The 57,671-nt window shown below is 47.0% G+C and carries 51 protein-coding genes (2 of these 51 running past the window's edge); 30 read left to right on the top strand and 21 right to left on the bottom strand.

From position 1 onward, the window contains the following. Both GO755_RS15105 and GO755_RS15100 read left to right on the top strand, forming a co-directional pair. Positions 1-242, top strand: partial view of a dihydrofolate reductase family protein gene (locus GO755_RS15105; protein WP_157586013.1) — the 3' portion only. It extends 334 nt beyond the left edge of the window; 242 of the gene's 576 nt are visible here — the last part of the coding sequence; its start codon lies beyond the left edge, outside the window; it ends in the stop codon at positions 240-242. Between the two features lie 19 nt (positions 243-261). Next, positions 262-837 (top strand): Crp/Fnr family transcriptional regulator, encoded by a 576-nt coding sequence (locus GO755_RS15100; RefSeq protein ID WP_157586012.1) that lies wholly within the window; start codon positions 262-264, stop codon positions 835-837. 126 nt (positions 838-963) lie between these two features. On the opposite strand, the gene GO755_RS15095 is transcribed toward GO755_RS15100, so the two are convergent. The 4 genes from GO755_RS15095 to GO755_RS15080 form a co-directional block, all read right to left on the bottom strand. Further along, a complete protein-coding gene (locus GO755_RS15095) occupies positions 964-1,770 on the bottom strand; it encodes an isocitrate lyase/PEP mutase family protein (protein WP_157586011.1) in 807 nt (268 codons plus the stop codon). Between the two features lie 10 nt (positions 1,771-1,780). Beyond that, positions 1,781-2,599 carry an SDR family NAD(P)-dependent oxidoreductase gene (locus tag GO755_RS15090; RefSeq protein ID WP_157586010.1) on the bottom strand — a complete coding sequence of 273 codons (819 nt, stop codon included), beginning with the start codon at positions 2,597-2,599 and terminating at the stop codon, positions 1,781-1,783. 217 nt (positions 2,600-2,816) lie between these two features. After that, entirely contained in the window at positions 2,817-3,263 is a 447-nt protein-coding gene (locus tag GO755_RS15085) for a hypothetical protein (protein ID WP_157586009.1), read from the bottom strand. 12 nt (positions 3,264-3,275) lie between these two features. Next, on the bottom strand, positions 3,276-4,112 hold the full coding sequence (locus GO755_RS15080) for a helix-turn-helix transcriptional regulator (RefSeq protein WP_157586008.1): 837 nt from the start codon (positions 4,110-4,112) through the stop codon (positions 3,276-3,278). A 198-nt stretch (positions 4,113-4,310) separates the two neighbouring features. Between GO755_RS15080 and GO755_RS15075 the strand changes: the two genes are divergently transcribed. From GO755_RS15075 to GO755_RS15040, 8 genes are all read left to right on the top strand, one after another. Then, complete coding sequence (locus GO755_RS15075; protein WP_157586007.1) at positions 4,311-5,369, top strand: SDR family oxidoreductase; 1,059 nt, start codon at positions 4,311-4,313, stop codon at positions 5,367-5,369. Beyond that, entirely contained in the window at positions 5,359-6,021 is a 663-nt protein-coding gene (locus GO755_RS15070; protein WP_157586006.1) for an NAD-dependent epimerase/dehydratase family protein, read from the top strand. The genes GO755_RS15075 and GO755_RS15070 overlap by 11 nt, the downstream gene beginning before the upstream one ends. A 15-nt stretch (positions 6,022-6,036) precedes the next feature. Continuing rightward, a complete protein-coding gene (locus tag GO755_RS15065; protein ID WP_157586005.1) occupies positions 6,037-6,831 on the top strand; it encodes a helix-turn-helix domain-containing protein in 795 nt (264 codons plus the stop codon). 142 nt (positions 6,832-6,973) lie between these two features. Next, positions 6,974-7,177, top strand: a complete 204-nt coding sequence (locus GO755_RS15060) for a hypothetical protein (protein ID WP_157586004.1) — start codon at positions 6,974-6,976, stop codon at positions 7,175-7,177. 128 nt (positions 7,178-7,305) lie between these two features. Then, complete coding sequence (locus GO755_RS15055; RefSeq protein ID WP_157586003.1) at positions 7,306-7,794, top strand: FKBP-type peptidyl-prolyl cis-trans isomerase; 489 nt, start codon at positions 7,306-7,308, stop codon at positions 7,792-7,794. Positions 7,795-7,935: 141 nt separating this feature from the next. After that, positions 7,936-8,511 (top strand): Crp/Fnr family transcriptional regulator, encoded by a 576-nt coding sequence (locus tag GO755_RS15050; RefSeq protein WP_157586002.1) that lies wholly within the window; start codon positions 7,936-7,938, stop codon positions 8,509-8,511. 73 nt (positions 8,512-8,584) lie between these two features. Continuing rightward, the gene (locus GO755_RS15045; protein ID WP_157586001.1) at positions 8,585-10,048 is read left to right on the top strand and encodes a serine hydrolase domain-containing protein; all 1,464 of its coding nucleotides are present in this window, start codon (positions 8,585-8,587) and stop codon (positions 10,046-10,048) included. An 80-nt stretch (positions 10,049-10,128) separates the two neighbouring features. Continuing rightward, positions 10,129-11,232: a sialidase/neuraminidase family protein gene (locus GO755_RS15040; protein WP_198174840.1), complete on the top strand. Its 1,104-nt coding sequence runs from the start codon at positions 10,129-10,131 to the stop codon at positions 11,230-11,232. A 51-nt stretch (positions 11,233-11,283) separates the two neighbouring features. On the opposite strand, the gene GO755_RS15035 is transcribed toward GO755_RS15040, so the two are convergent. Continuing rightward, positions 11,284-14,586: a CotH kinase family protein gene (locus GO755_RS15035; protein ID WP_157585999.1), complete on the bottom strand. Its 3,303-nt coding sequence runs from the start codon at positions 14,584-14,586 to the stop codon at positions 11,284-11,286. A gap of 287 nt (positions 14,587-14,873) precedes the next feature. Then, a complete protein-coding gene (locus tag GO755_RS15030) occupies positions 14,874-15,638 on the bottom strand; it encodes a cupin domain-containing protein (RefSeq protein ID WP_157586372.1) in 765 nt (254 codons plus the stop codon). 173 nt (positions 15,639-15,811) lie between these two features. On the opposite strand from GO755_RS15030, the gene GO755_RS15025 reads away from it, so the two are divergent. Further along, a complete protein-coding gene (locus GO755_RS15025; RefSeq protein ID WP_157585998.1) occupies positions 15,812-16,339 on the top strand; it encodes a DinB family protein in 528 nt (175 codons plus the stop codon). A gap of 180 nt (positions 16,340-16,519) precedes the next feature. After that, a complete protein-coding gene (locus tag GO755_RS15020) occupies positions 16,520-16,864 on the top strand; it encodes a hypothetical protein (protein ID WP_157585997.1) in 345 nt (114 codons plus the stop codon). Between the two features lie 15 nt (positions 16,865-16,879). Here the strand turns inward: GO755_RS15020 and GO755_RS15015 are convergent, their stop codons facing one another. Further along, positions 16,880-17,530 carry an oxidoreductase gene (locus GO755_RS15015; protein WP_157585996.1) on the bottom strand — a complete coding sequence of 217 codons (651 nt, stop codon included), beginning with the start codon at positions 17,528-17,530 and terminating at the stop codon, positions 16,880-16,882. Positions 17,531-17,605: 75 nt separating this feature from the next. Between GO755_RS15015 and GO755_RS15010 the strand changes: the two genes are divergently transcribed. Further along, positions 17,606-20,089 carry a TonB-dependent receptor plug domain-containing protein gene (locus tag GO755_RS15010; protein ID WP_157585995.1) on the top strand — a complete coding sequence of 828 codons (2,484 nt, stop codon included), beginning with the start codon at positions 17,606-17,608 and terminating at the stop codon, positions 20,087-20,089. Positions 20,090-20,195: 106 nt separating this feature from the next. Here the strand turns inward: GO755_RS15010 and GO755_RS15005 are convergent, their stop codons facing one another. Continuing rightward, positions 20,196-21,626 carry a Gfo/Idh/MocA family protein gene (locus tag GO755_RS15005; RefSeq protein ID WP_157585994.1) on the bottom strand — a complete coding sequence of 477 codons (1,431 nt, stop codon included), beginning with the start codon at positions 21,624-21,626 and terminating at the stop codon, positions 20,196-20,198. Between the two features lie 56 nt (positions 21,627-21,682). Next, the gene (locus tag GO755_RS15000; protein WP_157585993.1) at positions 21,683-22,123 is read right to left on the bottom strand and encodes a DUF5990 family protein; all 441 of its coding nucleotides are present in this window, start codon (positions 22,121-22,123) and stop codon (positions 21,683-21,685) included. Positions 22,124-22,329: 206 nt separating this feature from the next. Between GO755_RS15000 and GO755_RS14995 the strand changes: the two genes are divergently transcribed. Beyond that, entirely contained in the window at positions 22,330-23,373 is a 1,044-nt protein-coding gene (locus tag GO755_RS14995) for an SMP-30/gluconolactonase/LRE family protein (protein WP_157585992.1), read from the top strand. A gap of 114 nt (positions 23,374-23,487) precedes the next feature. Here the strand turns inward: GO755_RS14995 and GO755_RS14990 are convergent, their stop codons facing one another. Beyond that, complete coding sequence (locus GO755_RS14990; protein ID WP_157585991.1) at positions 23,488-24,468, bottom strand: ThuA domain-containing protein; 981 nt, start codon at positions 24,466-24,468, stop codon at positions 23,488-23,490. 244 nt (positions 24,469-24,712) lie between these two features. Here GO755_RS14990 and GO755_RS14985 point away from each other — a divergent pair, with 244 nt between their 5' ends. Both GO755_RS14985 and rodA read left to right on the top strand, forming a co-directional pair. Then, positions 24,713-26,665: a penicillin-binding transpeptidase domain-containing protein gene (locus tag GO755_RS14985; RefSeq protein ID WP_157585990.1), complete on the top strand. Its 1,953-nt coding sequence runs from the start codon at positions 24,713-24,715 to the stop codon at positions 26,663-26,665. A 58-nt stretch (positions 26,666-26,723) separates the two neighbouring features. After that, on the top strand, positions 26,724-28,004 hold the full coding sequence (rodA, locus tag GO755_RS14980) for a rod shape-determining protein RodA (protein WP_157585989.1): 1,281 nt from the start codon (positions 26,724-26,726) through the stop codon (positions 28,002-28,004). Positions 28,005-28,009: 5 nt separating this feature from the next. Here the strand turns inward: rodA and GO755_RS14975 are convergent, their stop codons facing one another. Together GO755_RS14975 and GO755_RS14970 are read right to left on the bottom strand one after the other, a co-directional pair. After that, positions 28,010-28,498 (bottom strand): DUF1440 domain-containing protein, encoded by a 489-nt coding sequence (locus GO755_RS14975; RefSeq protein ID WP_157585988.1) that lies wholly within the window; start codon positions 28,496-28,498, stop codon positions 28,010-28,012. Positions 28,499-28,707: 209 nt separating this feature from the next. Beyond that, positions 28,708-29,178, bottom strand: a complete 471-nt coding sequence (locus tag GO755_RS14970) for a lipocalin-like domain-containing protein (protein ID WP_157585987.1) — start codon at positions 29,176-29,178, stop codon at positions 28,708-28,710. A 306-nt stretch (positions 29,179-29,484) separates the two neighbouring features. On the opposite strand from GO755_RS14970, the gene GO755_RS14965 reads away from it, so the two are divergent. Together GO755_RS14965 and GO755_RS14960 are read left to right on the top strand one after the other, a co-directional pair. Further along, a complete protein-coding gene (locus tag GO755_RS14965) occupies positions 29,485-30,306 on the top strand; it encodes a helix-turn-helix domain-containing protein (protein ID WP_157585986.1) in 822 nt (273 codons plus the stop codon). After that, positions 30,303-31,148 (top strand): helix-turn-helix transcriptional regulator, encoded by an 846-nt coding sequence (locus tag GO755_RS14960; RefSeq protein ID WP_157585985.1) that lies wholly within the window; start codon positions 30,303-30,305, stop codon positions 31,146-31,148. The genes GO755_RS14965 and GO755_RS14960 overlap by 4 nt, the downstream gene beginning before the upstream one ends. Before the next feature lie 70 nt (positions 31,149-31,218). Here the strand turns inward: GO755_RS14960 and GO755_RS14955 are convergent, their stop codons facing one another. The 3 genes from GO755_RS14955 to GO755_RS14945 form a co-directional block, all read right to left on the bottom strand. Next, positions 31,219-33,504: an NADP-dependent malic enzyme gene (locus tag GO755_RS14955; protein ID WP_157585984.1), complete on the bottom strand. Its 2,286-nt coding sequence runs from the start codon at positions 33,502-33,504 to the stop codon at positions 31,219-31,221. Positions 33,505-33,651: 147 nt separating this feature from the next. Further along, on the bottom strand, positions 33,652-33,879 hold the full coding sequence (locus GO755_RS14950) for a hypothetical protein (protein WP_157585983.1): 228 nt from the start codon (positions 33,877-33,879) through the stop codon (positions 33,652-33,654). 65 nt (positions 33,880-33,944) lie between these two features. Next, a complete protein-coding gene (locus tag GO755_RS14945; protein ID WP_157585982.1) occupies positions 33,945-34,121 on the bottom strand; it encodes a hypothetical protein in 177 nt (58 codons plus the stop codon). A gap of 312 nt (positions 34,122-34,433) precedes the next feature. Between GO755_RS14945 and GO755_RS14940 the strand changes: the two genes are divergently transcribed. Next, positions 34,434-37,253: a substrate-binding domain-containing protein gene (locus GO755_RS14940; RefSeq protein WP_157585981.1), complete on the top strand. Its 2,820-nt coding sequence runs from the start codon at positions 34,434-34,436 to the stop codon at positions 37,251-37,253. Between the two features lie 24 nt (positions 37,254-37,277). Here the strand turns inward: GO755_RS14940 and GO755_RS14935 are convergent, their stop codons facing one another. The 3 genes from GO755_RS14935 to fabF all read right to left on the bottom strand — a co-directional run bounded on the left by GO755_RS14935 (position 37,278) and on the right by fabF (position 41,784). Next, the gene (locus GO755_RS14935; protein ID WP_157585980.1) at positions 37,278-38,165 is read right to left on the bottom strand and encodes an alpha/beta hydrolase; all 888 of its coding nucleotides are present in this window, start codon (positions 38,163-38,165) and stop codon (positions 37,278-37,280) included. Between the two features lie 184 nt (positions 38,166-38,349). Next, positions 38,350-40,392 carry an alpha/beta hydrolase domain-containing protein gene (locus GO755_RS14930; RefSeq protein WP_157585979.1) on the bottom strand — a complete coding sequence of 681 codons (2,043 nt, stop codon included), beginning with the start codon at positions 40,390-40,392 and terminating at the stop codon, positions 38,350-38,352. Between the two features lie 147 nt (positions 40,393-40,539). Next, on the bottom strand, positions 40,540-41,784 hold the full coding sequence (gene fabF, locus GO755_RS14925; protein ID WP_157585978.1) for a beta-ketoacyl-ACP synthase II: 1,245 nt from the start codon (positions 41,782-41,784) through the stop codon (positions 40,540-40,542). A gap of 123 nt (positions 41,785-41,907) precedes the next feature. Here fabF and GO755_RS14920 point away from each other — a divergent pair, with 123 nt between their 5' ends. The 8 genes from GO755_RS14920 (at position 41,908) to GO755_RS14885 (ending at position 48,587) form a co-directional block, all read left to right on the top strand. After that, entirely contained in the window at positions 41,908-42,510 is a 603-nt protein-coding gene (locus tag GO755_RS14920; RefSeq protein ID WP_157585977.1) for a TetR/AcrR family transcriptional regulator, read from the top strand. 116 nt (positions 42,511-42,626) lie between these two features. Further along, positions 42,627-43,364 (top strand): SDR family oxidoreductase, encoded by a 738-nt coding sequence (locus tag GO755_RS14915; RefSeq protein WP_157585976.1) that lies wholly within the window; start codon positions 42,627-42,629, stop codon positions 43,362-43,364. Positions 43,365-43,446: 82 nt separating this feature from the next. Continuing rightward, positions 43,447-44,316 carry a helix-turn-helix domain-containing protein gene (locus tag GO755_RS14910; RefSeq protein ID WP_157585975.1) on the top strand — a complete coding sequence of 290 codons (870 nt, stop codon included), beginning with the start codon at positions 43,447-43,449 and terminating at the stop codon, positions 44,314-44,316. A 235-nt stretch (positions 44,317-44,551) separates the two neighbouring features. Continuing rightward, positions 44,552-44,836 carry a DUF983 domain-containing protein gene (locus tag GO755_RS14905; protein ID WP_317165879.1) on the top strand — a complete coding sequence of 95 codons (285 nt, stop codon included), beginning with the start codon at positions 44,552-44,554 and terminating at the stop codon, positions 44,834-44,836. Between the two features lie 241 nt (positions 44,837-45,077). Then, the gene (locus GO755_RS14900) at positions 45,078-45,488 is read left to right on the top strand and encodes a hypothetical protein (protein WP_157585973.1); all 411 of its coding nucleotides are present in this window, start codon (positions 45,078-45,080) and stop codon (positions 45,486-45,488) included. Between the two features lie 59 nt (positions 45,489-45,547). Beyond that, the gene (locus GO755_RS14895) at positions 45,548-46,057 is read left to right on the top strand and encodes a hypothetical protein (RefSeq protein ID WP_157585972.1); all 510 of its coding nucleotides are present in this window, start codon (positions 45,548-45,550) and stop codon (positions 46,055-46,057) included. A gap of 96 nt (positions 46,058-46,153) precedes the next feature. Further along, positions 46,154-47,071, top strand: coding sequence for a winged helix-turn-helix domain-containing protein (locus GO755_RS14890; RefSeq protein WP_157585971.1), 918 nt, complete (start codon positions 46,154-46,156; stop codon positions 47,069-47,071). Positions 47,072-47,261: 190 nt separating this feature from the next. Next, a complete protein-coding gene (locus GO755_RS14885; protein WP_157585970.1) occupies positions 47,262-48,587 on the top strand; it encodes a sugar porter family MFS transporter in 1,326 nt (441 codons plus the stop codon). 348 nt (positions 48,588-48,935) lie between these two features. On the opposite strand, the gene GO755_RS14880 is transcribed toward GO755_RS14885, so the two are convergent. Then, a complete protein-coding gene (locus tag GO755_RS14880; RefSeq protein WP_157585969.1) occupies positions 48,936-49,544 on the bottom strand; it encodes a mannitol dehydrogenase family protein in 609 nt (202 codons plus the stop codon). 216 nt (positions 49,545-49,760) lie between these two features. Then, on the bottom strand, positions 49,761-50,090 hold the full coding sequence (locus tag GO755_RS14875) for a hypothetical protein (protein WP_157585968.1): 330 nt from the start codon (positions 50,088-50,090) through the stop codon (positions 49,761-49,763). Between the two features lie 844 nt (positions 50,091-50,934). On the opposite strand from GO755_RS14875, the gene GO755_RS14870 reads away from it, so the two are divergent. Continuing rightward, positions 50,935-51,972, top strand: a complete 1,038-nt coding sequence (locus GO755_RS14870) for an aldo/keto reductase (RefSeq protein ID WP_157585967.1) — start codon at positions 50,935-50,937, stop codon at positions 51,970-51,972. A 9-nt stretch (positions 51,973-51,981) separates the two neighbouring features. Continuing rightward, on the top strand, positions 51,982-52,338 hold the full coding sequence (locus GO755_RS14865) for a VOC family protein (RefSeq protein WP_157585966.1): 357 nt from the start codon (positions 51,982-51,984) through the stop codon (positions 52,336-52,338). 107 nt (positions 52,339-52,445) lie between these two features. On the opposite strand, the gene GO755_RS14860 is transcribed toward GO755_RS14865, so the two are convergent. Next, positions 52,446-56,750: an ELWxxDGT repeat protein gene (locus GO755_RS14860; RefSeq protein WP_157585965.1), complete on the bottom strand. Its 4,305-nt coding sequence runs from the start codon at positions 56,748-56,750 to the stop codon at positions 52,446-52,448. A gap of 515 nt (positions 56,751-57,265) precedes the next feature. Here GO755_RS14860 and GO755_RS14855 point away from each other — a divergent pair. Beyond that, positions 57,266-57,671, top strand: the 5' portion of a protein-coding gene (locus GO755_RS14855) for an outer membrane beta-barrel protein (protein ID WP_157585964.1). It continues 308 nt past the right edge of the window; 406 of the gene's 714 nt are visible here — the first part of the coding sequence; its start codon is at positions 57,266-57,268; its stop codon lies off the right edge, out of view.

The following is a 57,671-nucleotide window of genomic DNA, read 5'->3' as shown; positions in this document are numbered from 1 at the left end:
TCAAGGCGACAGACGGCCCTGATCTGATTGTTTGCGGGAGTTCAACGCTGATATCTGTGTTGCTCGAGCAGGGGTTGGCCGACGAAGTTGTGCTGATCGTTTATCCAATCTTGTTGGGCAAAGGCAAACGCTTCTTTTCGGAAAGTGCCGACGCGCGTGAACTCGCTTATGTCAGCACGATGACCACGCCAACAGGTGTAAGTTTAACTACCTATCGGTACGTTGGGCCACTGCGAGCTTAAGTACCTAACACGTAATTTCATGCAAGCTGACGAACTGTTAAAACAACATTTGCTCAAAACAATAAGCCTTACAGACGAACAGTTTGCTTACGTTTTCTCCCATTTTAAGCCACTTTCATTTAAAAAAGGACAAGCGATCATTTCCCCTGGTGATGCGGTTGATGCCGAATATTTCGTCCTAAGTGGTTGCCTGAAATCATTCTATATGAATGACGACCTGAAAATGTTCATTCTTCAGTTTGCCATGCCGAACTGGTGGGCTTCTGATTATAATGCATTGACGTATCATCTTAAAGCAACCATAACCGTAGACTGCGTAACGGATGCAGAAGTGCTTTGCCTAAGCAGCGATGATCGGGAAAAGCTGTGTGATGAATTGCATCAATTTGAACGTTTCTTTCGATTAAGAACGAATAAAGGATATGTGGCTGCGCACAAACGATTGCTTTCCTTTATGAATAACGATGCACAAGGTCGATACGAGGAATTGCTGAAACAGTATCCTGAACTGTACAACCTCGTACCCAAACAACTAATAGCAGCTTATCTGGGCGTTTCAAGGGAAACATTGAGTCGGCTTAAGCGGAATGGTTAGTGCCATTTTCCGGATTTTTGTCATGCTGACGAAGGAAGCATCTTAAGATTTCTCAACCTTCAAATAAGGATACCTTGAGATGCTTCCTTCGTCAGCATGACAAAAATTAATTATCCATAATTCAGATTATTCCCCATCCCAAAACAACCCCTGAAGTTTACCAATAGGCATAGAGTCCTCAGCAAAAACGGCGGAATCGCCATTGGCCAAAAATGCGTTGGCGACGCGGGCTACAGTCTGCCAGATAATTTGAGATACGCCAGTACCTGCGCTTAATCGTTTTACCCCTAAATCGGCGAGCCTGTCCGCTTTAGGTAAACCGGGCATAGCCATCACATTTAAGGGTAAAGTAGTGTTTTCTGCGATCCGGGCGATCTCTTCTCCATTCGTAATAACCGGCACGAATAAACCGCTGGCCCCAGCAGCCGCATATTGTTTTTCCCGTTTGATTGTTTCCCGAACGCGATCGCCAGCAGGTACGAGCGATGCTAGGTAGACGTCGGTTCTGACATTGATATACAAGTTCGAGCCATAGCGTTCAGCAGTACGTCGTATCGCTTCAATCTTTCTCGCCAGCAGATCCGGACTGTCCAGTCCATCTTCGATATTAATCCCGGCAACACCGGCGTCGAGCAGCAGCTTGACATTTTCTGCTACGACTGACGGATCATCACTATAGCCATTTTCAAAATCGACGGAAAGCGGTATGTTAATGACACGTGCTATGTGTTGAGCTACCTGTGCGTTTAAGATTGCGCTCATCTTATAGCCGTCGGGATACCCCAACGACCAGGCCACTCCGGCGCTTGTTGTCGCGATGGCCAGTGCTCCGGAAGCTTCGATGACTTTTGCGCTGGCCGCGTCCCATGCATTGGGTAATATGAGCGGTTTCGCTTGCCGGTGCAGGCTGATAAATTTGTCAACTGTATTCATGATCGTCTTTTTAGAATCCGTGTGCTTCGTCTGAAACCTGTTTCCATTCATTCCACTCAGCCCAGCGCGCTTCATAGTTTTGCTTCACAGCAGGATAGGCTATTTTGCCCAGGAATAGGCGTAAAGGTGGATTTTCGCTATCGACCAGTTTCAAAACAGCAGCGGTTGTTGTTGTCGGATCACCAAAGAAATCGGGTGTGAAGCTGGCGAACAGGTCCGCTTTTACTTTTTCATAAAGCGGGTTCGATTCTGTATGCACAGCCGATGAACCACCCCAGTCAGTGGAGAACGCGTTTGGTTCAAGCATGGACACCTTGATACCGAACGGAGCTACTTCCTGTACCAGCGATTCGGTCAACCCTTCTACGGCGAATTTCGACGCGTTATATAAACCGAGCGTTGGGAACGTCACCACACCCAAGACACTCGATAACTGAATAATGTGCCCACTTTTCTGCTCACGCATGATAGGAATGATAGCCTGAGTTACCCATAACAGGCCGAAGAAATTCGTTTCCATCTGATCACGAGCTTGTTTTTCGGTGGTTTCTTCAACCGCGCCAAACAGACCAAAACCCGCATTGTTGATCAATACGTCGATCCTGCCGAAGTAATCTTTCCCTTTCTGTACAGCCGCGAAAATTGCATCACGATCGTTTACATCCAATTGAATCGGGAAAACACGTTCGCCGTATTTCTGAACCAAATCGTCCAGATTATCGAGATTCCGTGCGGTAGCTATTACGTTATCGCCACGTTCTAAAAAAGCTTTAGCCCAGATTTTACCAAATCCCTTTGAAGCGCCTGTAATGAAAATTGTCTTTGCCATTGTTTTGTGATTTTCTGTCGTTAGAAGATGGTTCGAACAATGGCGTCCTGATTTATTAATGCGTTGCCATCGTTTCGATTACGACACAAAAGTGGAATGGGAAACCGGGGCGATTGTGTGACGTACATCACATTGAAAGAAGGGCTTCAATTTTGTGATGTACGTCACATTTTGGAAAGATGATGGAGCTGGAAATTCCAATTAACTGTAATGGATCTTAAAGCCCAGACAATGGATAAAGTTTGGCTGCATAGGCACAGGGCAATCCGATGGCAATGATCAGGATGAAGATGTTGATCATTGCCATTAAGGGCGAAAACGGCCTGGGTTCAGCCTTTGAAAGCGGAAGGATCACAAGGTTCATGATCACCCAGACAAACATCCCGTATACGACCGCATTGGTAAGAACAGCCGTGCCACACGGAAACAACCGTGGAAAAACAGCAAAATACAGGGCAGTCCACCATAATGCAATGAGGTAATGGAAGCAGAGACCCAGAAGCACCATTCCAGAGCCTCCACTGAATGCCCTGGGCCCCAAAGCAGCACTGGTAATATATCTCAACAAGAGCGAAGGCTTTTGCTTACTCAGGGAAACAAAGAGCAGCAAAGCTGCGCCAAAATCCAGGCTGCCAGCGATCAGCCCTGTAACAAGAATAACCATATATTTTTTAGGTCAAAAGTACTGACCGCCAGATAGTCCTGTTTTGTAAAAATGCGACAATTCAGAAGGAAGAATACCCGCATATTTTTTAACCTCATGGGTGAGGTGAGCGTGGTCAAAATAGCCCAGATCGTAGGCGATGTGTAAGAGGCTTTCCCTGGATGCCTCCGGTAAGTCATGTTTGCCTGATGCCTTCCGCAAACGGCTCAACACCTCCTGGAAACGAACGATCCGCAGGAATTCCTTAGGTGGAATACCGACGTTTTTTTTGAAAATGCGCTCCAGCGTTCGGTTGCTTACGTGCATGTCCTCTGCCAACGCTTCTACCGACGTCTGACCTCCCGAATCATACATTCGTTTTCGGAGAAACGCGAAATCATATCCACCTGTGTTCCGCAACGCGCCGGGTGCTGACCGATCGCCCAACCATCGATCCAGTCTTGTAGCCAAATTCTCCGGATGTCGCATCAGCGTGCACAGTTCTCCTTCGGGAAATTCAATGAGCGAATCGACCGCCACCTGCATGGTTTGCGAGAACAGGGCATAAAATCCGCCTGGCCAAAAGCGAATGCCTGTCAACAAGCACCCCGCATCGCTCCTGAGTACCCCATAAGCCGTCATCGTTCCGCCAAGGTATAATCGTCCTGGGTATAAAGGAATAACTTTATGCCTGCGGGCCATCGGATAAAAATAGGCGGTATTTTCCCCTGCATTGCAAATTAGGTCGGCGCAACCATCGGCATAGACCCGTCTGCCGGAAGGTCCTGTATCCGGCTCCGTTTTTCGCACCCAATAGGCAGCGATATGTTCACGCCAGTCGGCGCCCGGTAAAAATTCGACGATACTCATTCCAGAAAAGTACGAATTATTCGAATTATCGGCTGAAACCAAAGAAGGAGTTAGTGAGACATTACTCAGCCAGTCAAGTTAAAAATAGCAGAAATTAATACTGTTCTCATTTGAACTTTACAACACAATTCATTGGACTTTTCAACACAATGGTTTACACCGCCAGGGCGGAACTTTGTCGTCTAAATTCAATGAGAAATGAAAAAATCAACTGTAGACAAAACAGTACTCGTAACAGGCGGTTCAGGATTTATTGCCGTACATTGTATGATCCAGTTGCTAAACGCCGGGTATCGAATACGGGCAACGTTGCGCTCCCTGAAGCGTGAAGACGAAGTTCGTGCTATGCTTAAAGAAGGTGGCGTTGATGCAGGCCAAAATTTGTCGTTTGTAACCGCCGACCTTGGCGCCGATGCTGGCTGGGCAGAAGCAGTAGCGGGCTGTGAATATGTCTTACACATCGCTTCTCCAACACCACTTAATGACTACAAACACGAGGACGAACTCATTATTCCTGCCCGTGAGGGTGTATTACGTGTACTTCGAGCCGCGAGGGATGCCAACGTGAAACGGGTTGTATTAACCTCTGCATTCGGGGCCATCGGGATTGGCCATAAACACCGGACTACCCCTTTTACCGAAACGGATTGGTCTATTTTGGATGACAGTACACCCGCTTACCAGAAATCAAAAACGTTAGCCGAACGAGCTGCCTGGGATTTTATCGCTAAAGAAGGCAACGGATTAGAGCTTGCCGCAGTCAATCCCGTAGGCGTTTTAGGGCCTGTTTTAGGCCCCGATTTTTCGCATTCCATTCAACTAACGAAACGAATGCTGAACGGCGAAATAGCAGCCTGTCCTAAAATCAGCTCCTGTTATATCGATGTTCGGGATGTAGCTAGTTTGCATCTCTTGGCCATGACGCATCCTGCCGCCAATGGCGAACGATTTCTGGCTGTTTCGGGTGCCAGCCTGACATTATTAGACATTGCGAACGTATTGAGACGGCGACTGGGTGCTTGGGCCCAAAGAGTGCCAGCAAGAGAAATTCCAAACTGGTTACTACGTATTGTAGCCTTAAGAAATCCCACGTTAAAAATGCTCATTCCCATGCTTGGTCAATATATGGATGCGAGTGGCGAAAAAGCGAAGCGCTTATTGGGTTGGTCCCCTCGTTCTAATGAAGAGGCCATTGTCGATACAGCGGAAAGTTTACTGCGTTTTGGATTGGTAAAAACACACGCTAATGGAAATTAAGGTAATTGTTACGGGGGCAACCGGTTTAGTTGGCGAGGGTGTGATCTTGACGTGCCTGGAACACGCTGATGTAAAACAGGTGCTCATGGTTAACCGGCGACATAGCCCATTGAAACACCCCAAATTACAAGAGTTGCTTGTTCCCGATTTTTCGGACTTAACTGCCTTTTCAGAGCAGTTGACAGGCTATGATGCGTGTTTTTATTGCGCAGGCGTTAGTTCGGTTGGTGTTTCGGAAGAAGAATTTACCAAAAAGACGTATGATGTTGTCGTACCGTTTGCGGAAAAACTGGCAGCAATAAACCCCAATATGATCTTTAACTTCGTATCCGGCAATCGGACGGACAGTTCAGAGACAGGAAGCGTGATGTGGGCTCGCGTAAAAGGCAGGACTGAAAATGCATTGATGCGGCTACCATTTAAAAACGTGTACAATTTCAGACCTGGGTTTATGAAACCAATGGCTGGGCAGAAGAATGTAACCACGATTTACAAAGTCTTCGCACGGCTCTATCCGGTATGGCTTGTCTTGTTTCCTAAGTGGGCTTGCACAATGCGCGAAGTTGGGCAGGCTATGATTAATAGTGTTCTGAAGGGCTATTCCAAACAAATTCTTGAAGTCAAAGACATTCAGGTATTAGCAAGACAGTAACCAACCTAAAATCACATGAACGAAACGACTATATCGGCTTGCTATGTAAGTCCCTCCTTTTCGAAAGAACAATTTATACCCAACCATTCCTTCTTATACGTAGTATCTGGATCGATGGAAGGTTATGATGGACAAAAAAAATACAAACTACAGGCGGGAGAATGTGTACTAACCAGAAGAAACCGTCTGGCCAAATACAGCAAGCTGCCTGATAATGGCGTGTTTAAAAAAATTGTTATCCTCTTTGGGCAGGATTTCCTGAAGTTTTTTTTCGACACGCATACCTACTCAATAAAAAAGGAGAAACGGACCGATGCATTTATCCCTTTGGCCAGGAATCCGTTAATTGAAAACTTTATCACTTCGCTAGCGCCTTACTTTACCGATCAGGGCACTATCGATGAACAGTTTCTGGATGTTAAGCGGAATGAACTACTTCTCATCCTACTGAAAGCGAATCCCGAACTGGCTAATATATTATTCGATTTCAGCAATCCTGAAAAAATAGATCTGGAAGAATTCATGCACCGCAATTTCAGGTTCAATGTTAGTATAGAGCGATTTGCCTACTTGACAGGACGTAGCCTATCGGCGTTTAAACGGGATTTTGAGAAGATTTTTAAGGCAACACCAAGCCATTGGCTAGTGCAAAAGCGGCTTGAAGAAGCTTATTTTCTTATTGAAAAAGAACAAAAGAAACCTTCAGACATCTATCTTGACTTAGGTTTTGAAGACTTCTCCCATTTTTCCTATTCATTCAAAAAGTTATTTGGGCATCCCCCAACTCAGCTGAAAAAATCAAACAGCTAGTCCATGAGCATACGTTTTTTGTCTGTTTATTTTTTTTTTGTTACCATTTTATAGTTTTTAAGTCTAAATAGTATTGGTTAATTGAGTAGAGGAAACATTAGCAATTTTAATACTGATCAATATCTAAACTAGTTTACTATTAATGATTAGGCCCAATTTTGACGAACTACTTGATTTTTATGGTGCTGGTATGGTATCGCAGTCAATCCAACCCTATTCTCATTGGAGCAACTCCAAGAATCTGCGAAACTGTATAAATCTGGCTATGAACGGGGCTAAAAATGGCAATGAGTCCAGCCTTAAAACCTTGCACCTGATCAAGGATTTATTCATGGCTCAGGCATGAAATTAATAAAACTATAAAGAGTAATAGGTAGCCGAAGTGTTTGATTCATAAGTGTTTAATCGATTCGATTCTGTACCCTGTCCTTTTTCTGTGGTCGTTTTCTTTGAGAAAAGCCCTACCTTGCGGCTATGTCTAGAATCCTATCGAAGGCTATTATAATCGGGCTGGCCAGCCTATGGCTCTTAACGAGTTGTCAGTCTGCGAACCAGGCTCCTTGCGAGTCAACAGCCGTTACCACGAAGGCACCCGACGAGGAGATCGCCCGGCTCAAAGCGTTCATTGAGTCGAACCGAATTAAGGCTACTGCCGATAAGCGGGGTTTCTATTACACCATTCAAACGCCTGGGAGCGGGGCTAAACCGACTGTCTGCTCCAACGTCAGCGTTAATTATGATGGGCATTTAACCAATGGCACCCGCTTTGACAGTGGGCAGGACATCAGCTTTGGGCTCAATCAACTGATTGTGGGTTGGCAGGAGGGCATTCCCCTAATTGCACCCGGTGGACGCATTACGCTGTATTTGCCCCCTTCGCTAGCGTATGGTTCTCAGGAACAGGGGGATATTCCTGCCAATTCGATTCTTGTCTTCCAGATCGATCTGCTTTCCATTCAATAAGTCAGACCTACTGACTATAGGATTTACAGTAAGCCATCTAGTAATACTGGCCGGTAATGCTCCTAAGCCTGATGCCCTATTAATTCCCCGGTCGATGAGTATCCAACCTTATAGAAAACGCAATTCTTGCCTGGCACAACTTTGATCACGTTAAAGCAATTTCTTTACACGCTCTCGCCCATCAGCGATTTAACGTGGCAACGAATAGAACCTCTGTTTACCGAAACTCGGTTGGAAAAAGGCGATTATTTTATAGAAGAGGGTCAACTGGCCACTCAGTTTGCATTTGTACAATCGGGAGTGATTCGCGGTTTTTATCGCGATCCGCAGGGTACCGAATACAATAAACATTTCTTTGTATCGCCTTCCATTGTAGGTGGCTATACGTCGTTGATTACCGGCAAACCGAATCAGATTAGTCAACAGGCATTAACCGACTGCGAACTTCTTCAGGCTAACTATCAGATGTTCACCGCTCTATATGATACGTATCCTGAGTTAGAACGCGTTGGCCGACGCTTTGCCGAACAGTATTTTGTTGAGAAAGAGCAGAAAGAAATCGAAATCGTACTATTGGATGCAGAAAGCCGGTATCGGCTTTTTCAGGAAAAGTACCCAGAACTGGAACAGCAAATTCCGCAGTACCACATTGCATCGTATTTGGGTATTACGCCTACCCAACTAAGCCGTATCCGCAAAAAATGGTCACAATCCTGATTTCTTTACCTATGTAAATGGATGACATTCCAATCCGCCGGAATTTTGCTACGTTGACCATCCAAACCATACGATGCTCCGTTTCACGCAGAAGATACTGTTAATACGAGTTGCCTTAGCGCTTCTTTTTGGCTTTTCGCTTTCCATTCAGGCTACTGATGCGCAATCTGTAGCAGATAAAATAGATCACTACATTCAGACGCGGATGGCTAAAAGCAGTATTCCTGGCTTAGCCATTGCCATTGTCCATAACGATAGGGTGTTACTGTCGAAAGGCTACGGTGTTACTAGCGCTAAAACGCCCGTTACCGCTCATACACCGTTTGCCATTGCTTCACTTAGTAAAGCGTTTACGGCGATGGCGATTATGCAGTTAGTTGATGCAGGTCGGATTTCGCTCGATGCGCCTGTTGTTCAGTACATCCCTTCATTTGCAACGGAAGACAAACGAGGTAAGTCGATAACCATCCGACAACTTTTACACCAGACCAGCGGACTGGCCGACACAGGTTTTCCCGAATTAGCCTTCCACGAGCAGCCTGCTACGTTGGATGAAGCTACTGCGCAATTTAACCAGGCCCGACTGGTTAGTGAGCCCGGCAGGCAGTTTCATTATCACAACCCCAATTATCGACTGTTGGCCAAAATCGTGGAAGCTGTTAGCCAGGAGCCCTTCGCCAATTATTTGCAGAAGCATATTTTTGAGCCATTGCAGATGACCCATACAAACGATGTGTCTGCTACGAAGGCGTTTTATACTGGCGCTGACCGAATAGACAACGGGCATATTTTCGTACTGGGGAAACCCATTGCTATTCAGGAACCAGACTGGTTTATTGATGGAGCCGCCGGGATGCGTTCTACGGTCAACGATATGGCGCACTGGCTTAGCCTGCAACTAGCGCGTGGGCGTGTTGGCAATACGCAATTACTAAGTCAACAATCCTTGACGTTGACACATAACCCTCCGCCCAAAACGTCGATGCATTACGGTATGGGCTGGATTCTTCGGCCTGATTCGAGTCTCTACCACAGCGGCATTTTGTGGACCTATAGCGCCGAACAGCTTTTACTCACCAAGGACGGTTATGGCGTTGTGATGCTCTTCAAGAGTGGCCTCAATCCGTATGTCGATTACAATTCGTTTCTCCGGGGTGTCGCCGAGATTCTGGCCGGTCAGGAACCGGAGTTGCCAACATTACCCGATTGGGTTTTGCCAATTTGTGTCGGACTTATTTTGCTGTTATTCATTGGGCTAACCATTCGGCAACTTTTTCGACTTAAGCACTGGGTCCAAACGTATCAGCAGCGGCCTGTCTGGCGGTCGTGGCTCTATTTACTTGTTCGATTGCTGCCTTTTATTACGTTCCTGCTTATTCCTTCGCTGCTTATAGCAATTAGCGGTCGTGTGTTAAATTGGGAACGTATTTTCCTGATGATACCAGATGGTGTGCTGGGTTTGGGCCTGATCGCCCTACTGAATCTGGCCATCGTTGTTACCCGTGTCGTCTGGCTTTTCGACCGAAAACGTATATAACTTGCTACCTTAGAGTGATGCGTATTCTGTTATTCACTTCCGTTTTACTAATACTGCGTTGTGGTCTGACTGCCAACGTTATGCCCATACGTAATGATCCGGCCACCATTTTGTCAAAACCAGGTCAGATTATATGGGATCAAAAAACGCTACGCAAGGTTTCTGCCGGCTCACTCGTTCGATACAGTGGCTATGCCCGACTGATTCAATTGCACGACCAGTCACTATTGGCGGTCTATGAGGCAGCTGGAAGCGTTGTCGCCGTAAAAAGTACCGATTTAGGGGACAGCTGGTCGGCACCTATAGTCATAGCTCCTCGACAGGACGGTATCAACATGGCCGTTCCCGATGTGTTGGAACTGAGAGATCATTCTATTCTGGTTTGCTACAATCCCCGACCTTACAAAATTGACCCGTCCCGGCGGTTTGGCATACGAACCAAAAAGAGTTACGATGGCGGGCAAAGCTGGCAGGATGAACGACTGCTTTACGAAGCCGGTTTTGACTTTAAGAACGGCTGCTGGGAACCGGCCGCCATTCAGTTACCTAACGGTGAGATTCAGTTGTTTTTCGCGAATGAGGGAATCTACCAGACCTCTAATGAGCAAAATATTTCGCTGCTTCGCTCAACTGACAATGGATTAAGCTGGACAGAAACTCCATCTATCGTGAGCTTTCGGGCGGGCAGTCGCGATGGTATGCCAGCGCCATTGCTGCTCAAGAACGGTCGCGATATTGTATTTGCTATTGAAGACAATGGCTTCCGTAATTTCAAACCCTATCTGATCCATTCGACTATCGGGCAAAACTGGCATCAACCCGTAAGCGGCACTAGTCCTGACCGCTGGTATGCGCTGGCCGAACCGATTAGTGATACGCTTTACGCTGGAGCGCCTTACCTAAAGCAGTTACCAACGGGTGAAACCCTACTCTCGTATCAGGGCACAGAAAACCGAATCAATCGACTGGAGAATGCCGAAATGAAAGTCGTTATCGGTGATAGCCAGGCGCGTAATTTCAGCCAGAAAAGCGTCCCCTTTGTTATTCCTGCCGGAAAGTCAGGATTATGGAACAGCCTGAGCATTCTGGCCGATTCGACCATCATCGCCTTAACCAGCACCAATGGCTATTCAAGTAAAGGCGAAGTTGAAGTCTGGATGATAAAGGGCCGACTAACGCATTAGAATTGACGACGTAGAATTCAAAGGGAGTATAGAACCTAAATTGGACGAGTACTAGTTATCTGGCTGTATCGATAACGCTGCCGTTGTAGTAGCATACAGAAGCTTAGCGTTGCTATCGAACTCCACGCGTTTGGCAATGGCATTAGGAATCGAAATCGTTACCACATGGCCGGGGTTGATTTTCACCGCATCGCAACTGGTTGGCACTCGACCACAACTCCAGGTGCCTGTTACATTCCAGGGGCCCGAAGCCAGACTTTCACAAGAACCTCGGGTAATGATGATGTCATCCAACCGAAGTTCATCCCGTGCGTTGGTACCTATACCCGTCCAGTAATATTGCCAGAATAGTTGAACGTAAGGTTGATTGAGCAAACTGGCGGGCAAGGCCACCGGTCCAATCACCTGACTATGCCCGGCTGTGGCATTACGAACATACTCGACGGGATTATTAGATGCATCCAGTAGATCGGTAAATGGTCCCGAATCGCCAATCCGGTAGCGCAGTCGAATGTTGTATTGTTTCGGATTGGCGGTGATGGTGCCGCCTGTCCACTGCACATAGGCCTGGTTGAGTCCTGTTGTACGCAATGCCAGCAGAGCCCCACCTAACGTACTGGCCACATAGCCTGGATTGGTATTGTTATTCCCCGTATTGATGAACGAGATTCCATTGGTTCCTAAACCGTTGATTCGCGTTCGACTGGTATAAGCATAGGCGCCTGTAACGGTATTGGAAATTGTTGCTGTCAGAAGTGGATCTTCCTGGTTCATGGAGACAAAAAGCATATTGGCCGGATGAGTGCCGGCTGGGGAAGTCGATGGCCAGTTAGTAAATCGGTAATCGCAACTGAGTAGGGTATACGAGGCTGGCGTCGAATCAAACGAGTTGTCCAGCTCGAAGATGGCCACCAGGTTTCGATTGGCTGTCGGATTGAAGCTATAGGCTGTATCGGTCGATACAATGGTGTTCCCTTCTTTCCAGTATTGGAAGATAAAACCAGCTTTAGCTTTAGCGACAAGAGTGATCGGGTTTCCCTGGAAATAAACCCCGGTCCAGGGGTAGGGGGAAGCAGGAACGCCTACTGTTGTGGGCAGGATATCAATCGTGTTGACTTTAACATAGCCCTGTGCCGTATTGGATACATTGATGGTCAGGCTTCGAGTGGCGGTTAGTCCGAATTTTAGCCGGAGATGTTTACGGGCAGAATCCGGACGGAGCTGAAGGAAATTATTGATATTCCCCATATTCGACAGCCAGCTTGTGAAGTTCGTACCCGTAATCCACCGGTTGAAATGTTCGGGCATATAAGGCTGGTATTGCTGCTGGATGGAGTCGAGCAGAGCGACCGTCCGGGTAGGGTGGAAGGTCGTATTGAGTAGATCGGCGTACCGGTTGATGAAATAGGTTTTAAACGCGGGAATGTCCAGTAACCGACGAAAAAATAGCGTAAACTCGGCGTACTGACTGGTCGTCATGGTGGCATTATCGAGGGTGTTCTGCTGAGCATAATTCTGGCCGGTCAAACCAAAGTCAAGATCCCGTAGCATCCAGCGCCAGCGACCGTCATGGCCATAGGGCGCTGTGGGCTTATATTGACTGGTTCGTTTTCGCCAAAGCGATACGTTATTGGCAGGCCAGTCAGTATTGGCTACGAAAATCTCTGCGATCTGATAATCAGCAAAATTCTCGACATCCATCTGAGTTCTGACATAGGTATAGTTTACCGGGCTTGTCTGAGTGAAATAGGTTTTTAGCGCATTGTAACTCACTAAATCACCCTCATTAGCCTCATACCCTAGCGAGATTTCAACCATATCGACGCTATCGGTAGCAACCGCGTAATTCCGATTGACGTAATATTTATCATAGCGTTCATAGAGGTTATGAACGCCCCAGTATTCGCCATTGAGAAACAGTGCACTAGGGCGATTTGATTGCGTATCAAAAGGGAGATGCCGGACCATTCGCTGCCCAAAGGCATCAACGAGTGTGGTATAATCCCAGTCGTTACCGCCATTGCGTAAGATCAGCCGATTGTAAAAAAGTGAAGCGGGTCGATTATCGAAGAACGGGTATTCAAAATCGCCACTTCCATACAGTCGTAAGCTTTTCCGGGGAACGAATCGAGAGCATCCGCCGTGAATTCGTAACCCGATTCGTTGATTGATGACCGATGCATTGTTTAGGAAAAATTCCACATTACCGGGCCGTTCTGAGGCATCTCCTTCATTGGAAAAATTTCCGGTTGTGCAATAACTGGCAGTTGTTGTGGGATTTGCCGTCCGCCAGTTATCAAACGTGACGCCTGCTGTATAAATGCCTGTGTTGTAATCAAATAAATGCTTCTCATTCAAGGTAATCGAAACAACAGGAATTGAGTAACGTGGAAGAGAAGGCGTAACAAAATAGGTTTGGGTGACAATATCGCTGGGAATGGCATTGGCTTTGTAAGCCATTGCCCGAACTACGGTTCCCTTGAAAATGGATGTAGTAGGGAAATAACTGGGGGTGAAATTCCAGGACGAGGCTTTGGTCGATACGGTATTTGGGCTACTGGTTCGATCCGTAATGGCTATTGTTGTCGAGTACGGATAGGTGCGATAACTCCCTGTTAAAAAAGGCCCATTTGGTTGACTCGGTTGCTCACGATAACTGTTTTTGTACGCGAACGTAACCGAATTCGGATTCGATGGATCAGGGTCCGAGCCGTCCAGGGTATAATAGATAGTCGCAGAAGGATCAGTTGTGCTAATTCCCAGATTGAACCCGGTCGAGTAAAAGCCGCCTGTTTGCGAAAAGACCGGCGTCGTTAGGGCGTCAGCATAGCCTGTCTTTCCGTTGTTTGAAGCACCCGGACTAGTATTACTGGTACTGGCCTGAAAATACCGCCAGGCAGAACTGCCATTGGGTTGGCGTCCCAGAGAAATATCGGTTCGCTGGCGACCAAAACTCAAACTATCCACCACCTCCAATACGCTGCTAGCTAAGCGATAAAGTCCAATTTGCTCTCCATCAGCCGACAAACTAAAACTGATATGATTGGCTCCCCGGCTGGTGGCCCCGCTGGCCCATATCAGCAGGAATCCATTGGCGGGTACAACCGTTAGTGGAGATCCCGTGGGAAATTGGTATTTGGTGGGATTACTCAGATTGTCAGTAATATAGTAGCCGCCAATATTTACAGAAAAAGAATTGGGGTTGTAAATCTCGAACCAGTCTTCATGGGCTCCTGTCGCATCGGCGATGGTTTGTTGATTCGAGGCCATGAACTCATTGATATAGAGTTGCTGGCTTTTTGCTACGAAGGTGATTCCAAGCCCGAGAGCCAGGAGGGTAAGGAGTTTTTTCATGATCGTTGAGCTATCTGACCCTTCGGTAGGTTACCACTTAGGAGTGAGATAGTTGATTTTATATGGTGGAAGATAGACAACTAGCCAACTGGTTACAGGTCAACTTGACAAGCCGATCTATAACCAGTTGGTTAGACATTAAAATAAAATTAAGCAAAAAATATGCCTATATAAACTTATAGTATTGATATGTCAAGAATAAGTATTTATATTATTCCTTTATTTATAATAATGGTATCTTTAATAGATAGATTATACATGGAAGAGTTTACTAAGAATAGGCGTGCTTATTCAAATTGAAAAGCGAAGTACATGCAACTACCCTGGCTCGTGTTTTGTAGGGCGTGTGGAACATTGGATTCCAGGTAAATCAGGTCACCGGCCGTTGCGGAATAGAGTTTGCCATTGATACTTTCATTAGCCGTTTTGTCGACCATGAGCAGAATTTCGGCAGCTCGGTGCGTATGGGGCGGGTGACTCCATAAGCCTTGATTAAGGGTGGTAACGTGCATCTCGAATCGCTTCGTCATAGCCGTAGGGCGGTCGAACATCCGCCGGATACCCCCTTTATCATGTGGCTGAAAAGGTACGTCGTTCCAGTCTATCCAAAAAGAACCGCCTGCTTTTCGACCACGTTCCAGATCTTTAGGTTCTTTTGATGCATACCGCATCACATAGTAAGTAGCTGGCGTGTCTTCCTTATTTTCGAACCCATGCTCATCGCCCGGCATCATTAAGGCGATGCTTCCAACGCCTAATGTTTTTGTTTTGCCTTCAATAGTTACAGTAAGTTTTCCCTCTTTGATGATGATTAGTTCTTCTTCGTCGTGCTTATGAGCTGGGTGAGGAGCCTGATGGGGGAGTAGCGTAGTGGCATGAACCTTAAGATGACTAAAATCCGTCGTGCTGCCTTCCAGAAGGGTTCTCTGCTCAGAGTTAGCTTGTTTGGTTACGGGTGCTTCCGCCCATACATAGGTTTTAGACTCAATAGACTGAGCTATCAATAGTCGTGTAATCAGGCTAAAAAGTGTGAAGAAGGCAAGGCGTAGCATCATGATACAAAAAGATTTGCTGTCATAAGTCAGACTGATCGAAGGGTTACTCCTAAGCCCGTGAAAAACCAGAAAGTGCTCTAAACCCGAGAAAATAGACAAGTTGAAAATCACTACTGACATAGGGCTGTCACAGGTCTGGAGTTACTTTGTTATATAAAACCAAACAAGCTATGACCCCAACAATCGAAGCAAAAACCGCTGTAACCGTATCGTCTTTACTCCATGATTCTGCTGCCTATAATGCCTGGGCAAACAAGCGATTAGTAGATTGGTTGCAAACAAAGCCAACGGACTTGATGGATCAACAAGTGCCTTCCAGCTTCCCAACTCTGAAAGCAACGTTGGTTCATATCTGGGATACGCAACGTTTTTGGCTGGCGATTGTGCAGCAGGCACCTGTTCCGGTTTCATTTCGGCAGGTAGGATTTTATGGAACATTAGACGAAGTATTTACGGAAATTGTGGCGCAATCGGAGCAATTCTCGGCTTATGTTCAGTCGCTGACTGAAGCCGAATTGGAAGAAGAGGTCTATTTTACAACGCCCTGGGTTGATGGGGTTCAGACCCGGATCTCGTTTATTCACCACTGTATGAACCACAGCACCTATCATCGTGGTCAGGTTGTAACAATTGGACGAATCGTTGGCCTGACGGATGCCCCCATGACCGACTATAGTTTCTATCGGCTCATTGGCTGATGTTAAAAGGAATACTCGGTTCGCTGGCTTTTTGAATAACTTTGGTCATAGAGAAAGGCAGTCATTTTATACTATAAATCAGTCAAAATGACTGCCTTTCCTAACTTAATTGGCATGATCAAACGTTGTTAAGCAATACTAATTGGCGGATATGCCAGTCGATCAGCCAAAACAACTCTTATGAAAACTGAATCGAAAGCGGAAATTGCGCTGGCCTGCAAACTGACTGATCGGGATCAGGTTGCCCGCATGAATGAACTTCATCAAACCATTTTCAAGAAAGTAGACCGGGCTATTGAACACGATAATAGCTATGAGTTAGTCTTTCAAAAGGCTGATAGCCAGCTGAATGACGAACTGATCGAGTTCATTAAATTTGAACGATTGTGTTGCCCCTGGTTACTGTTTCAATTGACATACCAGCCTGAAGAAGGCCCGATTTCCTTGACAATGGGCAATTCGCCCGAAACTCGGGACATGGTGAAGCTGGTTATGGAACTGGATAAGCTAACCAAGTTAAGTTGACGGAGCCTATTGCTCCTAAAACTCCTGCAACAAATCGGACTCAAAAACATGCTGGCCAGTCAGACCTTGTTGTGCCGTAGACAGCATGGCATTGGCCACCTTACCGGCATCAATTCCTTTATATTTTGCCGGAATGAGCGGGCCAAAGATTCGCATAGCACCAGCCGCAATTCGTTCGCCTAAGCGGGCTTCGGAACGATTGCCAAGCAGAAGCGAAGGCCGAAAAATGAGTAAAGTAGGGTAGTTCAAGGCAGTCAGATCGCGTTCTACGTCTCCTTTTACCCGATTATAGAAAATAGAGGAATCCGGATCGGCACCCATGGCTGTAATGATAGCAAATTGTTTGGCCCCATTGGCCAGACTTAAGCGAGCAATATCCATTGGATACTGATAATCTACTTTTCGGAAAGCCTCTCTTGAGCCCGCTTTTTTTATGGTTGTACCCAAACAACAGAAAACATCATCGGCCTGTGTGAGCAGCCCATTGGGGTGGTCGAAATCAACCAGAACTTCCTGCAAGCGGGGGTGCTGCCAGGTTAACGATTTGCGTACTAACACTTTCACGTTTTGGTAGAAAGGCGAATCGACAAGTCGATGCGTAAGAAGTTCACCAACAAGACCCGTAGCACCGAGTACTAATGCTGTTTTTGGAGTAGGGTTAGTCATGGTAAAAAGAGGGTATTTCTGCTAATTTAGTTGCTTCATTGACAAACGAAGGCACTCAATTCAGAAATCTATTCTATGCGCCGTTCTTTTTTCCATAGAGTCAGGCTTATTCTTCTGTGTATTGTTTCCCTATCGGCAGTTCACTTTATTGACGATCCTGAGTTTAGCAAGCAGGTGATCGAGCGATTTCGGGCTTATAATCAACAGCGTCCTACCGAGAAAGTGTATATTCATACAGATCGTGATGCTTATCTCATCGGCGAAACAATCTGGTTGAAAGGGTATCTGATGAATGGCACAACACATGAGGCCGATAGTGTCAGTCGGGTGCTCTATGTCGATCTTGTAGACCCTGTTGCCCGACGGATTCGATTACGAACGCAACTACGGACCACGGCTGGTTATGCGCCCGGTCAACTTTTTCTGCCCGATTCAATAGCCGCTGGTACCTATCAATTGCGGGGATACACCAACTTCATGCGTAATTATCCAGATGCGTATTTCTTTTCTAAAACGATTACTATTCTTGGATCGGACGGTACTTTGACTGGGACGGCTAATGCAACTACAACCCGGCCTGACGTGCAATTTTTACCCGAAGGTGGTCAGCTAGTGGAAGGAATTGAAAGCCGCGTCGCCTTCAAAGCCGTGAATGCGTCAGGACAAAGTATGCCTGTAGAAGGCTTTGTCCTCAATGCAAAAAAAGATACTGTTATAGGGTTTGCCAGTACCCATTTGGGTATGGGTTATTTCACGATCAATCCCGAGCTGGGGCAGACCTACACCGCTAGTGTACGACTCCGCGACGGTACTACGTTGTCCTACCCACTGCCTGCTGTCCAAACACAGGGTGTCGTAATGCAGATAGATAATCTGAGTCATAAAGACAACATGAAGGTCTATGTGCGGCACAATAAAACGAGTGCCGACGCAACGGCTAAACTCACCCTTTTTGCCCAGACGCGTGGGCAGATTATTCATGTGGTGACGATACCGATGGCTAAAAAATCATCGGTGATTCAACTGCCGAGAAATACCTTTCCCGAAGGTATTTCGCAGTTGACCCTGTTCGATGAGACGCATAAACCCGTGAGCGAACGATTGGTTTTTATCAATAAAAACGAGCAGATTTCTATTGGGCTGACATCCGACAAAAAGACCTATAAAAATCGGGAGAAAGTAGACCTGACTATTACCACAACCAACGCGCAGGGTAAGCCCATTGCCGCTAATCTATCGCTGGCTGCGGTAGACGCCCGGCTGGCACCTGAAGTTGATTCGACTGGTGCTACTATCCTATCGCATTTATTGCTTTCGTCTGATTTGACGGGTACCGTTGAACAACCCAATTACTATTTTGACCCGGCTCATACCGACCGATGGCTTCAAATAGACCTTTTATTAATGACGCAAGGCTGGCGACGTTTTGTCTGGACCGATGTTTTAGCGGGGACTATTCCACCAATCAATCAGCCTGTCGAGCGTGGACTATCACTGACGGGCCGGGTTGTTCGACCAAACCAGAAAGATATTGGGGGCAAAGTAAAGTTGACGTTTTTGCTGGTGAAGCGAGATAGTACGCGGGATTTTTTGATCGGTGATACCGATGAATTAGGGAATTATGGCGCATATGACCTCGATTTTACGGACACCACTACGGTGATGATTCAGGGTACAAAAGGCAAGGCAAATCGTACGCTGGCCATCTCACTCGATCAACTACTACTGCCAACAGTAACCAGCACACAAGTACCCTACAATCCGCTGGAGTTCCGACGCGACGAGCTGGCTGAGTTCATCCGCCGAACAAAAGAATACCAAGAGATTGAACGGCAGATTCGCCGAAATGGGGAGGTATTGTTGCAGGCAGTTACTGTAAAAGCGAAAAAGTATGAGGAGCGGGATTCTCGGGTGATTTATGGCACGCCCGACGCAAGTGTCAAGTTTAATCAGCAGAATACATCCGGACGGCTAACAATTCTGGATGTGATTCAAGGACAGATTGCGGGCGTTCAGGTAATTGGTAATGGATTTAATGCGCGGGTGCAGATTCGGGGAGCGGCTAATTTCAACGGTCCTGTCTCCCCTCTGTTTGTGCTGGATGGTATGCCGATGGATTTACAATCGATACTGGGTATTTCGGTGCAGGATGTTGATCGGGTCGATGTGCTTAAAGGGGCATCGGCGGCTATTTATGGTTCACGGGCATCGGGGGGCGTAATTTCAATTCTGACAAAACGAGGTGGTCCCAATAATGACCTGGCCCTGGCGGCTGCTCCTGGTACGTTGATTGCCAAACTGCCAGGGTACGCCCCTGTTCGGGAGTTTTACGCTCCTCGCTACGATGTCAGGAAACCTGAGCAGACTGGACCGTCAGACCGTCGTCCGGACTATCGTACCACTTTGTTCTGGGCGCCGATGATTCAAACTGATGTGGAGGGAAAAGCGACGGTTTCATTCTTTACTTCGGATGCCAAAACCGATATTCGGCTGCGAGCCGAGGGCATAACGATCGGAGGAATGCCGGGCGTAGGCAGAGCTGTTGTAAAAGTGGAGTAAATGAAAGTGGGTGGAGTGAGTGCAGTAGAATCGGAGCTAAAAGGCCCCACTTACGTTCACTCACTCCACTTACTTTCACCTACTTCACTCACTTTCACCTACTTCACTAAACGGCGGGCAGAATCTTCATGTTGATAGGGTCCCAACTCACCGCTCTTTTCTGGAAATAACTCATGTTGCCACACTGAGTTGGTCCGCAAGCGCGTAGGCCAAATGTAGCATCTTCAATGTTGGGCGTTCCCGTACGGACCGAGTTGAAGAAATTGACAAAGTGCTCGTAACGGTCGCCTTTATACTCTTTCGGGAAACTGTATTTGAACTCTTTGGGTCCAACCAGTTCAGGGACTTGAGGATACAGTTTGTTGTATTCAGCTATGTACAGTTCCTTCTGATCTTTCGGGAAATTGTCGATCGACATACCCGGTGCCTTTGGGAACTTGTTCCGATGAACGGTTAGTGAATCGAAACCGAGGGATAAATCACCTTCGGTACCAACGATACGAACCAGATAATTACCACCACCACCATCCACGAAGTTAGAACGGGTTGTCAAATTGAACTCGGGATGTTCAGCTGTTTTGCCGTAATCATAGATACTGAGCTGAATATCGGGTACATCACGTCCATCTTTCCAGTAACGCGTGCCCCCGGTTGAGTATACCCGATTTGGGCCTTTCGAACCCGTAATGCAGTGTAAGGAAGTGAGTAAGTGAACGTATAAGTCACCCGCGATACCGGTGCCGTAGTCCTGATAATTCCGCCACCGGAAAAACCGGAGCGGGTCCCAGGGCCGTTTGGGCGCACTGCCCAGATACGTATCCCAGTCAACCGTTTGGGGCGAGGCATCGGGTGGAATCGAATACTGCCAGGCACCCATAGCACTGTGACGGTCATAGATCGCTTCGGCAAAAACAAGCTCACCAATGTCACCGGCTTTCATTAGCTCGCGGGCTTTGGCAATGAGCAACGAGCTGGCAAACTGGCTGCCCACCTGAAAAACCTTACCCGTTTCTTTCGATACTTTTATGAGTGCGTGTCCGTCCTCAACTTTTTGAACCATCGGCTTTTCGCAGTACACGTGCTTGCCTTTGCGCATCGCATCCGATGAGATTTTTTCGTGCCAATGGTCAGTTGTTGCATTAATGACAGCGTCGAGATCTTTGCGCTCCAGAATCTCCCGATAATCTTTGGTCACGGGGAGTTGATCGCCCCAAAGCTCTTTGGCCCGACGTAGTCGTCCGTCATATAAATCGCAGGCGGCTACCATTTCGATCCCGTCGACCATGAGGGCGGTTTGCATATCGCCAATGCCCATACCACCTGTACCAATCAGGGCAATCCGAACTTTGTCGTTTGCCGCAGTGCTGGAGTGACTACGCACCAGATTCAGGTATTGCGGAATGGCAACAGGCGTTTCCGCAAGAGCAGCCGGAGCAGCGGCAGCGGCTGTACCAGCAAGGCCAAGGGTTTTCAGGAACGACCGTCGGGAGGAGTTTTTGTTATTCTCCGACGAAGCCGCTCGTTTGTTATTTTTCATGTACGATCAAGAATTGGGGAATGAAGAAAAATCTCCTAAAAATAAGCGAATAATCGTTATCTCGTCTGCCAACCGGCAAACGGTTTTACCGTTCCGCAGATAGGTCCTCCATCTTTGCCCGTACCAGGAATACGCGTCTCAAGAACCAGTTTATCATTTGCCAATAGTTGGTCGATTAGTGACCAGGTAATTCCATACAAAGGAATTTTCAATCGCCGACTCCATATGGAATCCGTTTGGCCAGCACACGCACCAATGTCGATATAAACAAAGCGGGCAGCTGAAGGACCCTGTACAAAGGCGCCCTGAAAAGCGGGTAGAGAGTTTTGTTCTGGATTGCCTTTGACTCTAATAGTGAAATTGAACTGTAACTCGTTGGAAGTAGACCGTTGGGTTTGAACGGTCTCATAAATTCGGCCACTTCCTTTTTGCAGGCCAAAATCGACATGCTCCGGTGGATTTTCCAGAATGATTCGTAAGGTTAGTTCCTGATCCATTTTTTAGGCCATACTGGCTAATTTTCTTTCTAGTTAAGCCACTTGGCTTTGCTGCCTACTCTCGGCGTGAAAAGTAAGTTAGGTAAGACAAGCTTACAGCGACCCCTGATTACAGCTTAGGTTAAAAATGGTTACCAGCTTGCTTTCTCTTATTTGTTACGTCCCTCAATTCGTCGTACCATTGAGGTAAATTCCTGACATTAACCATGAAATCGAAACCGTTACTCCTGGCCGGCTGGCTAGCCTTTGTACTTAGTTCGGCAAGTGCTCAAACAACCCCATTTCCGTCGATTGGTCAGATCGTGAAGGCTGATCCCCGATTAGATAAACTCGTTTCGGCTGATGCCAAAATTGAAGTGCTGGCCAGTGGATTTGATTGGACCGAGGGGCCGATCTGGGTAAAAAACGAAGCTTTTCTGCTATTCTCCGACGTCCCTAAGAATACTATTTTCAAATGGACGGATAAAGACGGCGTTACGCCATTTTTAAAACCCTCAGGGTATACGGGTCTCGGTCCCTACAGCGACGAACCCGGTTCCAATGGACTTACCATTGACAAGCAGGGACGACTCATCGCCTGTGAACATGGCGACCGGCGTGTTACAGCCATGTCGCTTACTGGTGGTGGCGGGAAACGCACCTTAGCCGACAACTATAATGGCAAGCGGTTCAACAGCCCTAATGATGTGGTAGCGCACTCTAACGGTAGTTATTATTTCACAGATCCACCGTATGGAATGCCAAAAAAAGAAAAAGATCCAGGTCGGGAAACCGATGGCTGGGGTGTATATCGCATTGCGCCCGAACGGGCTGGTGTGCCGGGTGCGGTCTCTATCGTAGTCGGCGATTTGACCCGTCCGAACGGTATTGCGCTCTCCCCCGACGAGAAAATACTCTTCGTCGCGCAGTCTGATCCATTACGCCCAGTCGTGATGGCCTATCCAATACAACCCGATGGTTCGGTTGGTAAAGGACGTATTGTGTTTGGACCGGAGCAGATGAAAAAGCAGAATCTTGACGGTGGATTCGATGGTATGAAAGTAGACCGTGATGGAAACCTGTGGGTAACGGGTGGCGGTGGTGTTCTGGTGTTAGCGCCAACGCAGGGAATAGGACCATATGATTTTCTGGGTCACCTTAAAATTGGCGGAGCTACGGCTAACTGTGCCTGGGGTGATGATGGTTCCACGCTGTATATCACCGCCGATATGTACCTCTGCCGAATCAGAACATTTGCTAAGGGCTGGTAATAATCAAAACCCCTACTATAGCTTCTCTTGATTCTATTTATTTGATTATCATTGCACTAGAGTCAAGAGAAGCTATCAGAGTCCAAAATCTTTTTAGTCGATCATTAGTCGTTCTTACTCAACAAAGTTCCGTTTGCTGGTGGCGGTTGGCGTTGGGAAGTCGGCTGGGATAGGAATGTCGACTTTACCGGTGGCGGCCCATTGTGCACCCCGTTGCAGGCAGGTGATGAACCCAACGCATTCAACTGAATAATCGACGTGGCCCATGGGGGTGTGAAAAATCCGGCCTTTCCCATAGTTGATGGTTATTAGCATGGGTTCGTTGCGACCGGTGCCTTTGTTCTCTTTTGGCGAGAAAGCCGTTGCCAATACGGTCATGTTCTCGGCAGGCCCGCGCAGGCGGTCATACATCTCGTCTTTGGTGTGCATCCAGGTTAGTGGCATGCCTTTCGTAATGGGATGGTTGGCATCACGCACCGTGATCAGAAATTCTTGCTGCGCACCATGCGATCCGGCAGGTCCGGGTTGAGGGTCTCTTATTAACTTCCCTTCATTGTCGTAATACACAAAAGGACCGTCTTTTTCGGTGCGGTCGCCCCAGCCACCCAGGCCAATCATTTTGTTGTAGGCGGGCCATAGAGGAAACGAATTGTCGGCCGCATGGACTACGACCAAACCGCCCCCTTTTTTCATGAAGTTTTCAAAATCGGCCTGCGTGGCGTCGGACCAGGGAGCGGCATTCCAGCCAAAGTTGCAGATGACGAGATCGTACTTCGAAAAGTCAGGATGGAAGCTGGAATCTGCCCTGGCTTTGGGTAAGGCTTTGGTTTGCTGAACACCTGGAATTTTATATTTTTCAATCAGAGCATCCCCGTTCCAAGTATAATAAGACCGTTTTACATCGACCGAGAACTTACCCGTTTCTTCGAGGTATCGCTTCATCATAAACGTGATTTTCGGCCATTGGTCGTGGTTATTCTGTCCATCGACGATTAGCGTTCGAATGACTTTAGCCTTCCCTTGTTGGGGTGATTGAGCATGAATAGTACTGCCGGCAACAACTATCAGAACTAGAAGAGCGTATAGCGATTTCATAAAAATTTGTTTGACGAGCTACAGTCTTCAAAACAAGTAATGGATTGAATCTACTTTAGCTTTATAACATACCCCCACGCCCCATTGCACAGAAGACTATGCCTTTAAGATTCTGTTTAACGAGTGGTGTGGCTTCGTCAGATTATTTTTCATTTCTTATTCTGTATTTTTCATTCTGTATTCTTCATGAAGAATGGCTAACTTTGTCAAGAGTACATCGCTTGATTGAACGGAATTTATTCTCATGTTAGAGAATCGTAAGTGGGTCATTATCGGCCTCTTTTGCATAGTCGGATTAACGTATCTGGCTCGATTGTTTTATTTACAGGTTTTAGACGATACCTACTCGCTGGGCGCATCGAAAAACTCCATTAAGCGGGTTGTTGAAATACCGTACCGGGGGCAGATTTACGACCGCAATAATCAGTTAATCGTTTACAATACACCCGTTTACGATCTTTACGTCACTCCAAAGCAGGTTCGTATTCCCGATACGGCTGCTTTCTGTCGAATGATGGCCATCACCCCCTCCGATTTCGACAGTATCATGGGACTGGCCAAAAACTATTCGCCTGTGAAGCCGTCGTTGTTTTTACGGCAACTTTCCAAAGAAGATTTCGCCCGAATTCAGGACGCGCTTGTTGACTATCGGGGTTTTGAGCCGGTGATCAGTTCGATGCGTACGTATCCGGCTCATACGATGGCGAATGCGCTGGGCTACGTGAGTGAAATCAGCAAAAAGCAGCTGGAAAATCAGGATATCACTTATTATCGACAGGGCGATTATATTGGTCATAACGGCCTGGAGCAGCAATACGAAGAGCAGCTACGGGGCAAGCGGGGCGTTAAGTTTATGATGCAGAACGTCCGGGGCGTAAATAAAGGCTCCTGGAAAAACGGCGAGTTCGATACACTGGCAGTGGCTGGGCAAAATCTCATTACGGGGATTGATGTCGAAGTGCAAAAATATGCAGATAGCCTGATGCAGAATAAAGTAGGGGCTGTACTGGCCGTGGAGCCCTCATCGGGCGAAATCCTGGTTTCAGTGTCAGCACCTACCTACGATCCTAACCTATTGTCGAGTCGGTTTTTCTCTAAAAACTACCGGGCTCTAATTAAGAACCCTTATAAGCCACTCATCAATAGGCCAGTTATGGCCAGTTACCGGCCCGGTTCAACCTTTAAGCTAATTCAGGCATTGATTGCCCAACAGCAGGGCTCTCTTTTCACGAATACCGTGTATGGACATGGAGGCTCGCCAATGCGTTGTCACTGTCATGGTGGGAACAACCTGCGGGGAGCTGTACAGAATTCCTGTAATCCTTATTTCTATTATGTATTTCGTAAGTTTCTCTATTTCAACGGCGAACATAACACGTTTAAAGCGTCGGCAATAGGCTTAAGGCAGTGGCATGATATGGCCGAGAAGTTTGGCATCGGTGGTCGGCTTGGTGTTGACTTGCCCAGCGAATTGAAAGGCAATTTGCCTACGCCAGAATACTACGACAAGGCGTATCATGGTGCCTTACGGTGGAAATTCTCGAACGTTTACTCGTTGAGCATTGGTGAAGGAGAGCTGCTTATTAGTCCGCTTAAGTTAGTTAATCTGGCTGCCACGATTGCCAACCGGGGCTGGTACATCACACCGCACTATATTAAAGGCTTCGGGAAAGCAGGCGTTGGATTGCCCGCTGAGTATAACGAGCATCACGAAACGGGTATCGACTACAAATACTACCTGCCGGTAATTGATGGCATGCGTGGGGCTGTTGCTCACGGTACGGTAACACCTTTAGCTAATATTGAAGGCATTGACCTGTGTGGTAAAACAGGTACATCGCAGAATTCCAAGTATGGTCACAAATATGACCACTCCATTTTTATCGGCTTTGCCCCCATGAACAACCCAAAAATTGCGGTTGCTGTGTTTGTTGAAAATGCAGGATGGGGTGGTAAAGCAGCCGCATCGGTAGCCGCTTTAGTAGCCGAACGGTATCTAAAACGCAAAACTGAAGCCCTTAAGTTAGATGCACAGGTAAAAGCATCGAACTACCTACCACCTGCCCAATTCCTTCCTGGCGCAAAAAAGCCTGTTGCTCCTAAAAAAGACACAACTCAAAAAACGCCTGCCGCAAAACCACTGATGACAGCTACCAAGTCTAATCCGATCGTGGTGCCAGCAGTAAGCGGAAACTAACTGAATTCCGATTTATATCAAATCGGTAATTTAAGGAAATCGTAAATCGTAAATCACATTGGCTCGCCAAAACGACCCCTTTTCTCAAAATATTGACTGGCTCACACTGCTGTTGTACCTCGGCTGTGTAACGATGGGCTGGCTCAATGTCTATGCTGCTGTATACAGTCCTGAAGACCACACTAGCTTGTTCGACCTGTCGACCAATGCCGGAAAACAACTAATGTGGATTGGTACGACCGTAATTCTGATTATCTGTATTCTGGTTATCAACCATACGTTTTTCGATACGTTTGCCTTTGTTTTCTATGGCTTCATGATTCTTATGCTGATTCTGGTGCTCTTTATCGGAAGCAACATCAATGGATCAAGGTCATGGTTCAAATTCGGATCGTTTACAATTCAGCCTGCCGAGTTTGCTAAAGTTGCAACGGCACTGGCACTCGCCAAATACCTGGATGTGCCGGGGATTAATCTGACTAAACAAAAAGACCTCCTCTACATTGCTGGTATCATTGTACTGCCCTGTATTCTGATTCTGGCCTCTAACGAAACGGGTTCAACGCTGGTATTTGCTTCGTTTGCCATTATGCTCTATCGAGAGGGGCTGCCAGGCTGGATTCCGGCTGTTGGCCTATCGGCAGCCGCTTTGTTTATACTTGCTCTGGTGTTTTCAAAACTGTACATCTTCCTGGGTATTGTTGTTTTGTTGCTGCTGGTGATTCTGTTGATGCCGCGTTATAACCGCACGTTGCCTAACCTGCTGGGAATAGGGCTGGTCGGTTTGATGATGATGGGCTATGTGGCAGGCGTTGATTTTTTTGTGAATAATGTGTTGCAAAAACACCAGAGAAATCGGATTAAAGTACTCGTTGATCCAACGATTGATCCGCTCGGTGTAGGCTGGAACGTGACGCAGGCGAAAATCGCCATTGGCTCCGGGCGACTTCAGGGCAAAGGTTTTCTGGAGGGGACACAAACTAAATTTGACTTCGTGCCGGAACAAAGTACCGATTTTATCTTCTGCACAATTGGCGAAGAGCATGGCTTTATTGGTAGCTTCATTGTCGTGGCACTGTTCATCGCGTTGCTCGCCCGAATCGTGATTCTGGCCGAAAAACAACGTACTAAATTTGCCCGAGTCTATGGCTACTGCGTGGCCGGCATTATCTTTTTCCACGTAATGGTCAACATCGGTATGACCATTGGTCTTATGCCTGTCATTGGCATTCCTTTGCCGTTTTTTAGCTATGGCGGCTCTTCGCTCTGGTCATTTTCCATTCTGCTATTTATTTTTCTAAAGCTAGACTCGCGCAGGGCAGGTGCCATGTGGCGCTAAATTGCTCACCGTCGGCTCGAATAATGTCTGTTCACAATAAGTGAAATGGGCAAGCCAACCATGACCATTATAATCGCCATGCTTATGGCAGCTCTGACCGGGTCGAATGGTTGAGGAGGTGGAGGTATATTACTTAAAGGAAGTACAATTCGGTTCATTACCAGCCAAATCAGAATGCCGTAGAGTAAACCAATGGTAACCGGACTGCCGATGAATCGGTGTAGCTTCGGGTAAATCAGGTAATAAAATGCTGCGAATGCCAAGGCGATAAAAAAATGAAAAGCCAGGCCCCAGAGAACCATAGGTACGCCACCGGTCAGGGCTTCCTGACCAAAAACTCCGCTGGCTACGTACCGCCAAACAGCAGATGGATCTTTCCCTCCTCTGATTATAGTCATTGTCATAGCAGCAATGGCGTCTAGAAGACCGGCTACCAAACCGGCCTTGATAATAGTACGAACAGATTGATTGATAGACGGCGAATCAGTTTGCATAAGTAAGCTTATTTTCAGGGGTTTAGGGATTGGATTTGAGCTGTTAAGATAGGGATAATTTAAGGAAACCGCTATGTTGAACCTACCGGTATTTAAGTCAAACCAGATTGCGTGCCGGCAAAAAAACAGGGAGAAAAAAGAGACTAATGTCATCTTTCTTCTCCCTGTTTGGAGAGTTGCCTGACAGGCTACCCGCTGAATTATACGATTTAAACCCGCTGGTACACGATGGTCATCCGTTTGGCTTTTGTCGGGTTTGGGGCTTTGGGATTATCACTAAAATTAAATACCCAGGTCATTGTATTGCCCTGAAAACTGACCTCATACGTAGCCGGAGGAATGCCCTTCATCGTTGTTGTAACGGTCACTTTCTGGCCACTAATTGACCAATGACCGTTAACATTCATGTCTTCTATTGTTTTTTTCATCGCTCCACAAGCGTCAGGAACGGCCGTTTTCATTTGACCATCACTGATGAACGTGTACGTAATATCTTTTGAGCAGGGCATGGCATTATTCATGACAGCCATCATATCAGTGGTTTTGCCTGTGGCTTCCACAAGTGACATACCAGTGCGTTTCCAGGTGCCAGATATACTGTCGAATGTCGGTGAAAGGGCCGGACGGAAAGCTGTTCCAATAAGTGTAATCAGTGTAGTGAAAATGAATGAGCGAAGCATAAAACGAAGTATTTGTTTGTTTAGGCCCGCAAACTAAACTGCCGTTCAACGGAAAGGACGAACCTTTGAGTGAACGGCAGTTAGGAATTAGGGAAAGGCAACCTGGCCTGAGTTTTAGCGCAATTGACACACATGGGCGCCAACTGATGCCTTAATCAAGAACCGTTGGGTATTGTGTTGCATTAATAGAAAAATGAGAAAGGTGTGGATAGAAATTTATGATTGATGGAGGTAGCTGCGCTGACACTATAGGATTTTCTTCTTTTTACAAAGGAACGCATCATGTTGCCATGCATTCAATACTGAATGATCAGTATTTTTGTCACCAATTCACACCTAACCTATAGGAGTATGTATGATGATAACTACGATTTTTCCTCCATCAGAAAAATATGGCACTCTGATTTGCTCAAACCGAACATCGCGGAAATTGAAACGCTAATTCAGGCCAATCCCTTGCTACATGAAACGTTACTGCTTCAGGGAACTGCATTGGCAATAGTAGATATCAGTACGTTCCAGTATCTAGGTATTTGGGGAGATCTGGAAAACTTACTGGGCTGGAGTAAAGACGACTATTTTGATGGAGGAATTGCGTTTTATTTGTCGACGTTTCTGCCTGCCGACCAACAGGGGTTTGTCCTTATTTCGAAATATATTACGGATTATGTTGGTACGATCAGTCAATCGGAGCTTCAACAAATGCGAATGCTGTATGACTACAAACTCACCCACAAAGACGGTCATCAGGTACGAATAATTCAAGAAAACATCACCTTAAAAGCCGATGCCGAAGGCCGAATAATTTACTCGCTGGCATTGGTGTCCGATATCTCTCATCTTAATAAAGAGGGTACACAGCATTTCTGCTTTTTAAATGGAGCTGAGAAACGGTTGTATGTTATTGATAACGAAACCAACCAATGCACACAGCTCGACATGCTTAGTAAGCGAGAGGTGCAAATTGCCCAGTTACTGAGTCAGAACCTGACCAGCGAACAAATTGCCGAGCAGTTGTTTATTAGCGTCCATACGGTCAATACGCACCGACAGAAAATGATTCGGAAGATGGGCATGACCGATACCACAGACCTGTTAAACTTCCTGAAAGTATACCGGCTGATTTGAGTCATGAGCTAGCTTATTTAAAATACATTGTCCTTTATCCACAGTTTAATCCGATTCCAGTGGGTGTCTTTAATCAAACTCCGTTTAGTTTCTCCTCTTACCAGAAGGCTTGGAATTCAGGTATTGAGTTTGCTGATGTCGGCGAAATCAGCGACATGCTCGAGCATAACCCTTTGTTAAACCAGATGCTACTGATGCAAGGGGCTGCTTTGGCCGTAAAAGATGTTAGCAGTATGCAGTATCCATTAATTTTAGGTGATGTCGAAAACGTATGTGGCTGGCCCAAAGAGCTATTTTTTAACGAAGGAGTAGAAGCCTATATCGCTAAAATTCCGCTCGCCGATCAACCGGGCCTTGAAGAAATGACGAAGTCGATCAACGCTTATGTAGCTGCGCTGCCTCCCGAGAAAATAAAATCGTTTCGCGCTATTTTTGATTATCGCATGATTCGTAAAGATGGGCGTGTTGCTCGAATATGCCAGGAAAGCATCGTCCTCAAAACAGATCAACAGGGCAATATCCTGTTCTTTCTGGCATTAGTATCCGATATCTCTCACGTGAAACGCATTGACAAACAGCACCTTCATCTTACGGACGGAACCGAGCATTTACTTTTCGAAGTCGATGACACTAACCAGTGCAGCCCCCTCGATCTCTTAAGCAAACGCGAAGTGGAAATCCTGAAGCTGCTAAATCAGAGCCTGACGAGTGATCAAATTGCTGAAAAACTATTCATTAGCGTCCACACGGTCAATACGCATCGGCAGAAAATGATTCGGAAGATGGGTATGGCCGATACGACAGACTTGTTAAACTTCCTGAAAGTATACCGGCTGCTGTAATATACATTCTCTCTATATGCCGCGAGCCGCACTAGTGCGGCTCGCGGCATATAGAGAGAATGAGAATAGGTTAACTCACGCCCTGTGCTTCGACTACGGCAATGGCCACCATGTTGACGATCTCGCGTTCTGATGAGCCAAGCTGTAGCACGTGCACGGGTTTCCGCAAACCAAGTAGAATCGGACCAATGGCATCGAACCCCACCGATCGCGGACCAGCAGCCTCACGCATAAGGTTATACGCAATGTTGGCCGCCGATAAATTGGGGAAAATGAGCGTGTTAGCACCTTCATCGACCAGTTTACTCAGGGGGTAATTCTGGCGAAGTAAATCCGTATTGAACGCTAAGTGCGCCTGCATAGAGCCGTCTATTACCATATCGGGGTGTTTTTGCTGGAGAATCTCCGTCGCCTGCTGCATTTTATCGGCGTCTTCCCCCTTGGCACTACCAAAGTTGGAATAGGTGACCAGGGCAATTCGAGGTTTGATATTGAACCGTTCGACGGCACGGGCAGTCAGCTCGGTAATCTCCACAATCTCCTCGGCAGTGGGATTCACATTGACGGTTGTGTCGGAGAAAAATAGGGGACCACGGTTGGTGAGCAGAATGTACATACCCGCTACTTTCTGTACTCCCGATTCTTTACCGATAATCTGTAAGGCGGGCCGAATCGTATCGGGGTAATTATGAGAAAGTCCCGAAATCAAGGCATCGGCCTGGCCCGTTTCAACCATCATCGCGCCGAAGTAGGTGCGCGAGTACATGCGCTTACGGGCATCAGTGGCGCTTACTCCTTTGCGGTACCGCTTTTGATAGAATAATTCGCCAAACTGCTCAATCAATGCCTGCTGCTCAGGGGCATGTGGATCAATAATGACAATTTCACCCAAATCCAGATTATTTTGAGAAATCATAGCCTGAATTCGGCCTTTTTCTCCCAGTAAAATTGGATAGGCAATGCCGGCGTCTTTTACCTGTTGGGCGGCCTTGAGTACTTTCAAATTTTCGGCATCGGCAAAAACGACCCGCTTGGGATTGGTGCGGGCTTTGTTATTGATGACACGCGAAATACGTGTATCCTGACCTAACCGCCGGGCTAATTGACTTTCGTAAGCGTCCCAATCAGTAATGGGATACTTGGCTACTCCCGATTCCATTGCGGCTTTTGCTACGGCAGGTGCAACGGTTTCGAGCAAGCGGGGATCAACAGGTTTGGGGATAATATAGCCCTTTCCAAACATCAGATTATCCGTTCCGTAAGCCATGTTGACCAAATCAGGAACGGGCTTTTTAGCCATGTCGGCCAAGGCGTGAACAGCCGCCAGTTTCATCGCTTCGTTGATTTCGGTAGCTCGTACATCGAGCGCACCTCGAAAAATGTAAGGGAAACCCAATACATTGTTCACCTGATTCGGGTAATCTGACCGACCCGTTGCCATAATGATGTCAGGACGAGCCGCCAGCGCATCCTCATAGCTGATTTCGGGGGTGGGGTTAGCCATGGCAAATACAATCGGGTTGTCCGCCATCGAACGGACCATATCCTGACTTACCGTGTTGCCCTTCGACAAACCAACAAATACGTCGGCGCCCACGAAGGCTTCTTCGAGTGTATGCAGATCGCGGGAAGTGGCAAACAGGATTTTCCGCTCGTCAAGGTCAGTACGGTCAGCACGAATTACGCCTTTGCTATCGCACATAACAATGTTATCGACATTCGCACCGAGTGATACGTACAACTTAGTACAGGAAATAGCTGACGCCCCCGCACCATTGACCAGAATTTTCACTTCCTGAATGCTTTTGCCGACGATTTCAAGGGCATTCAGCAGCGCAGCCGCCGAAATAATGGCCGTACCATGCTGGTCGTCGTGCATGATGGGAATGTTCAAGTCCGCCTTGAGTCGTTCCTCAATTTCAAAGCATTCCGGTGCTTTGATGTCTTCCAGATTAACCCCCCCAAAGGTGGGTTCCAGAATCTTCACCATCCGGACAAACTCATCGACGTTTTTGGTATCCAGTTCAATATCGAATACGTCGATATCGGCGTAAATCTTGAACAATAGCCCTTTGCCTTCCATAACGGGCTTGCTGGCTTCGGGACCAATATCGCCCAGGCCCAGCACAGCGGTTCCGTTGCTGATAACGGCTACTAAATTGCCTTTCGCTGTGTATTTATAAACGTCTTCGCGGTTTTCGTAGATGGCCATACAAGGCTCTGCTACGCCCGGCGAATAGGCCAACGAAAGGTCGGCCTGGGTACTGTGATCTTTCGTGGGAATGACTTCAAGTTTACCGGGACGGCCTTTGGCGTGATACTCAAGAGCATCTTCACGACGTATCTTTTGTTGCATAAATTCGTGTTAGAATTATCTTTTTTTGTTGGCAATTTAGGGAGAGTTCCTTAATTACCACAGAGATAATTCCATCACGAACTTATTTTTTAGGCAAACCAGCTACCATTTACGGTTTGCAATTCCTGATTTTATGATCAATCAATTTTAGCTAACTAGCTCATTATTGGCCTGTAGCTGACGGTACCGATTGATTCCCACCAACGATTTTTTGCTATGAGCGGCTACAGTTCCAGCCGCTTGATTAGCTTTTACATCCGTCAGGGTATCGATAGCTTTCTCGGTGGACGTTAGGGCGATCAGTGTGGCAACTTCTGTATTCAGGTGTTCTAACTTTTGTTGTAAGCTAATAAGTTGTTTTTCTAAGGCAGTCATGGTGATACTTTTAATATGTTTAAACGTGTCCGGGCAGATTTACCCAGAACAGCAGGATTGATAACTTAGTAAATGCGGGAGCGGATATTACCTCCAAATGGGCTCGAAAGTCGAGTTAAGCTTTCGAATGCCAGTGCATTCCGGTCAATAAAGCCAAGGATAAATAAACGAGAAAAAGTACAAATACTGATCCACGTCGCCTGTGCTTTATTTTCATGTTTCAGCGCGTGTGAGAATTTCATAATTTTATTAATTTGTTAATAATCAACTTGAAAAGAAATTGCTATGAGCTTATCCTTCTCATCTATATAACATAATTGTTGACCAGAATAGTTTAGTTTTATTGGTATAGTACAAAAAGTGCATTCGATTTTTCATTGAAAAGTCAAATTATGCAAGTGATTCCTCGGGAAATAACATGGTTTTTGTTACTCTATTGGGGTAAATCTTCTGCTTTGTGTCAGTAGCGTAACGAAAATCTTACTTTTTAGGCTTTATGTTTAAATTCTTATATATTGTCTTTGGACAATACCTCTTTTGAGCCAACTATCCTCATGAATGCTTTTTTTCGTTGGCTAATAACCATTCGTTTACCGGTAGAGAACGAGTATATTTCTATTATAAAGAGAACCGGTTTTCTCTTTGTTTTTCTGATCGGATTATTGCTGATCGGCTGTCAGACGTCTCCTCAAACGAAGACGTACCGAATTGGCTTTTCTCAGCGAACTGAAACCGACAGTTGGCGCAAAACCATGCTGGCGGATATGAATCGGGAGTTATCGTTTTACTCCGACATTGATTTCCTGGTAAAAGATGCTGGTGGCCAAAGTGATAAGCAGGTTGAACAAATTCAGGAGCTTATCAATCAGCGGGTCGATCTGTTGATTGTATCGCCGAATGCGGCCCGACCTATTACGCCCGTCGTTGAGAAAGCCTACCAGCAAGGCATTCCGGTTATTATCCTCGATCGACGCACAGCCTCCGACCAGTATATGGCTTATGTGGGTGCCGACAACGTTGAGGTTGGTCGAACCGCCGGAGCTTATGCCAATACGATCCTGAAGGGGGCCGGTAACGTCGTAGAAATAGGCGAGTCGCCCGGTTCATCGGCCGATATTGACCGGCATCGCGGTTTTGTTGAAGCGATTAACCGCCATCCAGGCATTCGACTGGTGAAAAAGTTGGCAGGGGATTGGGATAAGCGTTCGTTTGCAGGAGAACTGACTCAGGTGCTCAAAGCCCAGCCAGTTATTCAACTTATTTTCGCACAAAATGATCGTACAGCGCTGAAAGCGCACGCAGTATGTCAGCAGCTAGGTCTTGAAAAACGGGTAAAGATTATCGGAGTTGACGGATTACCGGGCAAAAATGAAGGCATTGACCTCGTAGAGCGAGGCATTCTGGAAGCTACGGTGCTCTATCCTACGGGTGGAAAAGAGGCTATTCGGACGGCTCTGGCTATCCTGCACAAGCAAGCGTTCAAACGCGAAAATCGATTACCCACCACGCTCGTCGATTCGTCGAATGTGCGGATTATGAAGCTCCAGAACAATAAAATAATGGAGCAACAGGCTGATATTGAGAAACAAATCCACCGGATTGGCGAGTTGAATCAGATCTATATATACCAGAAAAATACCCTCTATTTTACCCTTGGCAGCCTGATTGTAGCCATTTTACTAGGCGGATGGGCTTTGTATTTGTTTCGGACAAAACAGGGAGCTTATCAATTGCTTGAAAAACAGAATGGGGAGATTCGGGAGCAAAAAGATGAAATTGAACGAGTATCGCAGCAAGCTCGGCTGGCTACGGAAGAAAAACTGCGATTTTACTCGTACATCTCGCACGAATTCAATACGCCCCTGAATTTGATTCTGACACCAACCGAAGATTTGCTGAGCAAAAAGAATGTTAGCCCATACGAACTTCGAAACAACCTGTCGTTAGTGCAGAAAAATGCCTATCGACTGCTGCGCCTGGTCGACCAGATGCTGGATCTTCGCAAATCGGACGCGGGGAAACAACGGTTGCGAACGTCAGAACAAGACATCGTTGCGTTTGTGCGTGATATTGTTCAGGACTTTCGGCGAAAGGCTGAAAAACAGCGAATTGATTTACAGTTGCTGACAAGTCTGTCGACTCAATCGCTCTGGTTCGATGCGGAGAAACTTGATAAGGTCCTATTCAATCTGTTGTCGAATGCGTTTAAATACACGCCGAGAGGAGGTCTGATTCACGTTCAGCTGGATTGCCTTGATAATCAGTTATGCATCCAAGTTCAGGATAACGGACAAGGCATGACTCCCGACGAACAGGCCCACGCGTTTGATTTATTTTATAGTGGCACCAAGTCGTTTAATCTGGCCAAAGGCGTAGGGCTGGCATTGTCGATGGAGTTTATTCAACTTCATCGGGGTAGCATCCGCGTACAGTCAACGAAGGACAAAGGAACCACATTTACGATTTTGCTGCCGTTGGGAAATCAACACCTGACAGCGGAAGAAATGGCTGGTGTAACTAGCCGGAATACCTTATTCCAGGATCATCTACTAGCGGAGATAGCTGATGAAGTAGAGCCTGCAAAATCCAGTTCGTTAGCCGCTAAACGGGCTGGGACACTGCTGATTATTGAAGATAATGATGATCTTCGAACCTTTCTGGCAGCTAGTCTGGGCAGTCAGTACGAGATCGTCGCTGAAAGTACCGGCGAGCAGGGATGGGAACGGGCACTGGAAATTATTCCTGACCTGATTATTAGCGATGTTATGCTGTCGGGACAATCCTCCGATGCAATGGATGGGTTGGCGTTGACGCAGCGAATAAAAACCGATTTACGAACATCGCACATTCCAGTGGTGCTGCTGACAGCCAATGGACAACTGGAAAGCCGGATTGAAGGAACCCGCGCCGGTGCTGACGTTTATCTAACCAAGCCTTTCAATACGACGCATCTGCTGGAAACACTTCGTACCACGCTGGCGAACCGGCAGAAATGGCAACAGCGCTTCGCATCTGATTTCTCCCCGCAGCCAGGTAATCGGGAGGAGAAAAAATTCCTGAACGAGCTAACCGCACTGATTGAGCAGAACTTAACTGATCCGGCCTTTGGCGTCGAAAAATTAAGCCGCGAGATGGGACTTTCGCGCGTACAGTTGTATCGAAAAGTACAGGCTCTGCTGGCAATGAACGTAATGGATTATCTAACCGAAATCCGGTTGAAACGTGCCAAATACCTGCTTAAGGAGACGACCAAACCTATCGCAGAAATTGCAGACGAAACAGGCTTTAATTCAGCGGCTTACTTCACGACGTTCTTTAAACAGCATACGAAGAAAACGCCATCAGAATACCGGAAATCGCCTGTAGGAGCGTGATGTGGGTACAACAAACCCCCAATGTTACTTCTTCGATTGGCTGGCTACTGGTTCTAACAAATTAGTGTCTCGCATCCAGTCGGCCATGCGCTGGGGCCAGGTGTGGATCGAATTTAATTTAGAGCGATCTCCCATATTAAATCCATGTTTACCCTGGGTATAAATATGCGTTTCCACCGGAACATTAGCTGCCCTATAACGCTGAAGTAGATTGACAACGGGCCCTGAACAGCACACGTCATCATTGGCTGCCAGCATGAACGCGGGTGGCGCATCGGCAGGAACGGTTTCTGGAATGCCCAGCGGACCCGGATAAATCAGCATTTGAAAATTGGGTTTTCCATCCAGACGGTCGATCGGATCAGGCGCGTTGGGTGATCCTTTTCCCGATGCATAGGCTACCATGGCAACTACTTCGCCACCGGCCGAGAAACCCAGCATACCCAACCGATTGGGGTCGATACCGTACTCACCAGCCTTACTGCGAACCAGCCGCATGGCACGATAAGCGTCTTCCTGCGGGTGCTTATCCAACGAATAAGGCGAGTTGGCTTCCCGGCTCAGGCGATACTTCAGTACAAAGGCAGCCACGCCAATACTATTCAAAAACTGCGCTGGCTGAATTCCTTCTGCATTAAAGACAAGCTCTCGATGCCCACCACCCGGACAAATGAGTACGGCAGCACCCGTGGCCTTCTCTTTGGGGGGTAGATAAACCGTGATGGATGGGTTGTGGATATTGCGTACCCAGTAATCTTTTGCCTGTTCAGGCTCGTTTCGCCGATTCTCAAATCCAGGAGCGCCATTGGGCCAAAGCGGAACGACTACGGGCGTTGACTGGGCCAGTAACAGGTTGGGAAGGAGTACTACTATGCCTATAAGCAGCGATAAAAAAGAATATAAGTATTTCATGTAATTTGTTTTTAGCCCACTGCTTTAGCTGTGGGTAAAGGCGAAAATTGATGAATTCGGTGGGGCAATCGTTTCAACGATTTTACGGATAAACCGTTTCAACGGTTGCCAATAAACGCACCTTTTAATTGATTCCCACAGCTAAAGCGGTGGGCTGAAAACTTCTTTGGAAATAATACTGCGATTACTTCAACACATTACTGGCTTCGGCGTTTTTTATATAGTCCTGAGCATCTTCGGGAAGCAGCAATCGTTGTTGTACTAACTTGTTGACTGAATTTGTAACAGCCTGGACATAGCCATCATGCGTTTGATAGCGTTCCTCTAGCGATAGTCGGGGATCGTTGGTTGCTACCCGTTCGGCTTTGGTTGTTTTAAATGGTATATATTGACCGGCCCCCTCGCAGCCTTCGTTTTCTCCAAAGCCAGCACCACGTAACGCCCAGCCGGTGGTGGTGGCTGTTGGAACCGCTACGTTCGGTAAACGAATGCCAGCCACTTCATTGCCATCGTTATCAACTCTGGAAACAAAATTCACGTAAACCGGCCGGTCGGCGAGGGTGGGAGGATAGTTTGTCAGGATTCCCTGGCTATAGGAAGTTCCAAAATCAAGTTGGTAGCGTGTGGTGATAAGTCCTGTATAAGTAACTCCAGGAATGGATGGCCAGCCCAGAGCAGATTGTGGAACTATGCCCGTTTGAGAACCAGCTTTAGGCATAGCGACAACGGCAGTTTTATCGGCCTGTCGGGGTACTGCACTTTTGGGTGGTTCGATACCCTTTGTAACCCAGTTATCCAGCGCAATAAAGAGCGCACGCAGGAGTGGATCTGCATTCGTTGGGTTCTGAAGTTGCTGACACATGCCGCGCGATGCTGCATTGCCTGTACCGTGTTGGGCACCAGATACAAGGAAGAAATGGACATTTTCGGGATCGGGTAGGTCGTTCCCTTTCGGGTCTGTATGCAGGAGCGAAGCCGCTTTTACCCAATACTCATTCGCAGAATTCACCTCGAATACCTTAGGACAGGTGTTACTGGCCGAACAGGCTGCAATGCGACCTGCTGTTTTTCCGGTAAGCGGATCAGTCAGGATCGGATAGGCAAATGGAAAACTGGATTCTGGATATAGATGATTCTGTCGATTGCGCTCTGTGCGTGACGGTTGAGCAAACCGAACATTCAGGCCGATACCGCTGCCACCACCCAGCCAGTTTTCAATGCCATCGAGAACTCGCTTGCCTTTTTCGTCGGCATTGAAACCAAGTGTCTGAAAATCATTCAGGTAGCGCGCTGGTTGCGAGACAGAAAAGGAGAATGTAAACTGAATAGCATTGGCCAATGGGTTCGGATTGCCAACGTCATCGGCGGTAGCATAGCGTAGGAACGAAACGAAATCGCGGGTAGCGGCCAGTCCAATTCCGGCAACCATTGGATCGCGGGCTGTATAGCTGAACTCATAAATAGCACTCTTCCGAAAGGGCGTTCCGGCGGGGAGCAACCGAATCGTACGCTCATTCACGTATTCCCAGCCATCAGCTGCAATAACCATAGGCGAATCCTGAAGATGATCACGTACCGTGAGCGTTGCCTGGGCTTTCGTTACGACTGCGGCAGGGTAGGCGAGGGTATGACTCACTGACCCTGCATTGTCGTACACAATGTATTCATAAGATGGACCGGTAATGGGCGAGCCATCTTTGTTTTTGGCTATGGGCAGATTGATCGTCAGGTTATTATTGGCCGCAGCTGCCGATGGGTCCCAGCCATTCCAGGCAATTGTATACCCTTGGCTCATCAGAAAACCGTCACCGACTTGAGCGGCAGTGGTAGGATCATTGCCACCACTACTCTTGTTAAAGCCACCAAAGAGTTTGCCTCCCCGATTATTGACCTCCAGAAAGAGTTTATGATTTCCTTTATTCAGGTCGATGGGCTTGAGGATATAGATGTCCATTGCATACTCAACCATTCCCTTTGCATTGCGGGGAGCCAGCCGGATATCGGTGATGAGCGCGTTTTGTGGATTGGTCGGATCAAGTTCGCCATAAGCCTTTCCACGAAGTTTTTCATAAGCACCAATCTGCCCAAAAACCTTCCCATCAAACGTTGGTGATTTCGTACTGGTAATCTCAATTCGGACGATACGGGCCTGGGTTATTGAGCCCGTAAAGAGAGCCAACAGGCAAACAATAACGCAGGTGAGTAGAACAGATTTCGACCTATTCATGAGGAAGGTTTCGTTTTAGTAAAAAAACGTTTCCTGGTCTTACCTACTCTCTCGGAGAGACTTACCTTGTTGTTTTTGTTCCTTTGTTCTCGCTTGGCTTTGCCAAGCGAGAACAAAGGGGCGCATAAATGAAAGTAGCCTGATTCGCTACACCTTCTGAAAAATAACCGTGCCATTGTGGCCTCCGAAACCAAACGTATTACTCATCGTCGTCCTGACATCGGCAGGGATAGTTTCCTGTAAAACAATGGATAAGTTTTTAGGAATTGCCGGGTCGAGTTCGGTGGTGTTGATCGTGGGGGGAATGACGTTGTCACGCATGGATAGCAGGCAAATGATCGCTTCAATGGCGCCGGCGGCTCCCAGCAAATGACCTGTTATCGACTTGGTTGCACTGATCTGTAGTTTTGTTTTCCCGGTCCCGGTAAGCTTTGCAACGGCCTTTATTTCAGATAAATCACCGACCGACGTTGATGTAGCGTGCGTATTCAGGTAGTCGACATCGGCAATGGTCAGCCCAGCTTCTTCCAGCGCAAGCTGCATGGCTTTAGCGGCTCCTAAGCCTTCCGGGTGCGTAGCAGTCATGTGATAGGCATCGGCAGTCATGGCCGCCCCTGTAATTTCGCCGTAAATAGTTGCTCCCCGTTTTACGGCATGTTCGTACTCTTCCAACACCAATGCACCAGCTCCTTCGGCCATTACGAACCCATCCCGATGAACATCAAAAGGGCGCGAAGCCGTAGCTGGGTCATCATTGCGGGTCGACATGGCCTTCAATGCACTGAATCCGCCAAACGAAGCTGGTGTAATGGGTGCTTCGGAGCCGCCGGTTATAATTATTTTAGCCTTTCCCAGTCGGATGTAGGTGAATGCGTCCATGATGGCAGTGTTCGACGTAGCACAGGCCGAAACCGTCGTGTAGTTAATGCCCATGTAGCCATTTCGGATCGAAATCATGCCTGATGCCATATTGACAATGAGTTTGGGCACGAAGAACGGGCTAAAACGAGGCTGGCCATTGCCCTGCACATACTCGGTTACCTGTTGTTCAAATGTTTCCATGCCACCCTGCCCAGATCCCCAGATGACGCCTACATCGAAAGGGTCCATCTGAGCCAAATCAAAACCCGAATCCTTAATGGCCTGATCGGAAGCAATCAAGGCGTATTGCGTAAACGGATCAGTTCGTTTGATGTCGGAGTGACTTAAATAGGACGAAGCATTGTAATTTTTGAGTTCGGAGGCAAATTGCGTCCTGAACAAAGACGCATCAAAGTGGGTAATTGTGGCAGCCCCACTTCGCCCGGCTACTATATTCTCCCAGAACGTCGGAATGTCATTGCCCACAGGGGTCAATGCACCAATGCCAGTAATAACAACTCGGTGTAACATTGTAGTTGATGCTAAAATAAGTAACTGATCCAATCAGTATTCCAACTAGAGCCAATTACGGATCAGTGCGAAAAAATGCAGGCAAAGGTACTAAATAAAAATACTAATTGGTATATTTGTAGTATGAAAAATGATTTGTCGAAAGCAGAGCGAACCCGCCAGTTTATTATTGAAACAACGGCTGGTATTTTCAATACAAAAGGCTATGCTGGAACGTCCTTATCTGACCTAACCGAGGCCACTGGGTTGACCAAGGGGAGCATTTATGGGAATTTTGAGAGTAAAGAAGAAGTAGCCCTGGCCTGTTTTGATTATAATCTTTTGAAAATTAACCGGGCAGTTCAACAACGGCTTGATCAGGAGACTTCGTTCCACAAGAAGCTGCTCGTTTACGTACAGATTTACCATAGTTTTACCGGAAGCCCGTTTCCAGAAGGTGGCTGCCCAATTTTAAATACGGCTATTGACGCCGATGATACGAATAACCTGCTGAAAGATAAAGCTGCTAAAGCGATCCTGGCCTGGAAGAAACGACTGATTGATTTGCTTCGAGGAGGTATAGCCGCTGGTGAATTTAAAACAGACGTAGCGCCTGAACAAACGGCCCTCTCGATGATCGCCCTGATTGAAGGCGGGATTATGATTGCTAAAGTAACCAACGACCCAACCAGTCTGGTTAAAATTCTGAAGACGGTGGAATTGCTGATTACGCAAATAAAAACCTAAAAATTTTGAACTAAAAAATACTGATCGGTATTTTATTGGCAACTGGTTTGTATGCGAACTAATCCCTGAATCGGATTCTGCAAACCGTTATCAACTCATTTATACGGTCAAAACAAATGAAAACAACTCAAAACACCGTCCTGATTACCGGCGGAAGTGCAGGCATTGGCTTTGAAATTGCAAAGCTGTTCGATCAGAAAGGCAATCATGTAATTATTACGGGCAGAAATGAAGATCGGCTTCAAAAAGCGGCTGCACAACTGAAAAACGTGACGGCTATTGCCTGTGATGTCACGCAGGAGGACGATGTAAATCGTTTGGTTGACCAACTGTATGCTGAATTCCCTGATCTGAATATTCTGATCAACAATGCCGGAAATGCGTTTTACTATAAACTGGTGGCTCAGGAAAATGCGTTTGAAAATGCGCGTGAAGAAATGCTTACCAATTACCTTTCCATTATCCGACTTACCGAAAAACTAGCGCCTTTGTTAAGCAAGCAGGAAGAATCGGCTATTGTTAATGTATCGTCTATCGTAGCGTTTGCGCCCAGCCATAGATTGCCTACCTATGCAGCCAGTAAGGCAGCTTTACATTCCTACACACAATCGTTGCGCATCACGCTGGAAAGAAGCACAACGACTAAAGTTTTTGAACTTATGCCTCCATTAGTCAACACCGACTTTTCGCAGGCTATTGGTGGTGAAAATGGAATTGCTCCCTCGGTGGTTGCCGATGATTTGTTGACTGCGCTGGAAAACGATGAATACGAAATTCACGTTGGCAACACCGCTCAGATTTACGCTTTGTCGCTTTCGTCACCGTCCGGTGCTTTAGCGGCCATGAATGCCTAAATACATGGCCTAGTAAATGACTGGGTAAGTGATTATTATTGAGTGCTAATTTCAACGAGCCTGGATTAGCACTCTTATTCTTATGTCGCTATCTGTTCCCGTCTATAAACTTCAGTCGTTTCCACGTCATGAACCGGATGCACTTTTCTATATGACCCGGCTGGAGAAACTAGTGCAGGAGTTTAAAGGAATAGACAATCCGCATTCGCATACGTTTTACCTGTTAATGTGGATTGTGCAGGGAAGTGGCACCCATACGATCGACTTTAGAACCTACCAGATTGGTGCGTCCCAGCTTTATTTTCTTACACCAGGTCAGGTGCATAGCTGGAAATTGTCCCCCGATATTCAGGGCTATAATCTGTTTTTTGATGCTAATTTCTTTCGTGGGCGATTTGGCAATCGATTGTATCAGTATCCCTTTTTTCATTCGCATCAGCACCAGCCATTATTGGAAGTAACTGATCAAGTACCACTATTCAACGATCTGTTTACGTATGCCTATAATGAGTATGAAAAGCAGCAGCTCAACCGGGCCGATGTATTTCTCTCGTTTGTGCATATCCTACTAGAGAACGCTAATCGACTCTATAATCAGCAATGGGTTGGTACTGACACGAACCTCTACGATCGGATACGCGATTATGAAGAGTTGATCGAAAACCAGTTTCTGACCGTTCGGGAGGTGAGCGCCTATGCCGACCAACTCAGCCTGACACCGAATTACCTCAACCATATCTGCAAGAAAGTTCTGGGTAAAACGGCCAGCCAACTGCTGCATGAGCGTATCGTTATTGAAGCACAACGACTATTAACACATACGGCTCAATCTGTTAAGGAAATTGGTTTCCAGCTAGGATTCGACGACCCGTCTTACTTCGTACGATTTTTCAAAAAAATAACTGGGCAGACACCCGCCGAATTTCGGCAGTTGCTAGTCGCTAATCGTTGATTTGTACCATACATGGCTTGGTTTGTCTTTTCAGTGGCGTTGGCGGTCTGCTACCTTTGTCACGTAAAAACTGCCTGAGCAACAGCCAACTTTCAGACAAATCTGTCTGCGTACTTGCTCCTAAGCCATGTCAACCAACAGCCGATTATACAGCGTCGTTTTCAATAAATGCCCCCGGTGTCATCAAGGTGACTTCTTCGTAAGCAATAGTGCCTTCAGTAAAAACTTCGATAAAATGCATGAACATTGCCCTCATTGTGGCGAAAACTTCATGCCCGAACCAGGTTTCTACTGGGCTTCCATGTTTGTGAGCTATGCGTTGTATACCCTTTATATCCTGATCACATTTTTCATTTTCGTGCAGGGATTACAGGTCGACGTGAACTACTATCTGGTCGGTTTACTACCAACCTTAATCCTGTTGACTCCCTATTTCTTTCGGATGGCCCGTCGTACCTGGTTGACTCTGTTTATTGCGCCTAAACCGCAACACAAAGCGGAGATTCCGACCCAAGGATAGTAACAACGCCGTGTCTTAACTCCATATCGCCTAGTCTCATTTATAGCAAGTTTTCCTATAAAGCCGTGCCCCGATTTACTCAAACATCATGGGTAAACCGGGGCGCGGCTTTGTGTGAAAAACCTGTTTTAGACGTAAATTGAAGGTTTTACAATTCCTTTACAAGGTTTTACAGCCCTTTACCTAATGCTTTTCGGCGCGACTATACATTTGTCTGATCACGTACTAAACACGAAAAATCATGAGAAATGTAATGCAGCTGGCACTCCTCTTTTGGGGGTGCATCCTGTCTAACCTGTGTATTGGTCAGCAGTCTTTCAACGATTGTGCGGCAGCTTTTGTCGGTACAAAAATGATTGTAAATGAATATACGACTAAAGGAACGTGCACTTTGCCCGCTACTACTACCGGCGAATTAACCGTAAATACAGTTGAATTGTCGCCTGGCGAGAATAAAGCCGTTGACCGAATCGCATTCAAAATCGCTATTCGCGACAAGGCTACCCAAACATTAGTACTTTATTCGAAAGAAGAATTCAAGCAGGTGCCTATCCAGAAAGTGCTCGCCAAATGCCGGAAGGGTGATCATATTGTGCTACTGACGCTGGATAATTCCTACGCTTTGCCGCATAATGAAATCCTGGTACAGTGATTTAACCTTTTCATTCCGAATAATTTACTTAAATTCTCATCCTTATTCTATCTCTTCTCATGAGTAAGCACATTCACATAGTGAACTTGGTGGTTCTGGTAACTTTGTCCCTGAATAATAAACCTGCACGCGCACATGCGTTACGGTTAGACAGCGTAGTTCGTCGGGGCGAAACGAGTAAAAAAAGTAATTTCTATGGTAACCCATTGACGCTAGATGGTAAGCCATTGAATTATGGTAGTTTTTCTCTGTCCAGTCGTGGCACGCTGGCTGTTGTAGACGGAGACCCTGAATCGAAAGAGACCACAAAGATTCCTTTTCGTATTTACCTCGTACGGGCAGGAAATGCTGTCACATCGAGTGTATCAGACAATACGCAGCCAGTATACTACGATATTGAAGTTGCGGCCGTGCTGGCGCTGGCTCGTCCCGGAGATGATCTGGTTATTGAGCCGGCAAGAAAAACAGATTTAGTCGCAAAGCGCGTTATTAAACTGAGACCACTCAACTCGTGCCTTCCTCCCAGCTGGCTTTTTTTTCCGATTAATGGAGTTAGGCCTGGATGTTGATTATATTGAACACGGAGTCAGGAAGAGCACAAAGAATAGAGAGGTCAACTCTGTGTTCTTTGTGACTCTGTGTTTAAGAAAATTTGTGTACTGTTTATGAGAAAATCGGTAAGAATAATCGGGATGGTGAGCCTTGTGCTGGTCGGGCTGCTCTGTACACAATTTGCCTGGTTAGCACCCGCCCAGACGACCACAGATAACCAACGGTTTTCCCAGAAAGCGAACCTGGCCATTCGACGTACTGTGCACCATTTGCTACTGAAATCGGGGGATTCTACATCCCGTATTCAGCCCATACAGCAGCCCAATGCCCAGATTTTTCAGGTCCGAATTGATCATTCGTTTGATTATAGTCTATTGCCTGCTTTGCTACAGGAGTCGCTCAGTCTACACGATATTAAAACGAATTATGACGTTGCTGTGCTGGATTGCGCTCAGGGCCAATTGCAGCTAGGGTATAATGTTCGAGACTTGACAGAAAAGAATGAAGTGCCCTGCTTAGCGCGAACTCAAGCGCCGGGGTGCTATACGATCCAGGTTACTTTTGCTTCGCCTGAAACAGCTTCTCAACCAATTGCAGGCTGGTGGGTGCTGGCTATGGGTGGCTTGCTAACGGGTCTTGGGTTTGTTGTCTGGAAGCGATCTGTGGGAGGCAGTAACTCAACCACTATGCCAGAGCTTATTGCACTCGAACCCGACCGAATACTGTTTGGTAATTCAAGTTTCGAACCGGCCAGACAACTGCTGTATTCAGGAACGAATCAATATACGCTAACCTATCGCGAAGCCAAACTGCTCAGGTTTTTCAGTAGCCACCTTAATCAGGTAGTCGAGCGGGACTTTATTCTTAAATCGGTTTGGGAAGATGAGGGTATCATTGTTGGGCGTAGCGTAGATGTGTTTGTGTCGCGCTTACGAAAAATGCTTCAGGACGACCCCAGTATTCGGATTGTGGCTGTACATGGCGTAGGATACCGGGTAGAAGCTCTAAACTCTATAAAGAACGCGTCGTAACAAAATCGAAAATCGACGTAACAAAATTGAAAATTCATTTAGAATTTATTTTTCAATATACTGATTATTAGTATATTATATACTGAACTTTATTTGTAATTACTTGAACAGTTACTGAAACCTTTCCTCTAAATACGTTCCGTAAGTTTGATTCATGAATCGAGGGTAGCCCGGTTCGTCTTGCCAATTCATGAGTCAGAAGCAGCGTATTTTTGTCTGGTCAATCACAGCCGCGTTGGGCGGTTTTCTCTTTGGCTTCGATACTGCCGTTATCTCCGGTGTTGAGCAATCGTTGCAAAAATTGTGGAGCCTTACTATCTGGGAACATGGTCTTACGGTTTCCATCGCTCTCATCGGTACGGTGCTGGGTTCCCTGTTGGGCGGTATTCCAGCCGAAACGTTTGGGCGAAAGAAGACGCTACTCGGAATTGCCATTCTGTATCTGGCAACTTCCATTGGAACCGCACTGGCTACCGACTGGACTATCTTTCTGATCTTTCGTTTTCTGGGTGGTCTGGGTGTGGGAGCCTCTTCGGTGGCTGCTCCTATGTATATCACCGAAATTTCGCCCGCCAAGTCCCGAGGAAGCCTTGTAGCCCTCTTCCAGTTCAATGTTGTACTGGGTATTCTGATCGCCTATCTGTCTAATTTCTTATTACAGGGCATTGGTAGTGACTCGTGGCGGTGGATGCTGGGTGTCCAGGCGATACCTTCTCTGATTTTCCTGATTGCCGTTCTTAACATACCCGAGAGTCCTCGCTGGTTGTTACTTAAAAAAGGTCAGGTAGCCGAAGCGCTTCAGGTTCTGAATATGATTGATCCGGCTACGGCCAGACAAACACTGGTTGCGATTCAGCAAAGCAATCATCATATGGAAGGATCGACCCGGCTGTTTTCAGCTAGTCATAAAACACCGATTATGCTAGCCGTGCTATTTGCTGTTTTCAATCAGGTGTCGGGTATCAACGCCATTATCTATTATGCTCCCCGAATTTTTGAAATGACGGGATTGGGTAAGAGTTCAGCCCTGTTGTCGTCGGCGGGGATTGGTCTGGTCAATCTCATTTTTACCCTGATTTCGATGAATCTAATTGACCGGTTTGGTCGTCGGACACTCATGAAAATTGGGTCAGTTGGTTTGATCGTTACGTTGGCTTTGGTCGCTCGGGCTTTCTACGTAGAAGACTTCAGCGGAATGACCGTACCGCTTCTCTTATTTGGTTATATCGCCTTCTTTGGCTTCTCGCAGGGAGCAGTCATCTGGGTGTTTATTGCCGAAATCTTCCCGAACGAAGTACGGGCAAGCGGTCAGTCGTTAGGCAGTTTTACCCACTGGCTGATGGCTGCCATTATCACCTTTACGTTTCCATATTTTGCGGAGCATTTTGGTGGCGGCAACACGTTTCTGTTTTTTACCATAATGATGGTATTACAACTCTTGTTTGTCGTACGTCTGATGCCTGAGACTAAGGGCACCAGCCTGGAGCAAATTGAAAAAACATTCGTTGCCCATTAACCTTTAACCAGTAAACAGACAGTTTTCGTACCTACCGTAATTCGTACCTACCGTAACTTGATAATAAAGCTTGTTAGTTGTGGATGACTATTAAGTAGCTGACACCTAAGTAAAGACATCAACGACTAGTCCATAAGAGCTTACAGTTTCACCTATGATAAACGTTGCCCAATACCGAATGAGCTTCTGATCTTTTCAGGAGCTTGTCGGAAGTAGTCGAAATCGGTATCAAGATGTCTTGATACCGATTTTCTGTTTACTACAGTAGTTTCGTTTGTAGCCGTGCCACGGTTCTTTATGACGCTCTATTAAACCGTGGCACGGCTACAAACGAAACTACTATATCAGTTACTGTACCGCCAAACGCTTATAAGTCATCTGCTTAAGCAGAAAAACGATTCCGTATTTGGCAATCTGGGTTCGGTATGACTTGTACATGGCTACGAAGTGCGAGTAGGTGTGCAACCGAGCTGTAGCCATGGTAGAGATTTCCAGCAAGGCGACTACATTATCACTATTGACTTTGGCCCAGTCATGCCGATGGAGGTGAGCGCTATTTGGCTCGTATGAAACCCCTTTATCATCGACATTGGCAGACAGGTAATGGCCATACGCTGCCAGCAAAAACGCCATACGGTGAATATCTCTGTTTTGGGCTAATAAGTCGAGCAAGGCTGGCAGGATCAGAGATGGTAGTTTCGATGCCCCATCGAAACATAGGCTAACGAGCGGATCAGTCGTTGTCGAGGTAGCAAATTGATTGAGCCATTGATTTCTTATTTCGTCCTGATTTATGTCAGACTGTGCATCTGTAAATGGCATGACATCCTGCTCGATAAAGGCACTGAGGTAACTGCTGAATAATTGATCATTCAGAGCTTCGTCTACGGTTTGATACCCCGCTAAAAATGCTGGATAAGCCAGCATCATTAAAATGTCTTGATTATTGGTATGCATGATGAGTGAGTGTTAGAGAGTTTTAGACGTTATGGAGCCTATTGACTTGATCGCTTCTAGCTCTTTCCGAGAATCAATCGCACCCAAATCGTCTAAAGTAGTTCAGTGTTTTGACGTAAGAATTCGCTTATGGTCAGCATTTTGACTAGCTGGTAAGCCAACAAATGAGGCTAATAGGCCAATGGCTGCACCAGATCACGAATCTAATTTTGACTGTTAAACAAATTGAGGCTGATCTGGCTGCAGAAGTTGTGCTATGGAGTTCGTCTGCCCCTGGTTAATTTCGTCGTGATGGCGCAAGGTCTGAGCAATTCGAATAATTTGATCCCCTAGTTTCCCCTGTTTACCAATACTTGCTTTATCGTATTGATGCTGCCGGATTGGTTCCCAAAAGAACAGCTCGGTTTTTGCGTCGTAGACGCCAATGGGTTTGTATCCTTCCTGAGTAAGTAGATGCGCTAAAACGGCATCGGCCTCTTCATGTGTGGCACTATAAATATGGTGATACTGCTTTTTAAGCAGGTAAATGACTGAAAAACGGTTCATCTGTTATGAAGTTTGGTTATAACGGCGCTTGTCGAACGACGAGTTCTGCGCGAGTAGTCGACTGACAGTACATTGTATATACACGCCGACTATACTAAGCCCTGGCGGGAGCCGTGGGCACTTTGGGAATCGTCAATCGCTGGAAAAGCTTTTTGAGCCAGTCGTTGCGTATTGAGGATAATTTTGATAGAAAAATGCTGTAAGAGTTTCCCCTGTTTGCAATGACCCTCTTAATGGCTTCTGGAGATCCAGCTGCCTTTGGAGAGCGTTTAACTGCGACTCAATCCTGACACTCCAAGTGCATTTTTGCCAATGAAGCCAGAAATGAATAAACGCAAAAAAGTACAACTATTCTTCCATATGGTTTTCGCTTTATTCTCGATTTTTGATGTGTAATATAACTTCATGATTATTGTAAGTTATTTATAATCAATCTTAAATAGGCCACTATGGAATGGATGACTTTTCAACTAAATAACTAAATAGCTATCGCGATTGGTTTATCTATATTGGTAAAGTTCAATAAGTGCCCATTATTTTTCAGTAAAAAATTGAATAGTACAAGCGATTCTTTACAGAATAATATGATTTAATCAATCCAACTTGCCGACGGAAGTTACTAGTAGGTCTTAATAATTATATAAATTGGTCAAATAGTATAAATATGTTGCTCGGTATAGATTTTAGTAACTACAGAAGTTTAAGTTAAATTCAGGATAGTCTAAACTTCTGCCCCTGTAGCCTATGTTCAACGAGAAGCATCAGGCTATGCGCTAATCGGCAAATACTTGTAACACACGATAATCCTATTTCGAAAAAAGCAATAGAATCATTTATAGCATCTATGGAATACAGACAATTAGGAGCCTCGGGATTGCATGTCCCGGTATTAAGTTTTGGCACGGCTACCTTTGGGGGTGGCAACGATTTTTTTAAAGCCTGGGGCAGTACACAGACCGACGAAGCAACTCGCCTGGTAAATCATTGCCTGGAGGCTGGGGTTAATTTATTCGATACAGCCGATGTTTATTCGGATGGATTATCGGAGACCATACTTGGGAAAGCGCTGACTGGCCTACGGGATAAAGTGCTGATCTCGACTAAAGCCACGTTTACGTTTGGCGAGGGACCTAATAACCAGGGGTCGTCGCGTTTTCATTTACTGAAGCAGTGTGAGAGTAGTCTTAAACGCCTGAAAACGGATTACATTGACATCTATCACATGCACGGTTTCGATGGAGTGACGCCCATTGAAGAAACCTTGCGCACACTGGACGATCTGGTGCAAAGTGGTAAAGTGCGCTACATTGCCTGCTCCAATTTTTCGGGCTGGCACTTGATGAAATCGCTGGCCATTTCTGAAAAGTATGGCTGGAATCGGTACGTAGCGCACCAGGTATATTATTCCCTCGTGAACCGGGAATATGAATGGGAACTGATGCCGCTGGGTATCGACCAACGCGTAGGGGGAATCATCTGGAGCCCATTAGCAGCTGGTCGTCTGGGCGGGAAATATCGACGTAATCAACCTGTACCGCCAGATGGCCGGGTGGCTCAGGGCGGCAGCCCCGTACCGGCATTTGCCATTTCCGACGAGCTGTTTTATGGTATCATCGACGTACTGGATGAGCTAGCTGCCGAAACGGGTAAAACAGTAGCGCAGGTAGCGCTCAACTGGCTGTTGCAACGCCCAACAGTATCGACCATTGTGATTGGAGCCAGGAACGAAGAACAGTTAAAGCAAAACCTTGCTGCCGTCGGCTGGAACCTGACGACTGAGCAGGTGAAAAAGTTAGACGCTGCCAGTGATGTGCCAACTATTTATCCCTACTGGCATCAACGGCAAAATCTGACTCTAAATCCACCGCCTAAATTTTATTGACCACCCAGGATGATACAATTCATACGATTAGACCATGTGCTGATGTGCATTCCTGAAGGCGCAACAGCCCAGGCTCGGGAGTTTTACCGGGACGTTTTAGGGTTGGCCGAAATTCCTGGGAATCACCCCAGTGGTGCCATCTGGTTCCAAATTGCCGACATCCAATTGCATCTTCGGGAGGAAGCTGGCAGTAGCTATTCCAAACGACATCCGGCTTTTGAAGTGGCTAACCTCGATGAAGCCAAACAGAATTTAGCCAGTAAGGGCCTTGCCATTGAATATTCATCAGACATCGACGGTCGCGAGCGATTCTTCTTTCGTGATCCGTTCGAGAACCGGATTGAACTACTACAGTTCGTTGATTAGTAGGGGTTTAGTTACACAGAAGCTATATTGGTGAAAATTAACAGCCATCCCCTTGTTCGAATATACTGAACAAGGGGATGGCTGTTAATTCTAGAAAAAGTCTATGCTTAAGGTCTTAGAATCCGTACGGTTTGCTTACGCACCCCATCACTCACCTGCAACAGATATATCCCCGTCGAGGTGCCTAACCGAACTCGTACCCGCTGAACCGCATCCTGCACCTCTACCGATTGACTGCTGAGTGCATGGCCTGCTACATCACTCAAGCGTAGCTTCAGGTTTTGCCCTAAAGCATCCCGCACCTCCACTTCGGCATACTCATCGACTGGAGGGTTACCTAGAAGCCGCACCTGCCAGCTCTGATTGGGTTCAGCAGCCCCCAGACGAGGAGCAGCCACAGTACCGCAATAGGCTAGCCCCCCATCGGTAGCTGCGTAGATAATATTGTTGGCTACGTAGCTATCATAAACGCCATGGCCATTTAAGTAGTGGTTCGTAAAGCTGGCTCCGCCATTAGTCGAGATGCTCAACCCTGTCGCTGTGGCGGCATAGATCGTATTACCCAGAGCATAGACACTCCACACGGTATTACTGCCCAAACTGTCAGCTGTAGTTTTATGGATATAGCTGGCTCCATTATTGGTTGAAATACTTAATCCACCCCCATAAGTAGCTGCATAGACCGTGTTACCCACTGCGTAGACACTAGTTGCATAGTTATTGCCTGTGCCAACGCTGGTGTTGGTAAAGCTGGTCCCGCCATTAGTCGAGATGCTAACTCCGCCAGCAGTAGCTGCGTAGATGGTATTCCCAACTGCATAGACTCCATAGACCGTATTATGTCCCAGACCATTATCAGTAGTTTTATTGACAAAACTGATACCACCATTGGTCGAGATACCTAAACCGCCAAGAGTAGAGACAAAAACGGTACTTCCCAGGGAATAGACACCAGTCACAAAACTACTTCCCAAGCCACTAGTTGTTGTGCTAAAGTGCGCCCCGCCATCGGTCGAGATGCTCAACCCATTAGTCGTAGCAGCATAAATCTTAGTGCCCACTACATAGACACGGAAAACCATATTACTCCCTAAATTATTTGAGGTGGTATAGTTCGTAAAACTGCTTCCTCCATTAGTGGAAATGCTCAGCCCACCATCAGTAGCAACATAAATAGTATTGCCCACTGTATAAACACTTCGCACAAACGTGCTAATACTATGTAGAGAATCTGTGACGTAAGTATAGGTGTCGCAATTGGGTCCATTGGCTACTGTGCCTGTTACAGTCACGACAGCAGTGGCCGTGGCTGAACACCCCGCTGAACTGCTACCCGTCACGGAATAGGAACCCGCTTCACTGACCACAATGGCGGGTGTAGTGGCTCCATTGCTCCAGGCATAAGTAGTAGCGCCTGAGGCTGTCAGCGTAGCACTGCTGCCCGACGCAATGATCATCGAGGTAGGTTTACCCTTAATGACCACCTTAGGCAGGGCATTGACGCTCACCGTGCTACTTTTGGTGGCCTTACAGCCAGACTCATTAGTGACGGTGACTGAATAGACAGTGCTCAAGGTTGGACTCACCACCTGACTCGCCCCGCTCTGGCCCGTTGACCACTGGTAGCCGACTCCTCCCGAAGCAGTCAGGGTGGTCGACTGACCAGCACAGAGGTTGACATTGCCGCTCAGCCCAGGAGTGGGTCGGGCATTGGCGGTCACACTAATGGTGGCCGTGCTGGTGGGTCCTCCTGCCGCACTGGCGACACGGACGGTGATGGTTCGAATTCCGGTGGCAATGGTGCTGGAAACTTGGCTGGTGTTTTTTGGGTTCAGGCTAACGCCGGATGGAGCCAGCCAGGTGTAGCTGTAGGGGGGCACCCCGCCGGTGACGGAGACCGACAGCATGCTCGATAAAGCGCCGGTTCCGTCCACGCAGCCTGCCTGCACACTGGCCGAAGGGGTCAGCACCAGGGGTGAGGGAGTAACCGTGACGGCTGTTGTAGCCGTGGCAGAGCATCCCCCCGAACTGATCCCTGTGACCGAGTAGGCCCCCGCTTGACTGACCACAATGGCCGGGGTGGTGGCCCCTGTGCTCCACACGTAAGTCGTGGCGCCCGATGCGGTCAGGGTGGCACTGCTGCCCTGAGTGAGGGTCAGCGAGGGGCTCCCCTTAATAACGACCTTGGGCACGGCATTGACGCTCACCGTGCTACTTTTGGTGGCCTTACAGCCAGACTCATTAGTGACGGTGACTGAATAGACAGTGCTCAAGGTTGGACTCACCACCTGACTCGCCCCGCTCTGGCCCGTTGACCACTGGTAGCCGACTCCTCCCGAAGCAGTCAGGGTGGTCGACTGACCAGCACAGAGGTTGACATTGCCGCTCAGCCCAGGAGTGGGTCGGGCATTGGCGGTCACACTAATGGTGGCCGTGCTGGTGGGTCCTCCTGCCGCACTGGCGACACGGACGGTGATGGTTCGAATTCCGGTGGCAATGGTGCTGGAAACTTGGCTGGTGTTTTTTGGGTTCAGGCTAACGCCGGATGGAGCCAGCCAGGTGTAGCTGTAGGGGGGCACCCCGCCGGTGACGGAGACCGACAGGATGCTCGATAAAGCGCCGGTTCCGTCCACGCAACCTGCCTGCACACTGGCTGATGGGATCAGTGTCAGACCGGGAACGGTGACGACTTCAACAGTGGTGGTGGCAGGACATCCTCCCGCACTGGTGCCGGTGACCGAGTAGGAACCGGCTTGTGAGACAGTGATGGATGCGGTTGTGGCGCCTGTATTCCATTTGTAGGTGGCGGCCCCGGTGGCTTTGAGAGTGGTGGTAGTCCCCTGGGTGATGGTGAGCGAGGGGGTGGCGGTAATGGTCAGGGTAGGCGTTGAGGAGCAGGTTGTAAATAGAGCATGATTGTCGGCATCAGGACCATCTGCTCCTAAGAAAAAGTACTTGCTACCGATCGCTGCAGCATTCCCATTGTCATCCCAAACATGATTCGTGCTGATGGGCTGACTACCTGTTCCTGGATTTAAGTCCTGTACCATCTGGGTGCCGTTGGTGGTGCCATCGGTTTTCCAGAGTTCCACGCCATGCGTGCCATCATTGGCGAAAAAATAGGTGATGCCATTGACCGTACGAGGATCAAGAATCCCACTGGTATTGTTGGGATTACTGTTTCCGTTGTAGGCATATGCTCCCGAGCCATCTGGGCCGGGATTGATATCTTTGAGTAAGTAGGTTCCTGCGGGCGTTCCATCACTGCGCCAGAGTTCTCCTCCTTCAGCATTGGTATAGATCGGAAAGTAAGCAATGGTGCCGAAGTTGTAGTCGGAGGTACCTAAACTTTGAGTGAACATACCACCAAAAGGACCTTCATAGATTCCACCCGAGGACGTAGTCAGTTGAATGGTGCCGTTTGGAGTTCCATCAGTACGCCACAAAGTAGCGGCACTATTAACTTGTGATGCGGCCGAAAAGTACAAATAGTTGCTTGATTTGATGAATTTGGTTGTGTTTTCAAAAGTATTCCCAAGTGGCACACTTTTGCCACACTTTTCTACATTTGCAGGCAATGTGAGTATGCTGGCCACCCCGTTATCAATGACCATCAAAACGGCGGTAAGATCGCTTATAACAGTAGGTTGTGAAAAACAGGGTGAGCCGTAAGTAGTTGTATAAACGGCAGAGGCCTGGTAAACGAGCCGACCATTTATTACATTCATCGCTTGTGGGGCGTATCCGCTATTCGCTATCATGGTCGTGCCAGCGGCTGTTCCATCGGTTCGAAATAAGGTTGGCCGCCCTTCTGCCGGACTGTGGGTTCCGGCAAGAGCGGGATCGGCTGGCCCCTGAAAATAAAAATAGCTACCCAAAACTGCTGATTGGGGTGAACTGAAAAGTAGTCCATCTCCAGAACCCGGCACCAGATCGGTAACGATGTGGGTACCTGCTTCTGTGCCATCGCTACGCCACACTTCCTTTCCTTCGGCATTGGTTTTGTAGCCGAACAGGAGTATCCCATTTAGATTGACCATACCGTCAACATAGCTGCCTTCCATAAATTCTTTTACCAGCACGGTTCCCGCTGGTGTGCCATCAGTTTTCCATAGAGTAAGGCCGCCACCATTAGGGCCAGCTCCTCCCCAGAAGAAAATGACATTTCCTACCCTACACCGACGTATACTATAGTTATCAAAGCCAGCACCCGTGGTTAGCTGAATCGTTCCATCGTAAGTACCGTCACTGCTCCAAAGACCAGGATAGGCGTTGAAAATGATTTTATTGTTCAGCGGCTCGAAGGGGCCAATACCACAGCAGGTATTAAATTTTCTAATTAACGAAACCTGGGCGTGGGAAGTGGTGAGTTGTAAACAAATCAAAAATAGGAGTAGATAGAGTTTTTTCATAGGTAATTGGTTAGCCTGAAAGTGTTTGTGGATTTTGTAAAATAGTTTACTAAAACCATTAAAACTACTAATAATGAAGAGATTAGTGATATTAAAGTGATATTAAAATTGATTCTACATTAACTAACAATTAGGTAACTAATGACCAGAAAGCGTTCATTGCCCTATTTTGTAAAATCAATCCGGTCATTCAAGAGGTCCTTTCTCAATAACTGGGTTCCAATTATTGAGAAAGGACCTCTTGAATGATTTAGACTAGTTTACTGCTCAAGGTCTTAGAATCCGTACGATTTGCTTACGCACCCCATTACTGACCTGCAACAGATACAACCCCGTCGACGACAGAGATCAGCCCTCAAAAAAAATCTGATTTTTTTTCAACCTCATGCAACCTGCCCCCAGGGTTCTGACATCTTCCTGTCAAATAACACAACAAATACAGCCACGAACACAACCAGTTTCCTAAACCTGAAACCATTAATTTCCTAAACCCTGAACCTTAAAATACAACAGCTATGAACACGTTCAAACACCTCCTCACCACCGCTATGATTGCTGCCTCAATTGCGTCGTTCGCACAATCAACTACCATTACCGTCACAACCGATTCGACCTCGACAACCCGGGTAACAAGAACTAGAAACTACGCTCGGGTTACTTCCGACTTCGGCATCTATGTTGGCTTAAACAACTTCGGTGGATCGCTTCCTGCGAGCTACGAACTTAGCCCAATTGGTTCGCGCTTTGTCGCCCTTTCCTGGCAGAAGCGCATTCCGATCGCTGTAAATGGAGCTACCAAACTCCGGTTGATAACCGGTCCTGAAGTTGCCTGGAACAATTTTATGTTTGAAGACCGGAACACCTTAGTCCTGCAGAATGGTCAAGTTGCTATCGAGCCCGCCAATGTTGATCTCCACCGAT

Origin of the sequence: Spirosoma arboris (assembly GCF_009754945.1) — a bacterium.
GTDB lineage: Bacteria > Bacteroidota > Bacteroidia > Cytophagales > Spirosomataceae > Spirosoma > Spirosoma arboris.
This window is presented reverse-complemented; position numbering and strand designations above follow the sequence as displayed.

Bases quoted from the DNA above. Each gene is read 5' to 3' on its own strand.
- GO755_RS14930 (WP_157585979.1), bottom strand. From the start codon at position 40,392: ATGAATAGGTCGAAATCTGTTCTACTCACCTGCGTTATTGTTTGCCTG.
- GO755_RS14975 (WP_157585988.1), bottom strand. From the start codon at position 28,498: ATGCAAACTGATTCGCCGTCTATCAATCAATCTGTTCGTACTATTATC.
- GO755_RS15020 (WP_157585997.1), top strand. From the start codon at position 16,520: ATGAAAACTGAATCGAAAGCGGAAATTGCGCTGGCCTGCAAACTGACT.
- GO755_RS15065 (WP_157586005.1), top strand. From the start codon at position 6,037: ATGAACGAAACGACTATATCGGCTTGCTATGTAAGTCCCTCCTTTTCG.
- GO755_RS14970 (WP_157585987.1), bottom strand. From the start codon at position 29,178: ATGCTTCGCTCATTCATTTTCACTACACTGATTACACTTATTGGAACA.
- GO755_RS15045 (WP_157586001.1), top strand. From the start codon at position 8,585: ATGCTCCGTTTCACGCAGAAGATACTGTTAATACGAGTTGCCTTAGCG.
- GO755_RS14915 (WP_157585976.1), top strand. From the start codon at position 42,627: ATGAAAACAACTCAAAACACCGTCCTGATTACCGGCGGAAGTGCAGGC.
- GO755_RS14895 (WP_157585972.1), top strand. From the start codon at position 45,548: ATGAGTAAGCACATTCACATAGTGAACTTGGTGGTTCTGGTAACTTTG.
- GO755_RS15070 (WP_157586006.1), top strand. From the start codon at position 5,359: ATGGAAATTAAGGTAATTGTTACGGGGGCAACCGGTTTAGTTGGCGAG.
- GO755_RS14950 (WP_157585983.1), bottom strand. From the start codon at position 33,879: ATGACTGCCTTAGAAAAACAACTTATTAGCTTACAACAAAAGTTAGAA.
- GO755_RS14875 (WP_157585968.1), bottom strand. From the start codon at position 50,090: ATGAACCGTTTTTCAGTCATTTACCTGCTTAAAAAGCAGTATCACCAT.
- GO755_RS14860 (WP_157585965.1), bottom strand. From the start codon at position 56,750: ATGAAAAAACTCTATCTACTCCTATTTTTGATTTGTTTACAACTCACC.
- GO755_RS15000 (WP_157585993.1), bottom strand. From the start codon at position 22,123: ATGGATCAGGAACTAACCTTACGAATCATTCTGGAAAATCCACCGGAG.
- GO755_RS14865 (WP_157585966.1), top strand. From the start codon at position 51,982: ATGATACAATTCATACGATTAGACCATGTGCTGATGTGCATTCCTGAA.
- GO755_RS15095 (WP_157586011.1), bottom strand. From the start codon at position 1,770: ATGAATACAGTTGACAAATTTATCAGCCTGCACCGGCAAGCGAAACCG.
- GO755_RS15040 (WP_198174840.1), top strand. From the start codon at position 10,129: ATGCCCATACGTAATGATCCGGCCACCATTTTGTCAAAACCAGGTCAG.
- GO755_RS15005 (WP_157585994.1), bottom strand. From the start codon at position 21,626: ATGAAAAATAACAAACGAGCGGCTTCGTCGGAGAATAACAAAAACTCC.
- GO755_RS14985 (WP_157585990.1), top strand. From the start codon at position 24,713: ATGTTAGAGAATCGTAAGTGGGTCATTATCGGCCTCTTTTGCATAGTC.
- GO755_RS15030 (WP_157586372.1), bottom strand. From the start codon at position 15,638: ATGCTACGCCTTGCCTTCTTCACACTTTTTAGCCTGATTACACGACTA.
- GO755_RS15100 (WP_157586012.1), top strand. From the start codon at position 262: ATGCAAGCTGACGAACTGTTAAAACAACATTTGCTCAAAACAATAAGC.
- GO755_RS14995 (WP_157585992.1), top strand. From the start codon at position 22,330: ATGAAATCGAAACCGTTACTCCTGGCCGGCTGGCTAGCCTTTGTACTT.
- GO755_RS15075 (WP_157586007.1), top strand. From the start codon at position 4,311: ATGAAAAAATCAACTGTAGACAAAACAGTACTCGTAACAGGCGGTTCA.
- GO755_RS14965 (WP_157585986.1), top strand. From the start codon at position 29,485: ATGATCAGTATTTTTGTCACCAATTCACACCTAACCTATAGGAGTATG.
- GO755_RS15080 (WP_157586008.1), bottom strand. From the start codon at position 4,112: ATGAGTATCGTCGAATTTTTACCGGGCGCCGACTGGCGTGAACATATC.
- GO755_RS15010 (WP_157585995.1), top strand. From the start codon at position 17,606: ATGCGCCGTTCTTTTTTCCATAGAGTCAGGCTTATTCTTCTGTGTATT.
- fabF (WP_157585978.1), bottom strand. From the start codon at position 41,784: ATGTTACACCGAGTTGTTATTACTGGCATTGGTGCATTGACCCCTGTG.
- GO755_RS14905 (WP_317165879.1), top strand. From the start codon at position 44,552: ATGCATGAACATTGCCCTCATTGTGGCGAAAACTTCATGCCCGAACCA.
- GO755_RS15055 (WP_157586003.1), top strand. From the start codon at position 7,306: ATGTCTAGAATCCTATCGAAGGCTATTATAATCGGGCTGGCCAGCCTA.
- GO755_RS15015 (WP_157585996.1), bottom strand. From the start codon at position 17,530: ATGACTAACCCTACTCCAAAAACAGCATTAGTACTCGGTGCTACGGGT.
- GO755_RS15035 (WP_157585999.1), bottom strand. From the start codon at position 14,586: ATGAAAAAACTCCTTACCCTCCTGGCTCTCGGGCTTGGAATCACCTTC.
- GO755_RS14880 (WP_157585969.1), bottom strand. From the start codon at position 49,544: ATGCATACCAATAATCAAGACATTTTAATGATGCTGGCTTATCCAGCA.
- GO755_RS15025 (WP_157585998.1), top strand. From the start codon at position 15,812: ATGACCCCAACAATCGAAGCAAAAACCGCTGTAACCGTATCGTCTTTA.
- GO755_RS14910 (WP_157585975.1), top strand. From the start codon at position 43,447: ATGTCGCTATCTGTTCCCGTCTATAAACTTCAGTCGTTTCCACGTCAT.
- GO755_RS14870 (WP_157585967.1), top strand. From the start codon at position 50,935: ATGGAATACAGACAATTAGGAGCCTCGGGATTGCATGTCCCGGTATTA.
- GO755_RS14900 (WP_157585973.1), top strand. From the start codon at position 45,078: ATGAGAAATGTAATGCAGCTGGCACTCCTCTTTTGGGGGTGCATCCTG.
- GO755_RS14890 (WP_157585971.1), top strand. From the start codon at position 46,154: ATGAGAAAATCGGTAAGAATAATCGGGATGGTGAGCCTTGTGCTGGTC.
- GO755_RS14945 (WP_157585982.1), bottom strand. From the start codon at position 34,121: ATGAAATTCTCACACGCGCTGAAACATGAAAATAAAGCACAGGCGACG.
- GO755_RS14940 (WP_157585981.1), top strand. From the start codon at position 34,434: ATGAATGCTTTTTTTCGTTGGCTAATAACCATTCGTTTACCGGTAGAG.
- GO755_RS14935 (WP_157585980.1), bottom strand. From the start codon at position 38,165: ATGAAATACTTATATTCTTTTTTATCGCTGCTTATAGGCATAGTAGTA.
- GO755_RS14885 (WP_157585970.1), top strand. From the start codon at position 47,262: ATGAGTCAGAAGCAGCGTATTTTTGTCTGGTCAATCACAGCCGCGTTG.
- GO755_RS14955 (WP_157585984.1), bottom strand. From the start codon at position 33,504: ATGCAACAAAAGATACGTCGTGAAGATGCTCTTGAGTATCACGCCAAA.
- GO755_RS15090 (WP_157586010.1), bottom strand. From the start codon at position 2,599: ATGGCAAAGACAATTTTCATTACAGGCGCTTCAAAGGGATTTGGTAAA.
- GO755_RS15085 (WP_157586009.1), bottom strand. From the start codon at position 3,263: ATGGTTATTCTTGTTACAGGGCTGATCGCTGGCAGCCTGGATTTTGGC.
- GO755_RS14990 (WP_157585991.1), bottom strand. From the start codon at position 24,468: ATGAAATCGCTATACGCTCTTCTAGTTCTGATAGTTGTTGCCGGCAGT.
- GO755_RS15060 (WP_157586004.1), top strand. From the start codon at position 6,974: ATGATTAGGCCCAATTTTGACGAACTACTTGATTTTTATGGTGCTGGT.
- GO755_RS14920 (WP_157585977.1), top strand. From the start codon at position 41,908: ATGAAAAATGATTTGTCGAAAGCAGAGCGAACCCGCCAGTTTATTATT.